Source organism: Streptomyces sp. NPDC058665, assembly GCF_042714995.1.
GTDB lineage: Bacteria > Actinomycetota > Actinomycetes > Streptomycetales > Streptomycetaceae > Streptomyces.
In genome coordinates, this window is the sequence record NZ_JBHXRX010000066.1 from 1 (window position 1) to 41,576 (window position 41,576).

Consider the following 41,576-nt stretch of genomic DNA (forward strand, 5'->3'; position numbering starts at 1 on the left):
CTGATCACCGCCGACGCCGGCGGGTCCAACGGCTACCGCACCCGGTCCTGGAAGCCCGAGCTGGCCCAACTCGCAGCTGAAACCGGGCTGACGATCACCGTGTGCCACCTACCACCGGGCACTTCGAAGTGGAACAAGATCGAGCACCGGCTCTTCTCACACATCACCATGAACTGGAGCGGCCGCCCGCTGACCAGCCACGAAGTCATCGTGCAGTCGATCGCCGCGACCACCACCCGCACCGGACTGCGTGTGAGGGCCGAACTCGACACCAACACCTACCCGACCGGGGTCCGCATCAAAGACGCGGAGATGGCCGCCCTGCCGCTGACCCGGCACGCGTTCCAGGGCGCCTGGAACTACGCACTGCACCCCCAACCATCGCCCGTGATCCCGGCGGCCCGGGTCCCGCAGACGCCGGATCCGGACTGGGACCAGGCCTTGCTCTCCGAACCAGCACTGACCGGGATGACCCGCCAGCAACTGAACGACCTCACCGAGACCCTGGCCCCGGACGGGGATATCCGGCGCGGTCGGCCGCCTCGGCTGGCCTTCGCCGACCAGGTCCTGGCCACCGTGCTCCACCTGCGGGCCGCCCTGGCCGCGGAACCCCTCGCCGTGCTGTTCGGCACCAGCCGCACCGCAACGCACCGCACCCTCCTGAAGAACCGGCAACTGCTCAAGGCACACGGCATCACCATCCCACCGGCGACAACCCCACCCGCGGCCCTCGCCACCCTTCAGGACCGGGTCCAGGCACAGGCCGACGAGGACAACAAGATCAAAACAACGTGTTAATGATCTGCAAGCCCTTAGGATCCCGCATCCCCCGACCCGGCTCCGGCCCGAAGGTCGCCCTCCCTATCAGTGGATCGAGCAGTCCTGCACAACCCCGCCGTCTTCCACGACGGTGGAAGCAACGACACAGCTTCCTCGGATCCGTCGGGGCCAGGCCCGCTGCTGCGCGCCGTTCCAATTCCCGGAAATCCGAGCTGCTTCGTCGAGAAGACCGACGCTCACCGAATCACCAACTGGATCGGAGACTTGCAGGTGCTCGGGTCGGGACCCAGTCCGATTTGCCGACCGCGCGGCACGGACAGACTCACCCACCTCCCGAGACAGCCAGACAGGAGAAGGAGAAACGCGATGCGCAAGGAGGCCCCTACGGACGTGGAAACGGCCGGGGCGGTGACCTCAACCCCCGGTGATCCGCACGCGGTTGCGTTCGCCCGGAGGGCCTGGCCGGGGCACGACGTTCGCCCCGGACGAGGCCGCGACGCCGGAATTCCTCGGGTGTGAAGTGATGACGAATGTCACTGCCTGTGCGGTGGCGGAAGAACACTGGAACCCGCCGCACACGCGGTGAACATGACAGCCCTCAACGTCCGCAACCTCACGACCGACCACCCCCACCCACGTACTGGTCCGCATGAACGGGCAAAGGCAGGGACGTCCCATGCTCACATGCCCCTTCCCGGAGGACACCGGATGCGCAGAACCCTGCCCCTCCCCACCGCCGCGGTGTCAGCCTCGACACCTGCATACCGGCGGCAACGCCGGACACCCCGCGTTGAGCTGAACGATCGGCCTCCTCGCGCTGATCATGCCCGCCATCCCCCTGGCCACTGTCAGCCTGGCGTCGGCCTCGATGTTCATATACCTTCGCCCATTTCCAGTTTGAACTATGTGCAAGTATGCAAAAAATTTCGGGAGCTCTTTTGAGTGACGAGGACCGTATGCCGGTTCGGTTCAATATCTTGGGAACGCTTGAGTGCCGAACTGAAGACACAAGGCTGCTGCCACTCGGCGGGCCGGTTCCGGAGCGTGTACTCGCCTCCCTGCTCCTCTCACCGAACCGCGTTGTCCCGGTCGGCCGGTTGGTCGAAGCGGTCTGGGAGACAGAACCACCCAGTACCGCCTCCCACCAGGTGCGCAAGGCCGTCGGCGGCCTGCGTCACTGCATACCGGGCGGGCGAGAGCTGATAGTCACCGAAAGGCCCGGCTATCAGGCAGTGGTCAGCCGCGAGCAGCTCGACCTGCTCAAGTTCTCCGACGGGTTACGCCGGGCCCAGCTGGAAGTGACCGCAGGTCACACCGCAGCAGCGGTCGCCACTCTGCGCGATACCCTCGCCCTGTGGCGCGGCCCCGTACTTGCCGGAGCCGGCGGCAGCCTGATCGATGTCGCCTCCGCCGGCCTGGAGGAGCGCAGGCTCGCCGCGGTCGAGCAGTATTTCGAGCTGAGGCTGTCGTTGGGAGAGACCAGCGAACTTATCGGCGAACTGCGCATTTACGTCAATAATTACCAGTTTATGGAGAACCTGCGCGTTCTGCTCATGCTTGCCCTCTACCGTTCCGGACGGCAGGCGGAGGCGCTGAGCGAGTACTACCAGGTGTGCAAACTCCTCGCCGGGGAACTCGGCGTCGACCCGAGCAGCCGACTGACCACCCTGTACGAGAAAATGCTGCGCCAAGCCCCCGAACTCGCCGCCCTCCAACACCACCCCGCACCCGCTCCCCGCTCGCAGGACTCCGCGCTCGTCAAGCCGACCGGCCCGCACCGCTGCACCCTTCCATGTGACCTGCCCGACTTCACCGGCCGCGACCAGGAAATCCAGCAATTGCTGCGGTATGTCAAGCAATCCGGCAACGCCGACCGCCTACCCGGCGCGGGCTTCTGCATGGCCGCCGTCGATGGTATGGGTGGCAGCGGCAAAACCTCTTTGGTCATCCGGGCCGCACACCGGCTGGCCGACCGCTACCCAGACGCTCACCTATACGTCGACCTGCGAGGTTTCTCGCCCGGTGAGGAGCCTCTCCAACCCTATGCCGTGGCCGAGATCCTCCTGCGCATGCTCGACGTTCCCGGTGAGCGCATTCCCGCCGACGCGGGGAGCCGCTTCGCACTCTGGCGGGCGACAGCGGCGCAACGCCGCCTCATCTTAGTCCTTGATAACGCTGTCAACAGTGAGCAGGTTCGCCCGTTACTGCCGGGCCCCTCTGACAGCCTTGTGCTGATCACCAGCCGACCCCGGCTGGTCGAGCTGGACGGTGCGCACTGGATGTCCCTCGGGGTAATGCACGAGAAAGACAGCACCGCGTTGGTGTCCAGGATCCTCGGCGAGGGACGCCTCGCGTCCGAACCGGAGGCCGTGGCCGAACTGGTGGAGCTGTGCGGCCATTTGCCGCTCGCTCTGCGCATCGCCGCAGCCAGGCTGTGCAACCGACCGAGCTGGACCGTGCGCTACCTGGTGGAGAGGCTTAGCGACGAGAGCTGCTTGCTCGACGAACTGCACACCGGGGTACGCAGCGTCAGCGCGACACTGGCCCTTTCGTACGAGACGCTGGAACCCGCCCACCGCTCCGTGTTCGAGCTGCTGGCCGGTCACCCTGGGGCGGAGATCGACCCGTACTCGGCCGGAGCCTTGCTCGGCATGGATCCGGAAAACGCCGAGAAGGTGCTGGAGCTATTGCTGGACGTGCACCTGATGCAGCAGTACGAGACAGGCCGCTACGCTTTCCACGACCTCGTGCGCTACTTCGCGCAGTCGCTGGGAAGGAAGATGAGCGAGGAGCGCGCCCAAGCCCACACCAGCGCGCTGGAACGGCTCCTCGGCTACTACGTCGGGGCCACCGACGCGGCATGCGACGTGTTGTTCCCCGGGAGGGCACCGCTGAGCCGCACAGCCTCGGAACCTTCCTTGGGCTCCGATGCTGTGCTGCCGTACCTGGGCTCCCCGAGGCACGCCCAGAGGTGGCTGGAACGGGAGGAGGACAACCTGTTGGCAGCCGTCTCCCTCGCGGACCGCAAAGGCCTGCGCCGGCACACCCACGAGCTGGCCCGCAACGTCGTCTTCGGCCTTGACAGGCGAGGGCGCTTCGAAGAATTCCAGCAGGTGGCCGCCACCGCGGTCGAGGCCGCTCGTGAGTTGGATGACCCACTGGCGCTGGCGCACAGCCTGTCCAATCTCGCGGTCGTCAACTGGAAGCTCGGACGCTTCGCGGACGGACTGTGGGCGGCGCAGGAGAGCTGTGAGCTGTCGGTGCGGTTGGGAGACCGCAGGGGGGAAGCGAAGGGCACTGGCGTGATGGGTCTGTTGCTGGCCACGCTTGGCTATTTCGACAAGGCACTCCCTCACCTTGAGCAGTCCATTGGGATCAAGCAGGAGCTGGGCGCCCGGCGTGCAGAGGCCGAGTCCCTGACCAACCTCAGCTCGCTCTTCGAGCACTGGGGCAGATACGAGGAAGCTGCCGAAGCGGCGCATCGCGCAGTCGAACTCAACCGGGTGATCGGCGCCCCGGACAACGAGATCATCTCCCTCTCCGATCTGGCCCTCGCTCACCTTGGGCTCGGCGACGACGAAGCCGCACACAACTCCCTGGATCAGGCCCTGGAGCTGAGTCACGAGTCGGGCTCGCTGGCAGATATTGCCCTGATCTTCGCCCTGTCCGCCAAGGCGCACCGCAACTTCGGCAAGTACGGCGAGGCGGTGGGACTGGCTGAGCGTGCCTGGAAGCTGGAACGACAGATCCGCATGCCGACCCGAAAGGCGGCAGTCAGAAACATTCTCGGCAGCCTGTTCGGCCACCGACATCAGCACGATACAGCGCTCCAATTGCATACTGACGCCCACGAGGTCGCCCTGTCCGTTGGATTCCGCATCGAGGTGGCACGGGCGCTGGACGGCATGGCCGAGGTGCTGACAGCACGTGGCGACATCGTCGCGGCATTCGCCCACCGCACCCAGGCGGACGCGATGTTCGCGGCGATGGGGGTGCCGGAGACGAGCCGGCTCCACGGCTGATCGGCACTGTGAGGGCCAAGGCTGCACGAAAGCACCCCGCCGCATTTGCGATCCAGGGCATGTCTTTGGGATCAGGCCGGAGGGCCTGGTCGATCCTCATCACGGCCGTGGCTTGGGGCACCGTACGCCCGGCAGGCGGAAACCCCGCTCGTGGATCGGTAACAGAACAGGAAGCGATGGGGAGCGCGACGCAGGACGGTGGCGCAGGACGGGCCGGCAGGTGTTCAGACCTCGCCGGCACTGTCCTGACCACTGGAGCGACAATGCAGTTCTTGATAGAGCGTCGGCTTCGCAGGGGGAATGCCCTTGTCCGCACGACATCCAAGTACCAGTCCTACTGGGGCCGGATGGCCCATGCCGAAATCCTCCTGTACGGCGGCATGTGGGCCCAGGGCGACGGAGACACACTGCTGCTCCGAGTCGCCAACCCCACCGGGATGCGACATGTGCTAGCAGGGGATCCCTATGTCATGGAGCGGATCGTCATCGAGACCACGACCAGGGAGCTCGGCGACTCCATCCCCCGGCCGGACGCTTTCGCTTGCGCGCATCGCTCCGGCACCTCTCGCGTCGAATGCCGACCGGGCGACCGTAGTGAACTGAGCGCTCATGAGCAGCGGTTGGCGCGGATGATACTCGACGGACTCACCAACCGGCAGATAGCGGACCAGCTACAGGTCACCCAGCGAGCCGTGGAACAGCACATCACCCGTATCTATCGCAAACTTGACATCGGTCGTCGCGCTCAGCTTGCCGTGGCACTGCAGGGGCACTCCGCGTCAGTCTGACCAACCCAGCTCGGCGCGTATCGCCGCGCCTGCGTCCTTCGTAGTCAGCGAGCCTCCAAGATCCGGGGTGCAACGCCGCGCGGTGATCGCCGCGCCCACCGCGCGGCGCATCGCATCGGCCTCGGCCCGGTGGCCGAGGCGCTCAACCATGAGCGCGGTGGAGAGCACGGCCCCGACCGGATTGGCCAGCCCTTGGCCGGCGATGTCCGGGGCGCTGCCGTGCACTGGCTCGTACACCCCATAGCCCGTCTCGGCGTTGAGGTTCACTGAAGCCGCCGTGCCCACCCCACCGGCCAGTTCCGCCGCGAGATCACTGAGGATGTCGCCGTACGAGTTGTTGGTGACGATCACGTCGAACGCCGCCGGGTCGGCAACAAGTTTCATGGCGGCGGTGTCCACGTACAGGTGCGAGGCCGCAATGCCGGGGTGTTCCCCGACTTGATGTCCCCAGCACCGCTGCCACAAACGGCCGCCGTGCGGTACGGCATTCGACTTGTCGACCATGCACACTTTTGTGCGGGCGACCGAGAAGGCGAAGTCGATCACCCGGGAAACTCCGTGCCAGGTGCTGATCTCCTCGTCGATGGCGACCTCGTGCTCGGTGTCGGCGCGCAGGCGCCCGCCGACCCCCGCGTACAGACCCTCACTGTTCTCTCTGATGATGAGGCAGTCGAGTCCTCCCCCCGCCGAGTCGCGCAGCGGGCTGAGGCGTGGGTGCCACAGGGTCACCGGGCGGTAGTTGACGTACAGGTCGAGCTCGAAGCGCAATCGCAGCAGCACTCCGCGGGCGTACTCCGGCGAGGAGATCCGGGGGTCGCCCACCGCACCGAGCAGCGTGGCGCGACTACTGCGGATCCGCTCCACGTCGCGGTCGCCCATCGCCGCGCCCTCGCGCAGAAAGGTGCCAGCGTTGATGTGATCAAGCATGTCGATGTCGAAGTCGAGCCCGAAAACGTCGAGCGTTTCCAGCGCCTGTTCGATGACCTCCGGGCCAATACCGTCGCCCGGGATCACGGTTATGACTGACATGTGCTCTCCTGTCCTGCACGGAGGTTCCGCTCCGCTCGGAGCAGGGTCTCCATCGATCTGTTGAACGCGATCCGGACGAAGCGCTCCCCGTACTCCCGGTCGGCGGTGAAGGCCGTACCGGGCACGACCAGCACCCGCTTCTCCTCAAGCAGCCGCATGGCGTAGTCGTCAGCGGCGAGGTCTGTCAGGTGGTCGATGGAGGCGAAGAGGTAGCAGCCTCCCTCGGGCGGACGGCAGTCCAGCCCGAGGGAGGTGAAAATCCGCACCGCCTGGTCGCGCCGGGCCTGCATCCCCGACGTCGGCAGGGGCCAGTCGCCGTCGAACGATCCGATGGCCGCAGCCGCCTGAAGGGGAGCACCGGTGCCGTTCGTCGTCACCTCGTGCACCCTTCTGAACACCGCGCTCCGCCGCGGATCGCTGCGCAGGAATCCCAGCCGCCAGCCACTGACCGCATGAGACTTGGACAGCGACCCGACAACGACGCTCCGGTGCTCCAGGCTCGGAACGTCAGCGGCGGAGACGTGTGCCCGCCCGTCGAACACGTACGGCGCGTACACCTCGTCGGAGACGACGGTGACGTCCCAGCGTGCGCTCAGCTCGGCGATCTCCGCCCACTCGGCCCGGGTCGTCACCGTGCCCACCGGGTTGCCCGGTGTGTTGATGAGCAGGACGCGGGTCCGGGGGTTGAACGCCCGGCGCAGTTCCGCGGGGTCGAACCGCCAGTCGGGCCCACGCAGGCGGACGAAGCGCGGTACGCCTCCGGCCAGGGCGATGGCGTTGACGAAGCACTCGTAGTACGGCTCGAAAACGATCACCTCGTCACCCGGGTCCACCAGGGCCAGCAGCGCGACGCACAGCGCCTCGGTGGCACCGACCGTGATGGTGACCTCGGTCTCCGGATCGGCCGGGGTGGCGAACGACGCGGCGATTCTCCGGCGGGTGCCCGGATCGCCGACCGGGTCGGCGTACTGGTTCCGCCCGGCCACAATGGCCGATACCGCCGCGTCGGCCAACGGCTTGGGCGTGGAGGGGAATTCGGGCGTGCCGACGGCGAGGTCGACGGCGCCGAGTTCGTGGCCCAGACGCAGCCGTTCGATCAGTCGGCTGCCGGTGAGCCGCTCAGTCCGCCGGGCGAAGGCATCGCGCGGCCCGGCCGGGGCAGCGGTCATCGGCCGAACCCCGGTGGCGTGCCGGGCAGCCATGCCGACCGCGTTGTCTCGAAGTCCTCGATGACACGCAGCCGTTCCAGGGTGACGTCGATGTCGTCCAGCCCACGCAGCAGCAGCCGCCGGGCCCGCTGGTCCACGCTGAAGCTCGCCACTATGTCGCCCGCGCGGACTTCGAGCTTCTCCAGGTCCACCGTGATCCTGGTCGCCCTGTCCGCCTCCACGAGGTCGGCCAGCGCTGCCACGGCGTGCTCCGGGAGTTCGACGGGCAGCAGTCCGTTGCACAGCGCGTTGCGCCGGAAGATGTCGCCGAAGCTGCTCGCGACAATGACACGGAAACCCCAGTCCCGCAGCGCCCATACGGCGTGTTCCCGTGAGCTACCCGTGCCGAAGTTGTGGCCGGCCACCAGCACGGTGGCCGAGGCCGAGGCCGGGTCGTTGAGCACGAAATCCGCGGAACGCCGCCAGCCGGCGAACAGTACGTCGGCGTAGCCGGACTTCCCCAACCGCTTGCAGAACTCGGCCGGGATGATCTGGTCCGTGTCGACGTCACTACGGCGCAGCGCGACGCCGCGGCCGGCGTACCGGGTCAGCGGTTCCATCGGATTCCCTCCTGCGAAAGGCCTGCCGGGGTGGTGAGACGGCCGGTCACCGCGGTCGCCGCAGCCACCCCGGGGGACACCAGGTGAGTGCGGGTGCCGGGCCCCTGCCTGCCTTCGTAGTTGCGGTTGGAGGTGGAGGCGACACGCTCGCCGCCGGCCAGCCGGTCGGAGTTCATGCCGAGGCAGATGGAGCAGCCCGACAGTCGCCACTCCGCCCCCGCCTGCTCGAACACCTCGTGCAGCCCCTCCTCCTCGGCCGCCCGCCGTACCCGCATCGAGCCCGGCACGACCAGCATGCGCAGCCCTGGTGCGAGCGTGCGCCCACGGAGCACTTCTGCGGCCTCTTTCAGGTCCTCCAGCCGCGCGTTGGTGCACGAGCCCAGAAAGACCGTGTCGACAGCGATCTCGTCCGTGGGTGTGCCGGGCCGCAGCCCCATGTAGTCCAGTGCCCGACGGGCGGCGGCCCGGACGGCCGGGTCGGGGAAGGAGTCGGGCGCCGGTACGGGCTCCCCCAGAGGGACGGCCTGTCCCGGGTTGGTGCCCCAGGTGACGAACGGCTTCAGAGCGGACACGTCGATGGTGACGACACGGTCGAACACTGCGTCCTTGTCGGTGCACATCGTTCTCCAGTAGGCTAGCGCCTCCTCCCACATCGCGCCCCGCAACCGGTTCGGACGGCTCTGCAGGTAAGCGAAGGTCGTGTCGTCCGGCGCCACCATGCCCGCGACGGCACCGGCCTCGACGCTCATGTTGCACACCGTCATCCGGCCGCTCAGCGACAGTCGGCGTATCGCCTCACCGCGGTACTCGATCACATGGCCGTGGGCCCCGTTCGCGCCGATCCGTGCGATGACCGCCAGGATGAGGTCCTTGGCCGTGACGTCGGAAGGCAACTCCCCGACGAATTCCACCGCCATCGCCTTGGGCCGCGGCAGGGCGAGAGTCTGCGTCGCCAGCGCGTGTTCGACGTCGCTCGTGCCGACCCCGAACGCTAGCGCGCCGAAAGCCCCGTGGGTCGAGGTGTGGCTGTCACCGCAGATCACCGTCATCCCGGGCTGGACGTACCCGCCCTCGGGCGCGACGACGTGCACGATGCCCTGACGGCTGTCGCCGAGCCGCAGGAGATCAATACCGGATTCACCGCAGTTCTTGCGCAGCGCCTCGACCTGGAGCCTGCCCATCCTGTCCTCGATGACCAGCGAGTCGGTGGGGACGTTGTGGTCCTCCACCGCGAGAGTCTGCGCGGGCCGCCGCACCGTGCGGCCAGCCAGGCGCAACCCGTCGAACGCCTGCGCGGAGCTGGCCTCGTGCACCAGGTGAAGGTCGATGTACAGCAGATCCTGATGGTCCGGGGTGTGCTCCACTACGCGGCTGCGCCAGACCTTCTCGAACAGAGTGAGACCGCCGGGCATCACACGCTCGCCTTCGCCGGGGCGATCTCCGCGGCCAGCAGGCTTCTCAGCGCCTCCAGGTCGATCGGGTCGTCGTCCTGCCTGCGCTCCACGTGCGTCCGGTAGACGCGATCGACTAGGGCCTCGTCCGGTGCGGCACCGAGTTCGCCGAGCAGGTGCCGGATCAGGGTGCGGCCGGAGTGCCGGCCGACGATCAGGGATCGGGTGCGGCCGAACCGGGCGGGCTCGACGTACTCGTACGTCGCCGGTTCCCGCAGCACTCCGGCCTGGTGGATACCGGCCTCGTGAGCGAACGCGTTCACGCCGACGATGGCCTTGTTACGCGAGGGCTCCAGGCCGACCGTCCTGGCGACGAGTTCGAAGACCTCGTACAGGCGCTCCGTCTTGATGTCGGTGGTCGCTCCGTACTGCTCGCCCTTGTAAGCCAGTACCGCGGCCATCTCCTCCAAGGCCGTGTTGCCCGCGCGCTCGCCGATGCCCGCGACGGTGACCTGTACCTCGTCGGCTCCCGAACGCACCCCTGCCAGCGCGTTGGCCAGCGCGAGCCCGAGATCCTGATGGCAGTGCACCGAGAGCACGTGTGTGTCCGGCACCCACTCACGCACGGTGGCAATCAAGTCTCCGAACTGCTCGGGGGTGGCGTATCCGGTGGTGTCGGCCACCACGACCGTGGTCGCGCCGGCCTCCATGCCCGCCTCGGTCAGTTCCCGGAGCAGACCGATCGAGCCGCGGCTGGCGTCCTCCAGCCCGAGTGAGACGTCCTCGACTCCGAGCGAGCGGGTGAAGCGGATCGCGTCGACCACCTCGCGCAGGTTCTCCTGACGGGTTATGCCGCGCTTACGGTCCAGATGGAGTTCGCTCGCGGTGGCCACGAACTCCACCTGGTGGTTCTCGACCCCGGCCGCCTCCACCGCCTTCAGCACGTCGGCGCTGACCGTCCGGCTCAGCGTGGCGACCCGAGCGGTGGTCAGTGCCTCGGCGATCATCCGGGTCGCCTCGAAGTCGCTCGGCGAGGAGTTCGGGAACCCCGCCTCGATGATGTCCACACCGAGCGCTTCGAGAGAGAGCGCGATCTCCAGCTTCTGCGCCGGGGCCATCGCGTTCCCCGGCGCCTGTTCCCCGTCGCGCAGCGTTGTGTCGTACACGCCGATCCGTCGCAGTCCCGACTTCTCAGTCACAGGCATAGTGCCTCCCTAGGTTGTCGCCCAGTCCGTGGCAGGACGCGATCAGAGCGCGCGCCAGTCGAGCACGCCGTCCGCGAGCTCGTTGATCGTGGCCAGAAGCCCGAGGCGGGCCTCGCGCAGCTTCAGGTCGTCTGCCATCACGGTCACTTCGTCGAAAAACGCGTTGACGGGGCCGGTGAGCGGCCGGGCTGCGTCGATGAACTCGGCCAGGTCGGCAGGCCGGCCCGCGTCGAGCCGTACGGCCGCCTTATGGACCGCTTCGCGGAGCGCGAGTTCGACGGCGCCCGCCGGCACGTCCGGGTCGTAGTGGGGCGCCGTGCCCCGCTCCACGATCCGGCGGACCCGCTGCAACGCGGCGGCCAGCGCGATGAACTCCTCGTCACCGCTCCGTCGCTCCAGCTCGGCCAGCGCGGCGTCCGCCGTCGCCGGGGCATGGGCCAGCGGGAGCACCGCACGCACCAGCCGGTACTCGTGACCGGCGTCTAGCAGTTGCCGCTCATAGCGCAGGACCGTGAACTCCAGGGCGTCCGCCAGCGCCGTCTCCGGCACCTCCACACCATGCGCCCGCACTTGACGGGCGGCGGCGGCGAGGCCGATGTCCAGCCGGACAGGCGCAAGCTGCGGGAACGCGCGGAGGATGCGTACGATGCCGCCCCCCGCCCTGCGCAGCCCGAACGGGTCGGAGCTGCCGGTCGGTGACGCGCCGACCGAAAACAGCCCTACAAGCAGATCGAACCGGTCGGACAGGGCCAGCAGCGCGCCGGGGACGCTCGAAGGCAGGCGGTCCCCCGTGCCGTACGGCTGCTCCATCTCGGAGAGTGCTTGCGCGACTTCGGGCGTCTCGCCGGCCCGGAGCGCGTACTCACGGGCCATCGTTCCGGCCAGGCTCGACAGCTCGATGACCATACTGGTCGCCAGGTCGAACTTGGCGAGCCGCCCGGCCCTGTTGAGCGTGGCCCGGCCGACTCCGCCGAGCCCCGACAAGTCGGCCAGTTCGGTGGCCGCCTCGGCGATCCGGTCCGCCCGGTCCGCCATGGAGCCGAGCCGCTCCTCGAAGGTCAGCTTCTCCAGGCGGGCCCTGTGCTCCTCCGGGGCGGACTTCTGGTCGGCCCGCCAGAAGAACGCGGCGTCCTCGTAACGGGCCCGCAGAACCGACTCGTTGCCGGCCAGCACCAGTTCGGAGTCGCAGGGGCCGTTGGCCACGACGACGAAGTGCGGAAGGAGGCCGCCGTCCCCGCGGACCGGCAGATAGCGCTGGTGCTTGCGCATCACCGTGGTCAGAACCTGCTCGGGCAGGTCGAGGTACCGCTCGTCGAACGACCCGAGGATGACCTGGGGCCGTTCGACGAGGTTGGCCACCTCGTCCAGCAGCGCCGACTCGCCCTCGACATCAAGGGTAGCGTCCACGCCGGCGACGAGTGCCGTCGCGTCCTCGACGATGGCACGGCGCCGTGCCGCCGCGTCCAACACGATGCCGTACGAGGCGAGGAACGCCGGGTAGCCGTCGGCCGAGGGGACGTCGACCTCCGGCTCCGGCGCCGTCCGGAGCACACGGGTGCGCTGTCCCGAAGTCAGCGATGAGACCGCCACCGGGACCACCGTCTCGCCGAGCAGCGCCACCAGCCAGCGCACCGGCCGGGAGTAGGAGAGGCCCGCGTCGCGCCAGCGCATGTTCTTGTCCGCGCGCATCTCCGAGACCACCGCGCCGAGCACCTCGCCGAGCACGGTGACCGCCGGCCGGCCCAGCTCGGTCCGGACGGCCGACACGTGCTCGGCCCCGAATTTCCAGACCCGCGCCAGGGACTCGACGGCGACGCCCTGGCTACGGGCGAATCCCAGGGCCGCGTTCGTGGGCCGGCCCTCGGCGTCGAAGGCCGCCGCGACCCGGGGACCGCGCACCGTCCGCTCGGTATCGGGCTCCGTGGACCGCACCGCGTCCACGATGAGCACGATCCGGCGGGGTGTGGCGTGCACGGTCATGGCGCCGTGGTCCAGCCGGGTGGCCCCGAGCTTCTGGGCGAGCGACTCGGCGACCGCCTGCGCGCCGCGCGTGACCTCACCGTGCGGCAGTTCCTCGACACCGATCTCGAACAACAACGTGGCGGTCCCGTCGACACCCGGCAGCTCGGCGGGCAGCTGTGCGGGGGGCGGCGGCGTCACGACGCCGAGCGGGTGGCCCTGCTCCGCGCGCCGCTCGGCCCACAGCCGGGCGGCCTGTCTGGTCAGAGTGCGCATCGTGGCGAACGTCCTGGCGCGCTCGGTGGTGCTGACCGCGCCGCGGGCGTCGAGCACGTTGAACACGTGGCTGCACTTGAGGACGTACTGGTACGCGGGCAGCGGCAGCCGTGCGGCGATCATCCGTTCCGACTCGGCGGCGTAGTTCTCGAACAGCCGCCGGTTGACGTCGATGTCGGCGTCGTCGAGGTAGTAGCGGCTCATCTCGTATTCCGACTGCCCGAAGAGCTCGCCGTAGGAGATGTCCGGCGCGTAGGTGATCTCCTTGAAGTGGCTCACGCCCTGGAGGGCCATCATGATGCGCTCGACACCGTAGGTGATCTCCACCGACACCGGGTCCAGCGTGATACCGCCGGCCTGCTGGAAGTACGTGAACTGGCTGATCTCCAGGCCGTCCAGCCACACCTCCCAGCCCAGTCCCCACGCGCCGAGCGCGGGCGAGGCCCAGTTGTCCTCCACGAAGCGGACGTCATGGGCGCGTACGTCGATGCCCAGGGCCTCCAGGCTGCTCAGATACAGCTCCTGCGGATTGCCCGGGTCCGGCTTGAGAATGACCTGGAACTGGGTATGGGTCTGGAGGCGGTTGGGGTTCTCGCCGTAACGGGCGTCGTCGGGACGCACGCTGGGCTCCACGTAGCCGACGCGCCAGGGTTCGGGGCCGAGGACACGCAGTGCCGTCGCGGGGTTGGCGGTACCGGCTCCGACCTCGGTGTTGAACGGCTGCGCGACCGTGCACCCCCGGTCGGTCCAGTACTTCTGCAACGCGAGCAGCGCGTCCTGCATTGTCAACACGGGACTTTCCTTTGATCGGTGACTCTTTTTCGTGCGCTCGGACCGAGCGCGGGGAGGAAGCAGAAGCTCAGCAGCCAGGCCAGCAAGCAGATGACCAGGGCGCCGAGAATGAAGGTGTTCGGCATGTCGCGGTCGAGCAGTCCCCCGGCCAGCAGGGGGCCCAGCACGTATCCGGCCGAGGTCGCCGCACCGTATATTCCGTTGACCCGGCCCCGGTTCTCGTCCGTGGCGACCGCGTTGACCATGGTCGGCATCGCGACGGAGAAGAAGCATTCGCCCACCGCGAACACGGCGATGGCGGCACAGCTCACCAGCAGCGCGGTGGTCAAGTCCGACATCGCCACCGCGAGCAGGATCAGACCCCAGCAGGAGGCCCAGGAGACGGCCACCACACCCAGTGACCGCTTGGGCGCGAAATTGCGGAAGACCGGAAGCAGGTACAGCTGGGCCACGACCACGACGGTGGTGTTCGCAGTGAACAGGACGGCCAGCTCGCGGGGGCCCATGCCCCGCGTCTCCACCAGCACGGCGGAGAACCCGGATTCCAGCTGCGAGTAGCCGGCCAGGTAGAACAGGCAGGTCACACCGAAGATCGCCAGGATCCGGCGGTCCGCCAACAGCGCCCGGTAGGAGACCGAGGCGGTGCTGCCGGCCTCCTCGTCGGAGGCGCGGGCCGCGGCGGGTGCCTGCCGGTACCCGCGCAGCACGACCACGCCCACCACGACGAAGGACGCGGCGTTGATCAGGAACAACAGCTGGAACGCCCAGGCCTGGCCGCCCACCGTCGCCAGACTGGCGATCAGGCCGCCCACCCCGACCGCGAGGTTCATCATCGTGAAGTTCAGGGCGAACACGGTGGGTCGGTCCTTCTCGCTCACCGCTTCCGCCAGGAGCGCGTACCAGACGGAGTTCGCCCCGATGCCGACACCGACGATCAGCGCGGCCAGCATCGTCTCCCACACCGTCGTGGCCACGGCGTACAGGACCATCCCCGCGGCCGACACCAGCATCGCGCCGAACACGGTCCGCGTGCGCCCGAAGCGGTCCGAGGCCCATCCCGCGACGGGGCCGCACAGGAAGGCACCGAGCGAGGTCAGTGACACGGCACCGGTGGCGACCGAGACACTGAAGTCCTGGACACGGGTGAGATAGACGATCAGCAGCGGATAGACCAGCCCGGTGCCCAGGGAGTTGACACCGCTGGCTCCGAGCAGCCCCCAGACGGGCCGGGGCAGGCTTCTGATCTGTGCCAGATAGGCAACCTCAGTCGACATCGCCCGCCTGCTTCTCCAGCAGGTAGTACCTCAGGAACCCGCAGCGCAGCCGCGTCTCGCGGGACATGTAGTCCTCGGCCGCGCGCAGAGTACGGATGTCGTCCGCGGTGAAGTCACGATACGGAAAGTCGGCGTACCGCTCGTGGTCGGCCTTCCTCAGCCGGTCGCCGAGGGCTTCGTAGAGCGCGTCCAGCTCCGGGTCCCCGGCGTTGTAGAACTTGGCGCGCCCGAAGAACAGATGGGCACCGTCTTCCGCGACCAGGCGCAGGCCGGCGGCCGACGCCAGATCAGGCAGGGAGATCTCCTCGTGGGAGTCCTCGTAGACACGCCCCTCGGACGTCACTGTGCGCAGGAACGAGCGGAACACCGCACCGTGTTCGTTGGGCACCGCGACCAGCACATACCGATTCGACTTGGCGGCGCTCAGCTCCAGGAAGGCCCGCTGCCGGGCAGGTTCGAAGTGTTCGATCACTCCGACGTGAAAGACGAGGTCGGCGGGGGCGAGCCCGGCCGTCACCGCGTCGTCGTCGAAGTCCCCCGACACCAGTTCCGGTGCCGGCGTCCCGAGACTCGCCGCGGCTTCTGCGGCGAGCTCCAGGGCCACCGGGTCCCGGTCCACTCCGACACAGCCGACGCCGGTGGCCTGGAGCTGCGTGAGCAAGGTGGCCGAGCCGCAGCCCAGTTCCAGGGCGGTGCCGACGCCGTCCAGTCCCGTGAGCAGATCGCGCACCGTCAGCAGGGACTGCCACTTCGTCGGCTGCCAGTCGCGGTAGTCGTGCCCGGGGTGGGACGACAGGTAGGACCGGAAGTCCGCCAGCTCCGTACTCCAGTAGGTCATCCGTCCTCCTCAGGGCCGTAGTGAGACGCCGTTGAGGCGTGGAACGAGCTGGAGTTCCCTGATGTCGTACTGGTCCAGCAGCCACATGAGCCACCGCTCCATCCCCATCCCGAAACCGGACGTGAGCCTCGGTGTCTCGGTCTTCATGCGGACGTACCAGTCGTAGGACTCGACCGGGACCTCGTGGTGGTTCAGCGCCCGGACCAACGCCTTGCCGTCCGTGTGCCGTTCGCCGCAGCCGACGACCTCTCCGGGGCCGAACAACAGGTCCGCGTTGCGGGCCGACCGCATGCTGTCGTCCTCGTACGCCTGGTAGAAGGGGACGGACAGATGGTCGTAGTGGGTGACCCAGACGAAGGGGCTGATCTCCTTCAGCAGCCGCAGCTCGCCGTGTCGGGTCAGGGTGCGTATCCCGTCGCCCAGTGTCCGTACCGCGGCCTCGTCGTCGGACAGACGGGCTGCCGCCTCGGCGAACGTCATGCGTGCGAACGTGTCGCCCGTGGCCATCCTCTCGACGTGCTGTACGGAGCCGGCCACCCGCGCCAGTTCGTCCGCGTACTCGGTCAGCACCGTCCGGGCGAGTTCGCGGAGGTACTCCTCGCTCGTGCGCATGACGTCGTCGAGGCCACCGCTGATCTCCGCCTCGCTGTGGAAGAACTGGTTGAGGTGGGTGGCGTCGGCGTCCTCACCGCGGAAGCTCGGCATGAGGTACCACACGCCGTCCTCGTTGAAGCGGCAGCCGTACTCCAGCATGAACTGCATCGAGTCCGCGAGATACGTCTTGCGGTCGAACATCTCCACCGACACCGGCGCGCTGTCACTGCCCAGCCCCATCGGGCTCGACACCGAGTCCGTCGTGATGGGCAGGTGCATGCATTTGGCGCCGCGTTCCGTCCAGAACCTGGTCGTCACCCGCGTCGCGAGGTCCTGGAGCCCGATCAGAAGGCGGTAGAACGGGTCATCCATTATGCGGATGAACCTGTCGGCGTCGGGGCGCCAACCTCCATGGTCGAACCTGGGCTGTTGTGTCATCGCTTCCTCCTGCCGCGAGTGTTCCGGATTCAGTGCTTCTCGTCCCTTATCCGTACGCTCAGCCCACGCATGGCCGACAAGGCGTTGAGCATGGCGGTCTCGGCGCTCTCACCCCGCGCCGAAAGAATCGCCACCGCGCCCCACAAGTCGTTGACGGAGCCCATGCGCGCCCCTGTCTCGCGGGTCTGGTGCAGCACGATCGATCCCTCGTGCCTGTCCAGGGTTTCCGTGCCTTCGATCCGCTCGAAGATCCCGGTCCGCGGCGGGTACAGAACGGCGTTGGCGATTCCCCCACGCGCTTGCAGGGGTTCGTCGAGCAGCTGCGGCCTGTTGCCCAGCGCCATGTCGGCGAACGCCTCGTACAGGTCCGTGCCCAGGACCTCCGAGAAGTGCTCACCGCAGGGCCCGCCCGGAATGCGGGGGTTGATCTCGACCACTTCGAAGCCGGTGTCGGTGATGATGAACTCGGTGTGGGCGAACCCCGACGTGTAGGAGACGGACCCCAGCACGCTCTTGATCCACTCGTCCAGGCGCCGCATCCGCTCCTGCGGGAGCTGGACCGGGAAGGTGAACACCTCCTCGCGGAAGTGGGGTTCCGCGGACAGCACCCGGCCGGAGATGCCGAGCAGTCGCGTCTCACCGTTCCAGGAGATGGTCTCCACGCTGTAGAGCGGGCCGACGAAGTACGGCTCGGCGAGAAGCCGGCCCTGTGGCCGCGCCCGCCGGATGGCGTCTAGGTCTTCGCGGTCGCGTACCAGCCATACGTCGTGGCTACCGCTGCCCGCCCGGTCCTTGACGATGAACGGGGTTCCCACCAGCCGGGCCGTGTCGTCCCAGTCCGCGTTGTCCGGATCGAGCGGCACACTGCTTCCCGCGGACAGGCCGGCGTCGAACAGGTGCTGCCTGAGCTTCATCTTGTCGCGGACGAGACGTACCGCCTCGGCGTTCTGCCGGGCCAGCCCGCGCTCGCCGGCCACCCGCAGCGCGGGGGTCACGCCCTCCTCGACCGGGTGGATCACCCCGTCCACCGGGCCGATCTCGGCGAGGACCCGCTCGATGTCCTCGGGGTCCTCGATGTTGGCCTTGTGCATCACCGGACCGCTCGAACCCGACCGCCGGACATCCCACGAGAACACCTCGGGGTTCTCCGCGAGCAGGTGCAGCACCGCTCCGCGGCGCCTGGCGGCCTCCGCGAGGCGGGCCGCTCCGAAGAACATCCAGTCGAACGTGATCAGGTTTTTCATGAATTCTCTTCCAGTTGAATAAGGCCATGCGGGAGCAGGGTGCCCACCCACGCGTCGGCCCGGGAGCCGTCCCGCATCGGGAGCCGGCCGGGGGCGACGCCCTCGATGCCGAAGCCCACCTGCTGCGCCACACTCCGCGAGCGTTCGTTGCCGAACTCGGCGGCCCACACGATGCGCCGCAGCCCCAGCTCCTCGAAGGCCCAGTGGGCCAGGGCCCGGGTCGACGATGCCGCCACCCCGCGCCCCCGTGCCCACGGGGCCGTCCAGTAGCCGACCTCGCCGGTGGCCTGTGGCAGATCGAGCTCCACCAGGCCGGTGGCGCCCAGCAGGTCGCCGTTCGCGTCGGTGACGCAGAACAGCGCGCTGCGCCTCTGCTTCCACCCGGCGTCCGCGATGCCGACGAACGCCACCGCCGACTTGCTGGTGTACGGGACCGGCACGGTGGTCCAGCGCTGTATCTCCTCGTCCTGGCATGCCTCGTGGAGCCGGGTGACGTCGGTCGTCCGCCAGGGGCGCAGGACGAGTTCGCCTTCCGCGGGCAAGGAGGCGGGGAGTTCATCGTTCATCGGGCTTCACCGCCGGTGATGCGTCGAGGACGGTTTCCGTCAGGGTCCGTACGGACACGCCGGTGCTGTCCGCGGTGACCGCGACCGGGCTTCCGATCGGCAGCGTGAGTATCGGGTCGGTGTGGCCGAAGGGCATGTCGGCCACCACGGGAATGCCAGGGGGCAACAGGTCGAGCACGAGGGCGGCGAGGTCCTCCGTCCGACGAGGCAGCAAGGGGGCGATGGGCACACGACCGATCAGCACAGCTGTGACCTGGTCGAGGAGGCCGAGATGTCTGATGTGGCGCAGCCATCTGCGCATGGCCTCCGGCTGACCGCTCGTCGCCGTCGCCTCGACGGCGAGCACGGTCGGCCCCTCGGGCGGCTGCCACCACGCCGTCCCGGCCAGCAGATTTATCGTCGGGAGGTTCCCTCCGAACAGGACACCACCACCGGTCCCCTCCCGCACCACCAATGGCTTCGCCGGCCCGTAGGAGGCACGGACGAACTCGTCCCCCGCCGCCCAGTCGGTGTCCTGCTGGGTGTACCAGTCCGGCAGCGCCCACTCGCCGGGGCGACCGTCCAGGACGGTCGTGACGAGGCTGTCGACGGACTCCCGATGGGGCCGCGGCCATTCGCCGAACTGCGGCAGGGCAGCGGCACCGTAGAAGACAACCGCTTGCGTCATCGCCTGGTAACCGAGGAGCACGGCGGTGCTGTCGCTGTACCCCACCAGTGGCTTGCGGGGGGCCTGTGCCGCCCACGAGGCCATGTGCTCAAGCATGTCGTTGGAGTTGAACCCGCCGACACTGAACATGACCAGGCCCACCTCGGGGTCCTCCATCAGGTGGCGCAGCGCGTTCGCCCGCGCCTTGGCCGAGCCGGCGACGATGCCGGGGAACTCGGCTTCGGAAACGAGCCTGACCGGTCTGCCGAGAGCCTCCCGCAAGGCCCCCTCGGCGCGTGCGGTGCGCCGCGGGAAGCGGCCGAACGCGGCGCTGCTCGCGGAGAGCAGAGCGACGGCCGCACCGGGAGCAGGACGAGGTGGAGGGAGGTAGAACGCCACTCCTGACTCCCCGTCGTCCTGACGCAAATTCACCATGCTCCTCGTTCTCGTCCCCTGGACCCGCTGTTTCCGAATGGCGAGCGGCCCTACGCCCAGCCCATCCCCGGGACGAGCTCCTTCGGCCTCTTGAACCAGTCCAACGTCCCGGCCTCACCCTCGAAGATGGCGTGCACCCGCGGAAGCTGGCTGAGTACCCATGTCTCGATGTCGAACTGGCTGGGGAATTCGTCGAGTTGTTCGGCCCACGTGACACACCGCCAGAAGGCGTCGAAGTGGTTCTCGATGATCGCGTCACGGTGCGCGAGGACGATCTCCCGCTCGGAGGCACACAGCGGTGCCACCACGTCGAACAGCAGGCTCGCGTAGAGCCGCATGGCTTGGAACGTCGTCGCGACCTTGGCGTCCTCGTATCGCTTTCCGACGAACTCGTGCTGCGAGGCGACTTCCTGGTACCAGTTGATGCTGCCGTGAGAGGCGGCCATCGGAAGCGCGTTCGAGGGCTCCGAGCTGGGCCGGGTGAAGATCTGGAGCAGGTCGTCGTAGCCTTCACGACTCATGTTGCTCGCGCCGAGCGGTGTCTGCTCGAAGTCGACCAGTGTCCTGGTGAAGAAGTAGAGGTCGTAGTAGCGCATTTCCTCGGCCAGCTCGACGTTCGCCTTCAGCTCGTCGACCGACATCGTCGGATCGAAAGTGATCATGCCGAGGTTGATCCGGATGTTCCGCTTGGCCAGTTCGCTGATGACCAGCCCGTACTGCTCGGGCCGCTGCGGCTTGGTGTAGCTCTTGAGCCGGTTGGTGGACGTGGACTCGAAGCCCGCGAAGACCGTGTCCAGACCCGACCGTGCCAGCAGGTCCAGTGGCTCCTGTTTCTTGGCCAGGAAGACCAGGCTTTTCACAAGGGAGTTGACGTAGTAGTTCATCTTGATGCCGCGCTCGATGAGCAGTTCGGCGATGCGCAACGCCCGGCCGACACCGCTCTCCCCGTTGTCACCGAAGTAGTCCTCGTCGACGAAGGTGACCCGGGTCACGCCGTGCTCGCGGTACAGGTACTCCATCTCGTCCACGACGTTCTCCGCGCTGCGTGCCCGCCACTTCGGCTGGAGCGCGACGGCCTGGTACGGCAGCAGGTAGCAGAAGGAGCACTTGGCGAAACCGCAGCCTCGGCTGGAGTACATCGAGACTCCGTGGCCGTACTCGCGGATCAGGGGGAGCAGGTCACGCACCGGGAAGGCCAGCGAGTCGAGGTCCATGATCGGCGCGGGAGGCGTCAGCCGTCCGTTCTTGCCGTCGTCCCACGCGATGCCACGCACCTTCTTCGGATCGCCCTCGTCGCGCAGGATGGCCTTGCACAGCTCGACAAGGGAGATCTCGCCGTCGCCGACGACGACGTAATCCACCTGTTCGTGGGCCACCAGGGTCTTCCAGAGCGGGGACGCGTACGCACCGCCGAAGACGATTACGGCGTCCGGATCGCGCTCCTTGAGCACCTTGGCGATGCGAAGCGCCTGTTCGATGGTGTTGTGGAAGATCGCGAAGCAGTAGATCGGCGTGTCAAACATCTGCACGACACGGGTGAGCTCGTTCTCGTCGAGCCGGTGGCAGTATCCGTCCACCAGCTCGGTGGTCAGGCCGGCGGCCCGGGTCTGCCCCGCCAGCATCGTGTAGTAGGTCGGCTCGGCCGGGAAGGTGTGGTGGAACAGCCCGTACAAGAACGACGGCGGGATGGTATCGACGTACCGAGCCGGTGCCGACTCCTTGCCCCGTGTGCCCGGTGCGCCCTCGACCGGGTTGATCAGAAGGACTTCGGGACTCCAGGACGTGATCGTCACTTTCAGATCTTCGACAAGGTCCCTGGTGCTCAGATCCGCGTACATTCACTGCCTCCTACTTGTCGCCCTGGTACTTGACTCCGCGCAGGGCCCGGCCGGTGGTCGGCACACCGCATCCCTCGCACGGCTGTTCGTCGTGCAGCTCGCCGTAGCAGATCCCGGCGATGTCGTTCGGCCGCGCTCGTTCGACGAGGTCCGCTCGGCACCGTGTCGCCTCGCAGACCGGCAACTTCGCCACTACGCCGGAGGCCAGCGCCTCCGACAGCAGCCGGGTCGCGTCCTGTGTCCAGTCCTCCTCCACGCCTTTGAGATACAGCGCGGCTATATCGGCGGCCTCCCGCGGATTCCCGAAGGGCTCGCCCCCGTCGACGCCGGGCCGGACGACGCTGCCCGTTCCATTGGGAGACAGGCGCAGCGCGACCGGTGCCCCGAGGTCCCTGGCCCGGGCGAGCCGGTCGGTGACACCCCGCCCGTCCGCCACGGTGCTCGCGCGCATGCCCCGGTCACGAAGCGTGGCCAGCACCGGCTCCAGGTCGGCGTCGGCCAGGCCCTTCCGCTCCGGCACGACGGCCACCTGGGTCGGCGCCAGTCGCGGGTGGTACATCCGCCGGTCGGGCCGCAGCGAGTGGGCCAGCACGGCCAGGATCAGGCGTGCCGAGAACGCGAAGTTGAGCATCCGCACCGGCGCGCCTCGGTACTTGACGCCGAGCAGTTCACTGAACCGGACTCCGAGGTCGTACACCGACGTGAGGATGGTGATCTGCCCGTTGGGCATCAGCACCACCAGTTCCAGGCGCCGGTCGGCGTACTGGGTGGCGCCCTGGTCCAGACGCAGCCGCTCGACGGCCATGACGGGGAGCCCGATCTCCGCGCAGATCCGCAGCGGAGCGGTGACCAGAAAGTCGATCTCGTCGGCGCCGTCGCCCACGTACGCCGTCTGCGCCTCGAAGAACGGCCACACCACCCGTTCCTTCCACAGCGGACGCAGTGAGCTGGTCTCGTGGCGCGCGACACTGCGCACGGTCATCACACGGAGTGGGGGCTCCTCACCGGCGTCCAGCCACCCGGCGAAGACGGGGCAGATCTGGGCTTCGATGGTCGAGGCGACGACCTGGTCGCTCCGGGAGAAGTAGAGCCTGCTGTCGAAGTCCTTGATGGACTGCGCCTGTCGGCGCAGAAGGTCCCGGGGCACCACGGACGGCAGGCCGATCTCCCGGTAGCCGGCCGCGCGGAACTCGTCGAGGAAGTGGTTCACGACCAGCAGGCACAGCTCGGTGCCGTGGGCCTGCCAGGAGCTCGCCCCGTACATCGGATACCGCGTGTCGAGGATGCTTGCCCGCTCCAACTGCTCGCGCAGGTCGCTCCACACGTTGTGGCTGTCGAGTCTCATAGCGCGCCTCCGAGTTCGAGCAGTGCCCGCTCGGAGAAGTAGAAGAAGGTCACGGTGGCCGTGCCGTGCGAGGAGTCTCTGGTGGCGTAGCGGATCCGCAGGCGGGGTGGCAGCGCGGACTGGTCGGCGCCCTGTGCCACGGCGAGCACCCGGCCGGACCGTGTCCAGATCCGTGCGGGGGCGGTGAGCCCCCAATGCCCGTCCTCGTGCCGCAGTCCGGGCAACAGCTTTCCCACGGTGTCGTCCATGACGGCGTCCGCGGCGGCCGGCGTCTCGGTGAGCAGTACGCCGCTGACGCAGACGACGTCCTCCTCCTGGCCGGCGGAGACCGGCGGTGATGCCGGGCCGACCGTGTAGCAGCCAGTGGGCAGGTCGCGGTGGCTCCACTGTCTGCCGCGCAGTACGGACAGCGCCTGGAAGCAGATGCCCGCGATGGGCAGAGCGCCGCACGCCTGCTCCGAGAACGCGGTCGTGACGGGGATGACGCGGGCGTCCGGGCTCAGCAACGGGCGGGCGTCGGCCAGCGCCTGGGAGGCGAGGATGTCGGGGAGGTGCACTCGCTTGACGGCGGCGGAGTCAAGAACCCTGCCCACCGCCTCAGTGCCGGCCCGGACACGGCCCATCCCCGAGTCGGTGAGCAGGTGGTGGCCCGGCAGCCCGTCATAACTCTCGATCAACTGGGTCATTCGGATTCCACGTGTAGTAGGGATTCCCACGCGTTCTGACACGCTGTAATCCGTGGTCTCTTCGAAATCGACCGGCCTGGTTCTTCCCGAGGCCGACGAGGGATCCGGCCTTCGATGGACGGCCGTCCCTGGACAGATATGAGGTTACGGTTCCGGCGCGAGCCGGAAACTACGGAAACACGTACCCGCGCCCGCCGCCGACGCCGGTCGGCGGCGGGCGCGGTCCGCTCACAGGCGCAGCAGACCGGGCAGCGGGTGCAGCGGGTCTCGTACAGCCTCCTCCAGCACCCTGGTGAGCTCTCCGGCCCAACCCTCGATCGTGGAGCGCTCGAACAGGTCCGTCGAGTATTCGAAGGTCATCGTCATGCCTTCGTCGTGCGGGCCGAGGACGACGTACAGCTCGTTGCGGGCGACGCCCACTGTCGGTAGCCCGCGCACCGTGGCCGACACCGCGTGCAGGTCCAGAGCGGGAGGCGCGGTGGTGACAACGGTGAACAGCACATCGGGGAACAGCCCGTCCGAGGAACCGGGTGCCACCAGTTCGGCGACGTCGGTCAGCGGAAGTTCCTGGTGGTCGAGCGCTGTGAACAGCGTGGCGCCGAGCTGCCGCGCCAGGTCTGCGAAGGTGCTGGCCTCCTCGAGCCGGGCCCGCAGCAGTACGGCGTCCCCGAGCAGTCCGACCACATCGGCGTGTTCGGGGTGCAGCCGGTTGGCGCTGGAGGCGGCGAGCACGAGGTCGGCGAGCCGACCGCGGCGCCGTGCGGCCCAGACGGCGAATCCCGCAGCGAGCACGGCGTACGGCGTCACGCCCAGTTGGCCGGCGGCCCGGTGGACGGGGTCGGTCAGGGAGCTGTCGACGGACCAGGTGTGCAGGGCCCCTCGGCCGGACAGCACAGGAGGCCGCGGATGGTCATTGGGCAGGCCCAACGTGAGTGGAACTCCTTCGAGTTCGGTGCGCCAGAACCGCTCCAGCTCCGCGCGGCGCCCGTCATCGAGCCCTAGTTCCTTGCGAGCGCAGTCCGTGAACTGCTGGGAGGCCGGTGGGAGCGGGCTGCCGGAACCGCGGCGGTCGTTGTAGAGCTCCTGGAGCTCACGCCAGACGATTCCCATCGACCAGCCGTCGCAGATCGCATGGTGCAGGACGATGAGCAATGTCCAGCGGTCCGGGCCGAGCCGTGCCAGGCGGAAGCGGAACAGCGGTGCGCGGTCGATCGCGAACGGACGGGAGGCGTGCTCCAGGCACCAGTCCTCCAGCCGGGACTCGTCCCCGGCGTGTTCGGACAGGTCGCTGACCGGCAGGTCCACGGGCACCTGCGCGAGCACCTCGACGAGATACTCACCGCCGCGGTGTACCGCCCTGCTGCGCAGCGCGTCGTGGCGTGCCACCAGGTCCGTCAGGGCGTGTCCGAGGTCGTCGGGGGCCAGGTCGCCGTGCAGGTCGATACGGTGGGCGACGTTGTAGACGCCGGGGTCGGCGCGTTCGTGGTGGCGGCGCCAGAGCCTGCGGAGTACCGATGTCATGGGCACGGTGTCCTGCACATCGTCGCCGGCGATCGTCCTCGGGAACGAGGCCGCCGTGTCGGGCTGTTCGAACCGTGCCGCGATGCCCCGGATAGAGGGAGTGCGGAAGAAATCGGCCATGGGCAGGACCAGATCGAGGTCCACGGCCATGCGGTTCACCAGCCGGATCGCGCTCAAGGAGTGGCCGCCCAGCTCGAAGAAGGAACGGGTCACCTCCGCCGCGCTCAGCGAGAGTTCCTCGCACCACAGCTCGTGCAGCGACTTCTCCAGGGGCGTTATGGGCCCGGCGTCGCCACAAGGGGACTGGTCGTCGGGCGCGGGGGCCGGCAGGGCGCCCCGGTCCAGCTTGCCGGAGGCGTTCACCGGGAGCCGCTCCAGACGCACCCAGTGTCGCGGTATCAGGTGGTCGGGGAGCTGGGCGGAGAGCGCGGTGCGCAGCTCGCGGAGGTCCACGGCCGGTGCGGCGGCGACCACGTGCGCGACAAGTTCCATGTCGCCGTGCCGGTCGCGGCGGGGCACGACGGCCGCGTCCCGTACACCGGCCAAGGCGGTCAACGCCGCCTGAGTCTCGCCCGGTTCGACCCGGTGCCCGCGAATCTTGACCTGGTCGTCGACCCGCCCGCAGTACTGAAGGGTGCCATCCGTGCGCCAGCGCCCGAGGTCGCCCGTCCGGTACAGCAGCCCGCCCGTACCGTCGTCGATGAAGGCGGCGGCGGTCTCCTCCGGCCGGGCGTGGTAGCCGTGCGCGACCGGGACGCCGCCCACGTGGATCTCGCCGACGGCGCCGACCGGGACCTCCTGACAGGCGCCGTCCCGCAGCATGATGCGGGCTCCCGGCACGGGTGTGCCGATCGGCGGCCACTCCTCGCGGTCCGGGTCGACACGGTGGGAGGTGACGATGACCGAGGTCTCCGTTGGGCCGTACTGGTTGTACAGCGCACAGTGCGGGTGCGCCGCGAGGAAGCGGCGGAAAACGTCGGTGAGCTGGAGCGCGTCGCCGGCCGAGAACACCTCGCGCAGGGACGGGAGCCGGGGACCGGCCTCGATCAGGTACTTCAGCGGCGTGCAGGGAATGAACATCCGCCGCACCTCGTGACGGCGCAGCGCCTCGGCCACGGCCGCGGGGTCGTGCCGTACCGCGTCGTCGATGAGGACGAGCGCGGCGCCGGAGGCCAGCGTGGTGAAGATCTCCTGCACACTGACATCGAACGCCGGCGAGGTCCACTGGAGGGTGCGCAGCGAGGTGTGCCGTCGCAGGTGCTGGCGAACGAGGTTCGCCGGGCCGCGGTGCGGTACGACGACACCCTTGGGGCGACCGGTGGAGCCCGACGTATGGATGCAGTACGCGGGGTCCTCGGGCCCGGCTCCGTCCTCCAGGGGTTGTGACGGGAGCGTGTCGTCCGCCTCGTGGTCCATCAGGTGCACGGGCGGAAGCGCCGCCGGCTCCGGGTGCCGCGCCAGGGAGGTCTCGCAGGTCAGCAGCAGGACGGGTGCGCCGTCGTCGAGGAGCGCGGAGAGCGAGGCGGTGGGCACCGACGGATCGACAGGCAGGTACGCGGCCCCGCTCTTGAGCACGCCCAGCAGCGCGGTGATCAGCTGCGGGCCACGCGGCAGCAGTACCGCCACGCGTGCGCCGCGTCGCGCGCCCTTGGCGCGCAGCCGCCGGGCGAGCCGATCGGCGCGGGCGTCCAGTTCCCCGTAAGAGACTTCCTGTTCGGCGCTGATCAGTGCGACGGCGTCCGGTGTCCGCCGCACCTGTTCTTCGAACAGGCCGTGCAGGGTGTCCCCGGTGGCGGGCGGCGACTCGTCCAGGTGGCCCAGCCGGGCGAGGGACGCCCTGTCGGTGGCGGTGAGCCTGGTCAGTCCGGTGAGGGGCGCGCCCGGGGCGTCGAGGGCGCGGCGAAGCACCTGCTCGATGTAGTCCACGAGGCGACGCACACTGCTCTCGTCGAAGAGTGCCGTGTCGTACTCGGCCATGAACCGCAGGCCGTCCGGGTGGTGCGTCAGATAGAAGCTGAGGTCGAACGGGGCACGGTCGCTCGGCACATCGAGCAGGGTGGCCGTCAGCCGTGGCGGGTCGAAGTCGGCGCCGCCCTCGTTCTCGTACTCCACCATCACCTGGAACAGCGGGCCCCGGCCCGGGTCGCGGGGCGGATTCAGCGCGCCGACCAGTTCGTCGAAGGGGACGCCGCGGTGCTCGTACGCGGACATGCTGCCGTCGCGTACTCGGCGCAGCAGCGTGGGGAAGTCCGGGTCACCGGTGAGGTCCAGGCGCAGTGGCACGGTGTCCAGGAACAGACCGACATGATCTTCGGCGCCGACGGGGCGGCTGGCGACCGCGGTGCCGATCACCACGTCCCGCTGCCCGCTGAACCGGCCGAGCACCGCACCGATGGCGCTGGTCAGCGTCATGAAGAGGGTGGCGCGGTGGCTGGTCGCGAACGCCTTGAGCCTGCCGATGAGTTCGGCGTCCAGGGCGTGGGTGAGGCTCGCGCCCGCACCCGACCTGACCGGTGGGCGCGGCCGGTCGGTCGGCAGCGTCAGATCGGGGGCGCCCGCCAGCTCCCGCCGCCAGAAATCGAGCGAGAGGGCGCGCTCGGCGTCATCCGACCGCTCGGCCGGCGGCAATCCGGGCAGGGGTGGCAGAGCGGGTTCGCCGTCCGCTCGGGTCCAGGCGCGGTAGTAGGCCGCGAGGTCCCGGGCCAGTACCGCGGTGGAGGCCGAGTCGAAGACGATGTGGTGGGCCAGCAGGAAGACCAGGTGCCGTTCGGCCGACAAGCGCAGCAGCCGCGCCGTGACCAGCGGCCCGGCGGTCAGGTCGGGGACCCGGTGCTCATCGGAGTCGAGCGCCGTACGCAGGGCCTCGGCCTCCGTGGCCGTGCTGTGGTCCTCGACCGGACAGTCGAATCGTACGTGCTCGCGTATTACCTGGTACGGCACTCCCTCCTGGTCGCCGAACACGGTACGCAGGGCCGGATGCCGGTCGGTGACCTGCTGCAACGCCCACCGGAGCGCGTCCACGTCAAGAGGGCCTTCCAGGCGGATGGCCTTGGGCTCGTGGTACATGTTCGTCCCGGGATGCAGCCGATCCAGGAACCAGATACGGCGCTGTGCCGGTGTGAGCGGCAGCCGCTGCGGTTCGGGCGCGCCCCGGCCCCCCGGCCCGTCCACTTCCTGTGACCGCCCACGGCGCCGGAGCCGGTCGAGCGCCGGCAGTGCGGCCAGGACCTTCTCCTTCGGCACACCGAAGTCCACGAAACAGGCGATCTCGTTCGCTCCGGCCGCCTCAAGCCGCCGCTTCGTCTCGCTGACCGAGTGCTCGTCCCCGATCAGGGCGCGCGAGGCGCAGTAACGCTCGTAGGCACGCCCGAGGAGGAATTCGACGTCCTCCGCCGGAGTATTCTCCAGGTCCACTTCGAAGCCCAGGCTGTTGGTGATTTGGTCGAAGAGGGACAGTGAGGAGCGCAGGTAGGACACGAAGGGCCGGAATGCCTCGGCCCGTGCCTGCTCCGCGTCCTCGCCGAGGTAAGTGTGCACGAGCACCACGACGCGTCCGGCAGCCGGATCGAGGCCGTGCTCGGCCCGGGTTCGCCGGTACAGCGCGATGTTCTCCGCCAGTTGCTCGACGGTCTGCGTCATCAGGTTGGTGACCACCCCCAGGTCCTCGGCGGCGGCTCGGCGATAACTGTCCGGATTGCTGACGATGGCCACGTACATGGGGAGCTCTCGTTGCACGGGGCTCGGGTGCAGCCGCACCTCGACGGGTTCACCGTTGCCCGCCGTCGTGGCCAGCGGGCGGCCCGACCAGAGCTGCCGCACGGTCGCCAGCTGCTCGTACATCACCTCCTGGTGCCGGCCGTAGTGCTGGGGGGCGAGCGAGAAGTCGGTGGCGTGCCAGCCGCTCGCGAAGCACAGGCCTGCCCGGCCCTGGGAGAGGTTGTCGACGACCGACCACTCCTCGGCAACCCGGACCGGGTGGTGCAGCGGCAGGACGACGGAGCCCGCGTGCAGCCGGATCCGGCTCGTCCGCGCCGCGAGCGCGGCGGCGAGGACGGAGGGGTTGGGGAAAAGCGCGCCGAAGGAATTGAAGTGGCGCTCGGGGAACCACAGGGCGTGGAACCCGTTCCGGTCGGCGAACTCCGACGCCTCGGTGATCAGCGCGTACTTGTCGTGGTCGGCGCCGTCGGGGTAGTCGCCGAAGAAGTACAAGCTGAAGTCGCAGCCCGTGGAGGGTGTGAACGACGTGTGTACGGGAGCGGGCACGGGGGCTGCGAGGGGCGGCGCCGGTACGGGGAGGGTGGCCGGCGGCGGGGCGGGGACGGTGGCCGCGGGCGGCGGTCCGGTGGTGGACGACCCGAGGAGCTGCAACTGACTGGTTATCACCTCGTCGACCCGACTGACGAGTTGGCCCATGAGGTCGAGTTGTCGGCCGAACAGGTCATGGAGGTCGGCGGAGGCCGCGGTCGTCCGGTGGGCCGGTTGCGACACGGGTGCCACGGGTGCCACGGGTGCCACAGACGTAGTTGTTTCCCGCTCCCCCTGCGTTCTCGGCGCTTCCGTCACGGTCGGCCCTTCCGTCACGGTCAGCGTGTCACCCCGTAGCCGCGCCAGCCGTTCGGCCAGCCTGCGCGGGGTGTCGGCCGAGTCGAAAAGTTCTCGAACCGGAACGCGGACCCCGAAGCGCCGTTCCAGATCCGTCGTCATGCCCATCAGGGAGAGCGAGTCCGCACCCAGCTCGAAGAACGAGCTGTCGGGTTCGACCCGCTCCACCTCTGTGCCCAGCTTGTCGGCCGTCAACTCCCTTACAGCCGCAACCAGTTCGCCGGGCGCGTCGGCTTCCTCGGCAGCGGCGGGCCCGTGCTCCTCCCGCTCGGGCACTCGTGCGACGGCGAGCGCCACCCGCTGCCGCCGCTGCGGGTGTCCCGGGAGCGGTACCCGGCCCCCGCCACGGGTGATCGCGTCCCAGTTCAGGTCGGCTCCCCGGCGATACAGCGACCCCAGCGCGGTGAGCAGCCCGTGCACCTGGGCGTCCGGTCCCTCGCCACTGCCCTGCCCGGCCAACCAGTGGCTCGCCGGTACGCAGTGCCTGCCGAGACCCGTGAGCGTGCCCCCGGCACCGATCTCCACGAAGTCCTCGCACCCCTGCGTGACGGCGGCGCCCATGGCCAGGTCGAAACGGACCGGTTGCCGCGCCTGACGGCAGAGGTAGTCCGCGTCGACCATCCAGCCTGCGCCGCGCACTTCACCGTCGACCACCGTCACCAGCGGAATGCGCAGCGGCCGGTATGGCACCTTCTCCGCCAGGGCACGGAACTCACGCAGCGCCGGATCGACCGCGGCCGAGTGGAAGGCCCGGTCGACGGACAGCGCCCGCCACCGCAGCCCTTCCCCGTCAAGCAGCTGCCCCGCCTCCGCCAAGGCCTGTGGCGACCCGGAGATCACCTGGGCGCTCGGGCCGTTGACGGCGGCGACTTCGGCGCCGACACTCCGGGCGACGCGCCGTGCGGTATCCACATCGGCGCGGACGGCGAGCATTCCGCCGGGCGGGCAGGCCGTGTGCATGAGGTGCCCACGCCACGCAGCGAGCCGCAGCCCGTCTTCGAGTGTGAGGGCCCCGGCGGCGTACAGCGCCGCGTATTCGCCGATGCTGTGGCCCAGCAGGAGCGCGGGCACGATCCCGGCGGCGCGCCACACCTCCGTGAGCGCTGCCTGGTGGGCGAAAAGGACCGCCTGGGCCGTCTCGGTCGGCCAGACCTCGTCCTCGGCGTCGGCGCCCTCCAGCAGCAACGGAAGCAAGCCGTCGCCGAGTTCGCCCGCGTAGATCTCCTCGCACCGGTCGAGCACCCGCCGGGCGGCGGGAGAGGCGGCGTACAGCCCGCTCGCCATGCCCCGATGGGCGGTGCCCTGTCCGGGGAATGCGAAGACGAGCGGCCCGGGGGGAGCGGATGGTCCGGGCGGCGCCGGGTTGTCCAACGCGCGTGCCAGGTCCCCGGCGGTGCGGCCGACGGCCGCCGTGCGTGCCGTGTGGTGCGGCCTACCGAGGGCCAGAGTGGCAGCCACATCGGCGGCCGAGAGGTCCTGCCGGTCCCGGAGCCGCGCGCCGAGCTGTGCGGTGATCTCGGCGAGGGCCTGCGGATCGCGGGCCGACACCGGTACGAGTACGGGCAGTTCGCCATCAGGCTCGGGAACCACGGGCGGCGCCTCCTGAAGCACGACGTGGGCATTGGTCCCGCCGACACCGAGCGCGCTGACGCCGGCCCGGCGGGGCACGCCGTCCGGCACCCTCCACGGCCGCAGCTCGGTGGCCAGGGTCAGCGGGCCGCCTTCCAGGCGCAGTTCCGGGTTGGGCCGGGTCAGGTGCAGTGTCGGCACCAGGGTGCGGTGGCGCAGCATCAGGATCACCTTGATCAGCCCGGCCCTGCCGGCACAGCTGTCGAGGTGGCCGATGGCCGGTTTCACGGAACCGACCGCGCAGAACCCGGTAAGCCCGGTGCCCTCGCCCAGCGCCCTGCCGAGCGCCTCCAGTTCCACCGGGTCGCCGAGCGGCGTGCCGGTACCGTGCGCCTCCACGTACGAGACCGTTTCCGCGGGAACGTCAGCTCGGCGCAGAGCCTGGCGCACGACGTCGACCTGTCCCTGGACCCCGGGGGCGCCGAAGCCCACCTTCGCGGCGCCGTCGTTGTTCACCGCGGAACCCAGGATCGTCGCGTGCACGGTGTCGCCGTCGGCCAGTGCCCGGTCGAGCCGCTTGAGCAGGACGGCGGCCACCCCGTTGCCGCCGACGGTGCCGTCGGCCTCGGCGTCGAAGGCCCGGAGGCGTCCGGTGGGCGACAGGATCGACCCGGGCTCACTGCGGTAGCCGGTCAGCTGCGGCAGGTGTACGGCCGCGGCACCCGCGAGCGCCAGGTCCGTCTCGCCGCTGAGTAGCGCCTGGACGGCGAGGTGCACGGCGACCAGCGACGTGGAGCAGGCTGTCTGCACACCGATGGCAGGGCCCGTGAGGCCGAGCTTGTAGGCGACCCGGCTGGCGAGGAAGTCGGGCTGCCGGCCGATGGCCGTCTGCATACCGGTCGCGGAGTCCGTCCCGTACGGGACCCCCGTCACCGACGGCTGCTGGTGGCCGTAGAGATTCATGCCCGACCCCGCGAACACCCCGACCCTGGTGTCCTGCGCGGTGGCCGCGTAGCCGCCCTCCTCCAGGGCCTGGTGGCAGCATTCCAGGAACAGCCGGTGCGCGGGGTGGGTGAGTTCGGTCTCTCTGGGGCTCATGCCGAAGAAGTCCGCGTCGAACTCCTCGACACCGTCGAGGATTCCGGCAACGGGTACGAGATCGGAAGCACGTCGCTGCCTGGAAGTGAGGCCCGCTTCCGCGAGTTCCTCCTCGCCGAAGACCCGCAGACCGTCCACGCCGTCTCGCAGATTGGCCCAGAAACCGTCCGCCGAGTCGGCGCCCGGGAAGCGCAGCGCCAGTCCGACGACCGCGACGCGTTGATCGGCCCGGTCGACCGGGACAGTGGGGACGGCTTCCGGTCCGGGCCGCGTCGCCGCGCCGTCGGACAAGTGCGCGGCGAGCGCGGTGGCGGTCGGGTACTCGAAAAGCGCGGTCGCGGTGATCCGGACCCCGAGCCGCTTCTCCAGCCGCGTCCGCAGCTGCACGATCAGCACGGACGTCAGACCGAGTTCGTAGAACGGCGAGTCCGCGTCCACCGGACGCCCCAACATGGCGTCGAGTTCCTCCCGCACCACCCGTGTCGCCGCGATCGGGTCCACCTTCGCGCCGGGGTCCACTTTCGCGCCTGGGGGCGGCTCCGGGGCGGGAGCCGGGGCTGGCCCGGAGGCCGCGGCGAGGCCGGCGCCGATCAGACGCTCCCGCAGCTCGGCGCGGCGCACCTTCCCCGCGGGTGTCCTCGGGAACTCCTCGTGCGGGACGGGCAGGACATTAGCGGCGGTGAGTCTGAGCCGCGTGAACAGCGCAGCCCTCACCTCCTGCGCGATCCTTTCGTCCTCGGCCGCGCCGCGGCTGACGAAGAACAAGGCCAGCTCCTCAGTGGCCCGGTCCGGGTGCGGGATGCCGCAGGCGGCCACCTCACCCTGCCGGACGCCGCGTACGGCTGTGGCGGCCTCCTCGACCTCGTGGCAGTAGACGTTGTGCCCGTTGAGGATGATCACGTCCTTGCTGCGGCCGGTGATGACGACCTGGCCGCCGTCGAGGAAGGCGAGATCGCCCGTGTCCAGCCAGTCCCTCCCGACGGGGAAGGCTACGGCGTCCGCCTCCGGGTCGTTGACGTAGCCGGGGGTCAGGCGCGAGGGCGAGTGAACCTGGAGCAGGCCGATCCTGCCGTCGGACGCGAGTTCACCGCTGTCGTCCACGACACGCAGGGTGACACCGTGCGCGGGAGAGCCGGAGGCGACGAAGGTGACGCAGCGCTCGTCCGGGGTCCGCTCGTCGGCCCGCGCCAACTCCCCGCCCAGGCTGCTCTTGAGCAGGCGGTGCACGGTGCCCGGCCGGTCGAGCCGGCCGTAGGCGACGGCGGTGACGGTTTCCGCCATGCCCCACGCCGGGACGATGTGCCCCTCACGGACGCCGTACGGGGCCGTCGCGTCGAGGAAACGTCGCAGCGTCGGCAGCGCCACCCGCTCGCCTCCGCAGAGCAACGCCTTGAGACCGCCGAGGTCCCACGGCCGGTCCCGGTCCGCCGGCTCGGCAAGCGCGTCCGCGACGAGTTGATACCCGAAGGTCGGGGCCCACCCGAACTGTGCCCGGTGCTCATGGAGAAGGTCGAGCCAGCGCAGGGGGTCGGCCAGGACCACCTCGGTCGGGACGTGGACGTTGGTGCCGCCGGTGAAGACTCCGAGCAGATGGAACAGGAGAAAGGCGCCGCTGTGGTCAAGTGGCAGCCAGTTGACCGTGGTGTCGTCCGAAGACACGTCCAGGACGCGCCGGGAACTCGCCGCGAAATCCGCCAGGCCCTCGTGCGTCAGCCGCGCGGCCTTGGGCACACCGGTGCTGCCGGAGGAGAGCATCAGCAGGGCGGTGTCGGACTCGCGCGGCTCGACGATGTCGTCGGCCGGCTCCGCTTCCAGGCAGTCCCGAGCGACCACGAGGCGCACATCGGGGGCGGCTTGGGCGAGCGCCGCCGCGCCGGCCACGTCGCTGACCACCAGGGGCCGCTCCAGCAGCCGATTGGCGTGCGAGAGGCGTTCGAAGGCCGGGGAACCCGGCACGGGGGGCTCCGCGATGGCCGCCGGCCACGCGCCGCCGAGCACACAGGCCCAGAAGACCGGGAAGAACTCGGCCAGAGGCAGCCCGCACAGCAGCACCGCGTCGCCGGGGCGCAGTCCGTGTGCGCGCAATCCGGTGAGCAACCGCCGTGCGCTATCCAGCAGTTCGGGATAGGACTGCGAGGTCGTCGTGCCGTCGGCGGCGACGCTCACGACAGCCCCACCGGAAGTGGACCGCGCTGCTCTCAGCAGCGCCTGCACGGCGTCGCGTGGATCGCTCTCGGTGCGCTCCGGCTCAGGGCCCCGGCAGAGCGCTTTCCCCTGTATTCGCTTCATTGAAGTCTTCTCCCTCTCTTGTACTCGTGGACGACCGCTGCCGCGCTGTGCCGCGCCGACCGGAGATGAACAGCAAGAACGCCAGTGCCCCGCACACGGCCAGGCCGTGGAAGGCACCCACGACGGCCAGGGCGGGCAGCGTCTCGAGCGCGGCCGAGGCGGCCACCGTGCCCAGCGCGAAGCCGATCTGCTCGGCCGTGGCGGACAGCCCGAACAACCGGCTGCGCTGCCGGCCCTCGGCAGCCTGTAGGCGTGATGTGTAGACGATTTCGGTCCAGCCGTCCGCGAACCCCGCCACCGCGGTCACCGCGATGAGTGCCATCGCGGGCAGACCCAGGAACGCCGCGACGAACGAGAGCGCCATGACGCAGGTACCGACGGCGAACCCGCGCTCGTTCCAGAACCCTTCGCCCCGCCGTCGGCGGAGCACCAGATGGGAGAGGACGGCGCCTGCCGCCCACGCGGCCCAGAACCGGGCCATGTACACCGCGGGTTGGGCCCCGCCGACGTCGTGTGCGACCACCGGCAGGGCCACGTTGTGCGAGGAGGAGGCCAGGGCGTCGACCGCTCTGAGCAGGACCATTCCGAGCAACAGGGAGGGCAGGGCACTCGCGGCACGCCACGGATGTACGCCGCGCTTCCGCACGGCCCGCTGCCCGTCCTCCGTACCCGCCGAGTGGGCCTCACCCGGATCGTCGTGCGTACTCGCCCCGTCCTCGGTCCGCAGTCTGAGCGCCAGCAGTGCCGCGCCGGACACGGCGAAACTCGCCGCGTTGAGTGCGTACGCGAGCGCGTACCCGCCGAACCCGATGAGGGGAGCCGCCGAGGCGAATCCGAGCAGCATGGCCAGCGACCGTGCCACGACCAGCAGCCCGTTCCCCTGGGCACGGGTGTCCAGGCCGACCATGACCGGAACCGCGCTGCGCAGGGCCACGGTGAAAAGCGTGTTTCCGGCGCCCAGCACCATCGCCGCCGCGGCGAGCAGCCACAGCGGTCCGCGCTCGGCGCAGACCGCCAGAACAGCCAAGACGGCGCCCTGGGACAGGTCGGCGCAGATCATGACGGATTTTCGAGTCATCCGCGTCAGCAGCGCCTCCGCCATGAGACCCGCGACGAAACCGGAGAACAGCCGCAGCGCCATCACCACGCCGACACCGAACGCCGTGCCGGTGACCTCGTAGGAGAACAGGCTCAGGGCGATCAGATTCAGGTAGTTGCCGTAGGCGGAGGCGGCGTGGGCGGCCGCGAAAACGCGGAACCGCCAGTCGAGGCGCCCTGCCACGCCTTCTTTTCGCATGATTGGTGCCGGCCCGCTGCTGATCCGCTCTACGCCCAGCGCCCTGACGACGACGGAGACCAATTGGTCCGTGTGTTTGCGCGCATGAGTTTTCCCATCGGTTCAAGTGCTGGTCCCCGCATCGCCAATGGTGTCCGCGCGGCATCCCGATCCCCTCCGGTTTCGTTACCGCTCACCACCGAGTACAGCTGATGCCCGCTCCGGGGCGGGGCGACATCGGAACGTGATGGTCCACGGTGAGCCGGATCGGACCTGACGCGCCCTCAAGACGAGCAGTAATGAGACGGGACTGGATCGGGAATCCGCGCGGACACCATTGGCGATGCGGGGACCAGCACTTGAACCGATGGGAAAACTCATGCGCGCAAACACACGAACCAGCTTCGCCGTCGCCATCTTCTCGGGAGTGCTCGCCGCGACCGTCCGGGGGAAGGCCCAGTTGGCGTGGCCGGTGACCGGCGAGCACTCCTGCCTCCCCCGGCACGCGGCGGCATCCGGCGAGGGGCCCGCGTAATAGCGGTCGTCGGTCGGAGCGTGTCGTAGAAAGGCCGGACACCTGCCGTTGGCGAGCCGGGTGCGTCGCGTCACCGGTCCGAAGGGCCGTGGACGCCCTTCGAGCCGTGTGCGAGCGACGGCCGTCGCGGCTCGGCGTAGCCGCTCAACAGTGAGTGACGCAATGCGGTTGATCAGGAGCCACTTTCGCCTGCTGGTGCTGGGCAACGCCATTTCGGCGTACGGCAGTTATCTCAACATGGTCGCTCTCAACGTCTTCATCTACGACGTGACCGACAGCGCGCTGGCCGCCGGTGTCTTCATGGCCGTCCGCCTGTTGACCAGCGTCATGTCCGGCTTCGTGAGCGGAAGGCTGGTCTCGGTGTACGACCGCAAGAAGCTGATGGTCGGCGCCGATCTCACCCAGTGCACCGCCACGGTGGTGCTCCTGATCGCTCCTGACGGCGGACGCGCGGGGCTTCTGTACGTGCTGGCCGTCGTGACCGGTTTCTGCTCGACCCTGTCGAGCGTCTCCCTCCGCAACAGCATCCCGGAGATCGTCGGCCCCGACCTGCGGCTTCGCGCCAACTCGCTGCTCGCGACCGGGCGTTCGCTGGCGATGATCGCCGGGTTCGCCACCGCGGGTGTGGTGGTCGCGCAACTGGGGTACATCGCCGCCATCTCTCTCGACGCCGCCTCGTTCGCCGTATCGGCAAGCGTCCTGCTCTCGCTGCCGCTCCGCACCCGGCCCGAGAAGCCCGAGACGGAGGACAAGGGCGACGGCGGGGCTGCGTCGGACAAGGCCGCCAAGCGGGCGCGGAGGCGACGGGCCGGTTCGCTGGTCCTGCTGCGGGCGGCCCCCGTACTCATGGTCATGATACTGATCAGGGCCGCCGACGGCCTCGGGTCCTCGTCGCACAACGTGGCCCTGCCGGTCCACTCCAGCGCGCTCGACCCGTCCCATCCGGCCATATTCGTCAGCCAGTTCTGGGCCACCTGGGCCGTCGGCAACATCGTCATGCAGCAGCTGGGCGGGCGCTGGGCGGGAGGCGGCGGGAGCCGGGAGCCGGGAGAGCGGGCCTTCTCGATCGGAGCCTGCGTAATGTCGGCCGCGTTCATCGTGGTCTTCGCGGGGCTCCCCACGGGCGTCGCCCTCGCGGCCGTCCTGGTGGCGGGCATGGCCGACGGCCTCACCGAGATCGCCTACGTCACCCGGCTTCAGGCGGCGCCCGACGAGCAGCGGGGCCGACTGTTCGGCCTGTCCGCCTCGGTCGAGAACACCGGCTTCGGCCTCGGGATGCTGGTCAGCGGCGCCCTTCTGGACCGGTACTCCCCGATCCACGTCGTGGGCCTGCTGCACGGCCTGGCGATCGTGCTCTGCGCCGTACTCTTCGTCGTCCTCCTGCGGCACGGGCGGAGAACCAAGACCGGGCCCCCGGTACAGCGGGACGCCGCAGCACAGGACATGTCACCGGTGGAGAGAGAGGTCGAGGCACGATGACCGCAGCCCCCGAAACCGTGCCCGCACCTGGTTGCATTCCCGCACCCGAACCCGTGGCGGTCATCGGGATGTCCTTCCGGCTGCCCGGCTCGGACACCCCGGAGGAGTTCTGGCGCACCATTCACGAGGGTGCCGACCGTATCCGCCGCTTCACCGAGGCCGAACTGGCCGCGGCGGGCCTGACCGGGGCGCAGTACCGCGCCGACGATTTCGTCGGCGCGAGCGGGGTCCCCGAAGACATCGCGGGATTCGACGCGAGCTTCTTCGGGATGAGCGCCCACGATGCTCGTATCACCGACCCCCAGCACCGGCTGTTCCTGGAGTGCGTGCACCACGCCCTGGAGAACGGTGGGTACGCGGGCGGTGCGGGGGAAACCGGCGGCCATGAGGTGGGCGTCTACGCCAGCACCGGCTACCGCCTGTACTCCTTCCAGACCTATCTGCAGAACAACGTCCTCCCCGACGGTCTGGCGGACTGGGTGGCGGGACTACAGGTCACCGTCGGCAACTTCACCGCCAACCGCGCCGCCTACCGCCTCGGCCTGACCGGCCCGGCCGTCAACGTCCAGACGGCGTGCTCCGGTTCACTGACGGCGGTGTACCAGGCCGCGCAGTCCGTGGCCTACGGCGAGTGCGACATCGCTGTCGCGGGGGCAACCGCCGTACATGCGCCACAAGTGCTCGGCTACCAGTACGTCAAGGGTTCTATCCTCTCCAAGAGCGGTCGTCTGCGGCCTTTCGACGCCGACGCGGACGGGACCGTCGGCGGCACGGGTGTCGCGGCCGTCGTACTCAAGCGTCTCGACCGGGCCCTCACGGACGGCGATCACATCCACGGTGTCATCCGCGGCTGGGGAGCCAACAACGACGGTGCGGACAAGCGGGCGTTCACCGCGCCGAGCGCCCACGGCCAGCGCGGCGCCATCCGGCGGGCCCTGCGCAGGGCCGGCGTCGACGCGGGCAGCATCGGCTATCTGGAAACGCACGGCACGGGCACGTTCAAGGGCGATCCGATCGAGTTCGAGGGCGCCACCGCCGCGTTCCGGCGCGCTGGTGAACCAGGTGGCGCGCAGCGTGGTCGAGGCGATCGACCACGCGGCGCCGATCCGTTCGGTGGCGGCAGACTTGACGGCGGCGCAGGGCACCGAGGTCCCCGACCAGCTGGCGCTCGGCTTCCAGTACCAGAACTCGCTGGAGACGGACATCGAACTGCCGGGCCTGACCACGGCGGTCGAGGACCTGGCCGTCTCCGGCGCGCGCTCGGAGTTCAACTTCGGGCTGATCCCCACTGGCGATGTGCTCTCCGGCTATGTGGAGTTCTCGACCGACCTGTGGGACCGCGCCACGGTCGAGGCATGGACGGTCGCGTATGCCGACCTTTTGACCGAAGGCGTCATCGAGGCGCTGGCAGGCGATGCCTGAGCGACCGAGATTGAATATTGCAAACCCGGATCCGAATGGTGAACCGACATGGGGGGGGTTGAGCGCGACGAGATGTGGGCCCGCAACCATCGGGAGCGACGCTGTCAACACGCCGGGCCACGCTGAAGGTCCGGGTGCGGCCCCGCCGAGTCCTGTCCTGCCGTCGGCGCCACCGGCACCTGCGCCGCCCCGACGCCCAGCAGAATCGAGTGCCACAACCGTGTCTGTAGAAGTCACCCGGATCGCAGAGGCTCACCGCTTTCAGCCTGTCGGCCATCACGGCATCGGCCCCCTTCTTCTTCTCGGCGGCGAGCATCACGACGGCTCCGTGACGGTAGCCGCGTCGCACTACCTGCCTGGTGGCGTCGCGGACTTGCCACCCGTTCCTGCGGAGACGATCTGCTGGGGGCTCACCGGCGCCTTGATCCTCACCGACGCCGACGGTGGCATCCATTGCCTGCAGGCACTCCGAGCGTCAGGACCTAGGACCAACCTGCCTGGGTTGTCGGCTCCAACGGGTTGTAGATCCGTTCAACCACGCAAAGCGACGTCCGACGACATCCAGAGGACAACGGCTGTGCTCGCTGGGACGACCTGGACGTGGACCGGAAGGAAGTTCCGGTGAGAGGTATAGAACCGGTGACAGCTTCGGAACAACTGCGGCGGGCCTTCGGTTGTTTCCCATCCGGAATCGCCGCCGTGTGCGCATACCGCGAGGGCGAGCCCATAGGACTGGCCGCGAGTTCGTTCACGACCGTGTCGATGCAGCCTCCTCTCGTGTCGGTATGCCTCCAGCAGACCTCTACAACATGGCCAAAATTGCGGAAGCAGACTCGACTGGGGTTGAGCGTGCTGGCCGAAGGTCAGGACGAGATCTGTTCTCGGTTGGCAGCCAAGGGGGGCGACCGTTTCGCCGACGTGAGCTGGTTCGCCTCCGACGACGGCGCTGTCTTCGTAGACGGCGCCACGCTGTGGCTCGACTGCACGATCCACGCCGAGGTCCCGTGCGGGGACCACGACATCGTGCTCCTGCGCGTTCACGGTCTCAACGCGGCACCGGACATGTCCCCTCTCGTCTTCCATGCCAGCCGCTTCCGGCGCCTGGCCAGCATCTGATCGGGAGCACCTCGTCCTTCCGGAGCGACGGCGACGACCCGCACCTGAGCAGGAAGCGTCCTCGCGCATACCTGCCGGCCCTGGATCACTTCCCCTTGGAAAGCTGGTCGACGCGGCCGGCGGACAGGTTCAGAAGAGCCACGACCTTTGTGAGGGTTAACCTCGCGCTTTCGCGAGTGGGTCTGTCCGAGTCTTGATCAAATAAATGGAGAGTGCTGCTGACCTGCAACGATGGGACTTGTCGAGGGTCCTGTCAGCTGCAAGGAAAGAAGCACTCTCCAGGTGAAGAAGAGTAGCGGGTCGTACCCGCGTGTCCGTGTCGAGGGCGGCGGCCGTGGAGTTGTTGCCCAGGCCGGGGCCGTGCTGCTGGTCGAGACGGTCCGCAGGTCCGCCCTGGACACCGCGATATCCGCGGCGCTGGCGCCGTGGCGCAAGCGGCGGGCCGTGCACGATCCGGGCAAGATCCTGCTGGATGTAGCCCTGGCCGTCGCACTCGGTGGCGACTGTCTGGCCGACGTCGGCATGCTGCGGGCCGAGCCGGCGGTGTTCGGCCCGGTGGCCTCTGATCCGACCGGTCCCCGCCTCGTCGACGCGCTCGCCGCGTCCGGCCCGAAAGCTCTTGCAGCGATCCGCGGCGCACGTTCCGAAGTGCGTGAGCGCGTCTGGGAGTTGGCCGGGGCAAGCAGTCCGGCCGCTGGCGGCCAGGTGATCGTGGACATCGACGGGGTGCTGGTCCTCGCGCACTCCGAGAAACA

General features: G+C 69.2%; 25 protein-coding genes and 1 pseudogene. 9 read left to right on the forward strand and 17 right to left on the reverse strand.

The annotated features are described in order from the left end of the window. The 3 genes from ACFWV8_RS31550 to ACFWV8_RS31560 form a co-directional block, all read left to right on the forward strand. On the forward strand, positions 1-798 hold a 798-nt coding region (locus ACFWV8_RS31550), incomplete at its 5' end, for an ISAzo13 family transposase (protein ID WP_384211818.1). A gap of 920 nt (positions 799-1,718) precedes the next feature. Beyond that, on the forward strand, positions 1,719-4,802 hold the full coding sequence (locus tag ACFWV8_RS31555) for a BTAD domain-containing putative transcriptional regulator (RefSeq protein WP_384211821.1): 3,084 nt from the start codon (positions 1,719-1,721) through the stop codon (positions 4,800-4,802). A 263-nt stretch (positions 4,803-5,065) separates the two neighbouring features. Beyond that, entirely contained in the window at positions 5,066-5,590 is a 525-nt protein-coding gene (locus ACFWV8_RS31560) for a LuxR C-terminal-related transcriptional regulator (protein WP_384211823.1), read from the forward strand. On the opposite strand, the gene ACFWV8_RS31565 is transcribed toward ACFWV8_RS31560, so the two are convergent. The 17 genes from ACFWV8_RS31565 to ACFWV8_RS31645 all read right to left on the reverse strand — a co-directional run bounded on the left by ACFWV8_RS31565 (position 5,582) and on the right by ACFWV8_RS31645 (position 36,275). Beyond that, a complete protein-coding gene (locus ACFWV8_RS31565) occupies positions 5,582-6,604 on the reverse strand; it encodes an isocitrate/isopropylmalate dehydrogenase family protein (RefSeq protein ID WP_384211826.1) in 1,023 nt (340 codons plus the stop codon). The genes ACFWV8_RS31560 and ACFWV8_RS31565 overlap by 9 nt on opposite strands. A 2-nt stretch (positions 6,605-6,606) precedes the next feature. Then, positions 6,607-7,788: a pyridoxal phosphate-dependent aminotransferase gene (locus tag ACFWV8_RS31570; protein ID WP_384211829.1), complete on the reverse strand. Its 1,182-nt coding sequence runs from the start codon at positions 7,786-7,788 to the stop codon at positions 6,607-6,609. Continuing rightward, complete coding sequence (gene leuD / locus ACFWV8_RS31575; protein WP_384211832.1) at positions 7,785-8,387, reverse strand: 3-isopropylmalate dehydratase small subunit; 603 nt, start codon at positions 8,385-8,387, stop codon at positions 7,785-7,787. Before leuD ends, ACFWV8_RS31570 begins: the two co-directional genes overlap by 4 nt. Continuing rightward, entirely contained in the window at positions 8,375-9,799 is a 1,425-nt protein-coding gene (gene leuC, locus ACFWV8_RS31580; protein ID WP_384211835.1) for a 3-isopropylmalate dehydratase large subunit, read from the reverse strand. The genes leuD and leuC overlap by 13 nt, the downstream gene beginning before the upstream one ends. After that, positions 9,799-10,983: a LeuA family protein gene (locus ACFWV8_RS31585; RefSeq protein WP_384211836.1), complete on the reverse strand. Its 1,185-nt coding sequence runs from the start codon at positions 10,981-10,983 to the stop codon at positions 9,799-9,801. The genes leuC and ACFWV8_RS31585 overlap by 1 nt, the downstream gene beginning before the upstream one ends. Positions 10,984-11,025: 42 nt before the next feature. Continuing rightward, positions 11,026-14,001, reverse strand: coding sequence for a glycine--tRNA ligase (locus ACFWV8_RS31590; RefSeq protein ID WP_384211911.1), 2,976 nt, complete (start codon positions 13,999-14,001; stop codon positions 11,026-11,028). 2 nt (positions 14,002-14,003) lie between these two features. Then, entirely contained in the window at positions 14,004-15,284 is a 1,281-nt protein-coding gene (locus ACFWV8_RS31595) for an MFS transporter (protein ID WP_384211839.1), read from the reverse strand. Beyond that, positions 15,274-16,122 carry a methyltransferase domain-containing protein gene (locus ACFWV8_RS31600; RefSeq protein ID WP_384211841.1) on the reverse strand — a complete coding sequence of 283 codons (849 nt, stop codon included), beginning with the start codon at positions 16,120-16,122 and terminating at the stop codon, positions 15,274-15,276. The genes ACFWV8_RS31595 and ACFWV8_RS31600 overlap by 11 nt, the downstream gene beginning before the upstream one ends. A gap of 9 nt (positions 16,123-16,131) precedes the next feature. Further along, entirely contained in the window at positions 16,132-17,154 is a 1,023-nt protein-coding gene (locus ACFWV8_RS31605) for an amino acid--tRNA ligase-related protein (RefSeq protein ID WP_384211844.1), read from the reverse strand. Between the two features lie 29 nt (positions 17,155-17,183). Continuing rightward, complete coding sequence (locus tag ACFWV8_RS31610) at positions 17,184-18,398, reverse strand: ATP-grasp domain-containing protein (protein ID WP_384211850.1); 1,215 nt, start codon at positions 18,396-18,398, stop codon at positions 17,184-17,186. Beyond that, a complete protein-coding gene (locus tag ACFWV8_RS31615; protein WP_384211855.1) occupies positions 18,395-18,964 on the reverse strand; it encodes a GNAT family N-acetyltransferase in 570 nt (189 codons plus the stop codon). Before ACFWV8_RS31615 ends, ACFWV8_RS31610 begins: the two co-directional genes overlap by 4 nt. After that, positions 18,954-20,045, reverse strand: coding sequence for an LD-carboxypeptidase (locus ACFWV8_RS31620; RefSeq protein ID WP_384211861.1), 1,092 nt, complete (start codon positions 20,043-20,045; stop codon positions 18,954-18,956). Before ACFWV8_RS31620 ends, ACFWV8_RS31615 begins: the two co-directional genes overlap by 11 nt. Before the next feature lie 50 nt (positions 20,046-20,095). Beyond that, entirely contained in the window at positions 20,096-21,838 is a 1,743-nt protein-coding gene (locus ACFWV8_RS31625) for a B12-binding domain-containing radical SAM protein (protein WP_384211865.1), read from the reverse strand. 55 nt (positions 21,839-21,893) lie between these two features. Beyond that, positions 21,894-23,228, reverse strand: coding sequence for a hypothetical protein (locus tag ACFWV8_RS31630; RefSeq protein ID WP_384211872.1), 1,335 nt, complete (start codon positions 23,226-23,228; stop codon positions 21,894-21,896). Continuing rightward, entirely contained in the window at positions 23,225-23,914 is a 690-nt protein-coding gene (locus ACFWV8_RS31635) for a hypothetical protein (RefSeq protein WP_384211878.1), read from the reverse strand. Before ACFWV8_RS31635 ends, ACFWV8_RS31630 begins: the two co-directional genes overlap by 4 nt. 228 nt (positions 23,915-24,142) lie before the next feature. Beyond that, positions 24,143-34,993 carry an amino acid adenylation domain-containing protein gene (locus tag ACFWV8_RS31640; protein ID WP_384211884.1) on the reverse strand — a complete coding sequence of 3,617 codons (10,851 nt, stop codon included), beginning with the start codon at positions 34,991-34,993 and terminating at the stop codon, positions 24,143-24,145. Next, positions 34,953-36,275, reverse strand: a complete 1,323-nt coding sequence (locus tag ACFWV8_RS31645) for an MFS transporter (protein ID WP_384211887.1) — start codon at positions 36,273-36,275, stop codon at positions 34,953-34,955. The genes ACFWV8_RS31640 and ACFWV8_RS31645 overlap by 41 nt, the downstream gene beginning before the upstream one ends. A 373-nt stretch (positions 36,276-36,648) precedes the next feature. Between ACFWV8_RS31645 and ACFWV8_RS31650 the strand changes: the two genes are divergently transcribed. The 6 genes and pseudogenes from ACFWV8_RS31650 to ACFWV8_RS31675 all read left to right on the forward strand — a co-directional run. After that, on the forward strand, positions 36,649-36,804 hold the full coding sequence (locus tag ACFWV8_RS31650; protein WP_384211892.1) for a hypothetical protein: 156 nt from the start codon (positions 36,649-36,651) through the stop codon (positions 36,802-36,804). Positions 36,805-36,966: 162 nt separating this feature from the next. Continuing rightward, positions 36,967-38,283, forward strand: coding sequence for an MFS transporter (locus ACFWV8_RS31655; RefSeq protein WP_384211895.1), 1,317 nt, complete (start codon positions 36,967-36,969; stop codon positions 38,281-38,283). Positions 38,284-38,351: 68 nt separating this feature from the next. Beyond that, positions 38,352-39,278, forward strand: a pseudogene (locus tag ACFWV8_RS31660) (polyketide synthase); the annotation flags it as partial. A 79-nt stretch (positions 39,279-39,357) separates the two neighbouring features. After that, positions 39,358-39,705 carry a hypothetical protein gene (locus tag ACFWV8_RS31665; RefSeq protein WP_384211915.1) on the forward strand — a complete coding sequence of 116 codons (348 nt, stop codon included), beginning with the start codon at positions 39,358-39,360 and terminating at the stop codon, positions 39,703-39,705. A gap of 639 nt (positions 39,706-40,344) precedes the next feature. Beyond that, entirely contained in the window at positions 40,345-40,821 is a 477-nt protein-coding gene (locus tag ACFWV8_RS31670; RefSeq protein WP_384211901.1) for a flavin reductase family protein, read from the forward strand. Positions 40,822-41,103: 282 nt separating this feature from the next. Continuing rightward, positions 41,104-41,576, forward strand: a 473-nt coding sequence (locus ACFWV8_RS31675; RefSeq protein WP_384211908.1) for a transposase, incomplete at its 3' end; no start/stop codon positions are given.

Excerpts from the sequence above, each read along its gene's own strand:
- ACFWV8_RS31560 (WP_384211823.1), top strand. The coding sequence starts at position 5,066 with ATGCAGTTCTTGATAGAGCGTCGGCTTCGCAGGGGGAATGCCCTTGTC.
- ACFWV8_RS31570 (WP_384211829.1), bottom strand. The coding sequence starts at position 7,788 with ATGACCGCTGCCCCGGCCGGGCCGCGCGATGCCTTCGCCCGGCGGACT.
- leuD (WP_384211832.1), bottom strand. The coding sequence starts at position 8,387 with ATGGAACCGCTGACCCGGTACGCCGGCCGCGGCGTCGCGCTGCGCCGT.
- leuC (WP_384211835.1), bottom strand. The coding sequence starts at position 9,799 with ATGCCCGGCGGTCTCACTCTGTTCGAGAAGGTCTGGCGCAGCCGCGTA.
- ACFWV8_RS31585 (WP_384211836.1), bottom strand. The coding sequence starts at position 10,983 with ATGCCTGTGACTGAGAAGTCGGGACTGCGACGGATCGGCGTGTACGAC.
- ACFWV8_RS31590 (WP_384211911.1), bottom strand. The coding sequence starts at position 14,001 with ATGCAGGACGCGCTGCTCGCGTTGCAGAAGTACTGGACCGACCGGGGG.
- ACFWV8_RS31595 (WP_384211839.1), bottom strand. The coding sequence starts at position 15,284 with ATGTCGACTGAGGTTGCCTATCTGGCACAGATCAGAAGCCTGCCCCGG.
- ACFWV8_RS31600 (WP_384211841.1), bottom strand. The coding sequence starts at position 16,122 with ATGACCTACTGGAGTACGGAGCTGGCGGACTTCCGGTCCTACCTGTCG.
- ACFWV8_RS31605 (WP_384211844.1), bottom strand. The coding sequence starts at position 17,154 with ATGACACAACAGCCCAGGTTCGACCATGGAGGTTGGCGCCCCGACGCC.
- ACFWV8_RS31610 (WP_384211850.1), bottom strand. The coding sequence starts at position 18,398 with ATGAAAAACCTGATCACGTTCGACTGGATGTTCTTCGGAGCGGCCCGC.
- ACFWV8_RS31615 (WP_384211855.1), bottom strand. The coding sequence starts at position 18,964 with ATGAACGATGAACTCCCCGCCTCCTTGCCCGCGGAAGGCGAACTCGTC.
- ACFWV8_RS31620 (WP_384211861.1), bottom strand. The coding sequence starts at position 20,045 with ATGGTGAATTTGCGTCAGGACGACGGGGAGTCAGGAGTGGCGTTCTAC.
- ACFWV8_RS31630 (WP_384211872.1), bottom strand. The coding sequence starts at position 23,228 with ATGAGACTCGACAGCCACAACGTGTGGAGCGACCTGCGCGAGCAGTTG.
- ACFWV8_RS31635 (WP_384211878.1), bottom strand. The coding sequence starts at position 23,914 with ATGACCCAGTTGATCGAGAGTTATGACGGGCTGCCGGGCCACCACCTG.
- ACFWV8_RS31640 (WP_384211884.1), bottom strand. The coding sequence starts at position 34,993 with ATGAAGCGAATACAGGGGAAAGCGCTCTGCCGGGGCCCTGAGCCGGAG.
- ACFWV8_RS31650 (WP_384211892.1), top strand. The coding sequence starts at position 36,649 with ATGCGCGCAAACACACGAACCAGCTTCGCCGTCGCCATCTTCTCGGGA.
- ACFWV8_RS31655 (WP_384211895.1), top strand. The coding sequence starts at position 36,967 with ATGCGGTTGATCAGGAGCCACTTTCGCCTGCTGGTGCTGGGCAACGCC.